The 57,671-nt window shown below is 30.1% G+C and carries 46 protein-coding genes and 2 tRNA genes; 26 read left to right on the top strand and 22 right to left on the bottom strand.

The genetic code is table 11. The annotated features are described in order from the left end of the window. Positions 1 to 333 precede the first annotated feature (333 nt). The 9 genes from ACO409_RS02635 (at position 334) to ACO409_RS02595 (ending at position 9,427) form a co-directional block, all read left to right on the top strand. A complete protein-coding gene (locus ACO409_RS02635) occupies positions 334 to 591 on the top strand; it encodes a SemiSWEET family transporter (protein WP_485554568.1) in 258 nt (85 codons plus the stop codon). A 184-nt stretch (positions 592 to 775) separates the two neighbouring features. Next, entirely contained in the window at positions 776 to 1,426 is a 651-nt protein-coding gene (locus ACO409_RS02630) for a TraX family protein (protein WP_485554566.1), read from the top strand. 30 nt (positions 1,427 to 1,456) lie between these two features. Next, positions 1,457 to 2,101, top strand: a complete 645-nt coding sequence (gene nth, locus ACO409_RS02625; protein ID WP_485554565.1) for an endonuclease III — start codon at positions 1,457 to 1,459, stop codon at positions 2,099 to 2,101. A gap of 154 nt (positions 2,102 to 2,255) precedes the next feature. Next, entirely contained in the window at positions 2,256 to 3,710 is a 1,455-nt protein-coding gene (locus ACO409_RS02620) for a D-alanyl-D-alanine carboxypeptidase family protein (protein WP_485554563.1), read from the top strand. A 404-nt stretch (positions 3,711 to 4,114) separates the two neighbouring features. Continuing rightward, positions 4,115 to 4,867 carry a 3-deoxy-manno-octulosonate cytidylyltransferase gene (gene kdsB / locus ACO409_RS02615; protein WP_485554560.1) on the top strand — a complete coding sequence of 251 codons (753 nt, stop codon included), beginning with the start codon at positions 4,115 to 4,117 and terminating at the stop codon, positions 4,865 to 4,867. Between the two features lie 183 nt (positions 4,868 to 5,050). Then, complete coding sequence (locus ACO409_RS02610) at positions 5,051 to 6,493, top strand: alpha-amylase (RefSeq protein WP_485554558.1); 1,443 nt, start codon at positions 5,051 to 5,053, stop codon at positions 6,491 to 6,493. Positions 6,494 to 6,557: 64 nt separating this feature from the next. Beyond that, positions 6,558 to 6,701: a hypothetical protein gene (locus tag ACO409_RS02605; protein ID WP_485554556.1), complete on the top strand. Its 144-nt coding sequence runs from the start codon at positions 6,558 to 6,560 to the stop codon at positions 6,699 to 6,701. Positions 6,702 to 6,775: 74 nt separating this feature from the next. Then, on the top strand, positions 6,776 to 7,918 hold the full coding sequence (proB, locus tag ACO409_RS02600; protein ID WP_485554555.1) for a glutamate 5-kinase: 1,143 nt from the start codon (positions 6,776 to 6,778) through the stop codon (positions 7,916 to 7,918). 252 nt (positions 7,919 to 8,170) lie between these two features. Beyond that, positions 8,171 to 9,427 (top strand): glutamate-5-semialdehyde dehydrogenase, encoded by a 1,257-nt coding sequence (locus ACO409_RS02595; protein WP_485554553.1) that lies wholly within the window; start codon positions 8,171 to 8,173, stop codon positions 9,425 to 9,427. A 397-nt stretch (positions 9,428 to 9,824) separates the two neighbouring features. On the opposite strand, the gene ACO409_RS02590 is transcribed toward ACO409_RS02595, so the two are convergent. Next, a complete protein-coding gene (locus ACO409_RS02590; RefSeq protein ID WP_295726996.1) occupies positions 9,825 to 10,049 on the bottom strand; it encodes a heavy-metal-associated domain-containing protein in 225 nt (74 codons plus the stop codon). 177 nt (positions 10,050 to 10,226) lie between these two features. Between ACO409_RS02590 and ACO409_RS02585 the strand changes: the two genes are divergently transcribed. From ACO409_RS02585 to ACO409_RS02530, 12 genes are all read left to right on the top strand, one after another. Next, on the top strand, positions 10,227 to 10,853 hold the full coding sequence (locus ACO409_RS02585; protein ID WP_485554551.1) for a class I SAM-dependent methyltransferase: 627 nt from the start codon (positions 10,227 to 10,229) through the stop codon (positions 10,851 to 10,853). Between the two features lie 260 nt (positions 10,854 to 11,113). Further along, complete coding sequence (gene infA / locus ACO409_RS02580) at positions 11,114 to 11,332, top strand: translation initiation factor IF-1 (protein WP_006805851.1); 219 nt, start codon at positions 11,114 to 11,116, stop codon at positions 11,330 to 11,332. A 21-nt stretch (positions 11,333 to 11,353) separates the two neighbouring features. Next, entirely contained in the window at positions 11,354 to 11,467 is a 114-nt protein-coding gene (gene rpmJ, locus ACO409_RS02575) for a 50S ribosomal protein L36 (protein ID WP_485554549.1), read from the top strand. Positions 11,468 to 11,667: 200 nt separating this feature from the next. After that, complete coding sequence (gene rpsM, locus ACO409_RS02570; protein ID WP_485554547.1) at positions 11,668 to 12,033, top strand: 30S ribosomal protein S13; 366 nt, start codon at positions 11,668 to 11,670, stop codon at positions 12,031 to 12,033. Positions 12,034 to 12,064: 31 nt separating this feature from the next. Further along, entirely contained in the window at positions 12,065 to 12,454 is a 390-nt protein-coding gene (rpsK, locus tag ACO409_RS02565; protein ID WP_015770205.1) for a 30S ribosomal protein S11, read from the top strand. 28 nt (positions 12,455 to 12,482) lie between these two features. Then, positions 12,483 to 13,070, top strand: a complete 588-nt coding sequence (rpsD, locus tag ACO409_RS02560) for a 30S ribosomal protein S4 (protein WP_485554545.1) — start codon at positions 12,483 to 12,485, stop codon at positions 13,068 to 13,070. A gap of 30 nt (positions 13,071 to 13,100) precedes the next feature. Continuing rightward, positions 13,101 to 14,075: a DNA-directed RNA polymerase subunit alpha gene (locus ACO409_RS02555; RefSeq protein WP_485554543.1), complete on the top strand. Its 975-nt coding sequence runs from the start codon at positions 13,101 to 13,103 to the stop codon at positions 14,073 to 14,075. Positions 14,076 to 14,127: 52 nt separating this feature from the next. Continuing rightward, positions 14,128 to 14,502: a 50S ribosomal protein L17 gene (gene rplQ, locus ACO409_RS02550; RefSeq protein ID WP_485554541.1), complete on the top strand. Its 375-nt coding sequence runs from the start codon at positions 14,128 to 14,130 to the stop codon at positions 14,500 to 14,502. 151 nt (positions 14,503 to 14,653) lie between these two features. Beyond that, positions 14,654 to 16,249: a subtype B tannase gene (locus ACO409_RS02545; protein ID WP_485554539.1), complete on the top strand. Its 1,596-nt coding sequence runs from the start codon at positions 14,654 to 14,656 to the stop codon at positions 16,247 to 16,249. 1 nt (position 16,250) lies between these two features. Beyond that, entirely contained in the window at positions 16,251 to 18,071 is a 1,821-nt protein-coding gene (locus ACO409_RS02540) for a sensor histidine kinase (protein WP_485554537.1), read from the top strand. Between the two features lie 220 nt (positions 18,072 to 18,291). Next, positions 18,292 to 18,708, top strand: a complete 417-nt coding sequence (locus ACO409_RS02535; protein WP_485554535.1) for a Fur family transcriptional regulator — start codon at positions 18,292 to 18,294, stop codon at positions 18,706 to 18,708. A gap of 20 nt (positions 18,709 to 18,728) precedes the next feature. Further along, complete coding sequence (locus ACO409_RS02530) at positions 18,729 to 19,226, top strand: ferritin (protein WP_485554534.1); 498 nt, start codon at positions 18,729 to 18,731, stop codon at positions 19,224 to 19,226. A 199-nt stretch (positions 19,227 to 19,425) separates the two neighbouring features. On the opposite strand, the gene nadR is transcribed toward ACO409_RS02530, so the two are convergent. From nadR to ACO409_RS02500, 6 genes are all read right to left on the bottom strand, one after another. Next, positions 19,426 to 20,547, bottom strand: coding sequence for a multifunctional transcriptional regulator/nicotinamide-nucleotide adenylyltransferase/ribosylnicotinamide kinase NadR (gene nadR, locus ACO409_RS02525; RefSeq protein WP_485554532.1), 1,122 nt, complete (start codon positions 20,545 to 20,547; stop codon positions 19,426 to 19,428). A gap of 229 nt (positions 20,548 to 20,776) precedes the next feature. Continuing rightward, on the bottom strand, positions 20,777 to 21,196 hold the full coding sequence (gene nusB, locus ACO409_RS02520; RefSeq protein ID WP_485554531.1) for a transcription antitermination factor NusB: 420 nt from the start codon (positions 21,194 to 21,196) through the stop codon (positions 20,777 to 20,779). Beyond that, positions 21,196 to 21,828, bottom strand: a complete 633-nt coding sequence (amaP, locus tag ACO409_RS02515; protein WP_485554530.1) for an alkaline shock response membrane anchor protein AmaP — start codon at positions 21,826 to 21,828, stop codon at positions 21,196 to 21,198. The genes nusB and amaP overlap by 1 nt, the downstream gene beginning before the upstream one ends. Positions 21,829 to 22,122: 294 nt before the next feature. Beyond that, entirely contained in the window at positions 22,123 to 22,518 is a 396-nt protein-coding gene (locus ACO409_RS02510; RefSeq protein ID WP_485554529.1) for an Asp23/Gls24 family envelope stress response protein, read from the bottom strand. A 146-nt stretch (positions 22,519 to 22,664) separates the two neighbouring features. Then, positions 22,665 to 24,020, bottom strand: a complete 1,356-nt coding sequence (gene accC / locus ACO409_RS02505; protein WP_485554527.1) for an acetyl-CoA carboxylase biotin carboxylase subunit — start codon at positions 24,018 to 24,020, stop codon at positions 22,665 to 22,667. Positions 24,021 to 24,077: 57 nt separating this feature from the next. Beyond that, positions 24,078 to 24,485, bottom strand: a complete 408-nt coding sequence (locus tag ACO409_RS02500) for an acetyl-CoA carboxylase biotin carboxyl carrier protein (protein WP_485554525.1) — start codon at positions 24,483 to 24,485, stop codon at positions 24,078 to 24,080. Between the two features lie 556 nt (positions 24,486 to 25,041). On the opposite strand from ACO409_RS02500, the gene coaE reads away from it, so the two are divergent. The 3 genes from coaE to yihA are packed head-to-tail and all read left to right on the top strand — an operon-like array spanning position 25,042 to position 27,119. Then, a complete protein-coding gene (gene coaE, locus ACO409_RS02495) occupies positions 25,042 to 25,650 on the top strand; it encodes a dephospho-CoA kinase (RefSeq protein WP_485554523.1) in 609 nt (202 codons plus the stop codon). A gap of 10 nt (positions 25,651 to 25,660) precedes the next feature. Continuing rightward, the gene (locus ACO409_RS02490; protein ID WP_485554521.1) at positions 25,661 to 26,473 is read left to right on the top strand and encodes an LCP family protein; all 813 of its coding nucleotides are present in this window, start codon (positions 25,661 to 25,663) and stop codon (positions 26,471 to 26,473) included. Between the two features lie 55 nt (positions 26,474 to 26,528). Then, positions 26,529 to 27,119 (top strand): ribosome biogenesis GTP-binding protein YihA/YsxC, encoded by a 591-nt coding sequence (gene yihA / locus ACO409_RS02485; RefSeq protein ID WP_485554519.1) that lies wholly within the window; start codon positions 26,529 to 26,531, stop codon positions 27,117 to 27,119. Between the two features lie 138 nt (positions 27,120 to 27,257). Here the strand turns inward: yihA and ACO409_RS02480 are convergent, their stop codons facing one another. Both ACO409_RS02480 and ACO409_RS02475 read right to left on the bottom strand, forming a co-directional pair. Then, positions 27,258 to 28,781, bottom strand: coding sequence for a YifB family Mg chelatase-like AAA ATPase (locus tag ACO409_RS02480; RefSeq protein WP_485554517.1), 1,524 nt, complete (start codon positions 28,779 to 28,781; stop codon positions 27,258 to 27,260). A gap of 230 nt (positions 28,782 to 29,011) precedes the next feature. Then, positions 29,012 to 29,449: a Dps family protein gene (locus ACO409_RS02475; protein ID WP_485554515.1), complete on the bottom strand. Its 438-nt coding sequence runs from the start codon at positions 29,447 to 29,449 to the stop codon at positions 29,012 to 29,014. Positions 29,450 to 29,686: 237 nt separating this feature from the next. Between ACO409_RS02475 and ACO409_RS02470 the strand changes: the two genes are divergently transcribed. Continuing rightward, positions 29,687 to 36,751, top strand: coding sequence for an autotransporter-associated N-terminal domain-containing protein (locus ACO409_RS02470; protein ID WP_485554513.1), 7,065 nt, complete (start codon positions 29,687 to 29,689; stop codon positions 36,749 to 36,751). 293 nt (positions 36,752 to 37,044) lie between these two features. Continuing rightward, positions 37,045 to 43,809 carry an autotransporter-associated N-terminal domain-containing protein gene (locus ACO409_RS02465; protein WP_485554511.1) on the top strand — a complete coding sequence of 2,255 codons (6,765 nt, stop codon included), beginning with the start codon at positions 37,045 to 37,047 and terminating at the stop codon, positions 43,807 to 43,809. 235 nt (positions 43,810 to 44,044) lie between these two features. Here the strand turns inward: ACO409_RS02465 and ACO409_RS02460 are convergent, their stop codons facing one another. The 13 genes from ACO409_RS02460 to ACO409_RS02400 all read right to left on the bottom strand — a co-directional run bounded on the left by ACO409_RS02460 (position 44,045) and on the right by ACO409_RS02400 (position 57,529). Continuing rightward, a complete protein-coding gene (locus ACO409_RS02460) occupies positions 44,045 to 45,046 on the bottom strand; it encodes a 5-methyltetrahydropteroyltriglutamate--homocysteine S-methyltransferase (RefSeq protein ID WP_485554509.1) in 1,002 nt (333 codons plus the stop codon). A 229-nt stretch (positions 45,047 to 45,275) separates the two neighbouring features. After that, positions 45,276 to 47,564: a 5-methyltetrahydropteroyltriglutamate--homocysteine S-methyltransferase gene (gene metE / locus ACO409_RS02455; RefSeq protein WP_485554507.1), complete on the bottom strand. Its 2,289-nt coding sequence runs from the start codon at positions 47,562 to 47,564 to the stop codon at positions 45,276 to 45,278. A 228-nt stretch (positions 47,565 to 47,792) separates the two neighbouring features. Further along, positions 47,793 to 48,707: a LysR family transcriptional regulator gene (locus tag ACO409_RS02450; protein ID WP_485554505.1), complete on the bottom strand. Its 915-nt coding sequence runs from the start codon at positions 48,705 to 48,707 to the stop codon at positions 47,793 to 47,795. A 268-nt stretch (positions 48,708 to 48,975) separates the two neighbouring features. Then, a complete protein-coding gene (locus tag ACO409_RS02445) occupies positions 48,976 to 49,812 on the bottom strand; it encodes an SDR family oxidoreductase (protein ID WP_485554503.1) in 837 nt (278 codons plus the stop codon). 37 nt (positions 49,813 to 49,849) lie between these two features. Then, complete coding sequence (locus ACO409_RS02440) at positions 49,850 to 50,092, bottom strand: Fic family protein (RefSeq protein ID WP_485554501.1); 243 nt, start codon at positions 50,090 to 50,092, stop codon at positions 49,850 to 49,852. A gap of 128 nt (positions 50,093 to 50,220) precedes the next feature. Further along, positions 50,221 to 50,430 carry a hypothetical protein gene (locus ACO409_RS02435; protein ID WP_299265424.1) on the bottom strand — a complete coding sequence of 70 codons (210 nt, stop codon included), beginning with the start codon at positions 50,428 to 50,430 and terminating at the stop codon, positions 50,221 to 50,223. A 60-nt stretch (positions 50,431 to 50,490) separates the two neighbouring features. Beyond that, a complete protein-coding gene (leuS, locus tag ACO409_RS02430; RefSeq protein WP_485554499.1) occupies positions 50,491 to 53,169 on the bottom strand; it encodes a leucine--tRNA ligase in 2,679 nt (892 codons plus the stop codon). Between the two features lie 112 nt (positions 53,170 to 53,281). Further along, on the bottom strand, positions 53,282 to 53,947 hold the full coding sequence (locus ACO409_RS02425; protein WP_485554497.1) for a hypothetical protein: 666 nt from the start codon (positions 53,945 to 53,947) through the stop codon (positions 53,282 to 53,284). Beyond that, positions 53,948 to 55,297: an AAA family ATPase gene (locus ACO409_RS02420; RefSeq protein ID WP_485554495.1), complete on the bottom strand. Its 1,350-nt coding sequence runs from the start codon at positions 55,295 to 55,297 to the stop codon at positions 53,948 to 53,950. It lies immediately after the preceding gene. Between the two features lie 39 nt (positions 55,298 to 55,336). Next, on the bottom strand, positions 55,337 to 56,302 hold the full coding sequence (locus ACO409_RS02415) for a tetratricopeptide repeat protein (protein ID WP_485554493.1): 966 nt from the start codon (positions 56,300 to 56,302) through the stop codon (positions 55,337 to 55,339). A 42-nt stretch (positions 56,303 to 56,344) separates the two neighbouring features. Then, complete coding sequence (locus tag ACO409_RS02410) at positions 56,345 to 57,037, bottom strand: hypothetical protein (RefSeq protein WP_485554491.1); 693 nt, start codon at positions 57,035 to 57,037, stop codon at positions 56,345 to 56,347. A 270-nt stretch (positions 57,038 to 57,307) separates the two neighbouring features. Then, positions 57,308 to 57,392, bottom strand: a tRNA-Leu gene (locus ACO409_RS02405). A gap of 51 nt (positions 57,393 to 57,443) precedes the next feature. After that, positions 57,444 to 57,529 (bottom strand) — tRNA-Leu (locus tag ACO409_RS02400). Positions 57,530 to 57,671: the final 142 nt, after the last annotated feature.

Raw genomic sequence — 57,671 nt, 5'->3', positions numbered from 1 at the left:
ATTATATCGAATTTTTTACTCAATGTCAAGGAAAATTTTAAAGAATTATGAAATAGGTGTCGAAATATAAGTAATACACTCAACTCTATTTAAAATTGAACTATTAAAACCTATATAAACTTAGAGTTTGAATAAAATAGTCATAACTTTTGAGTTCAGATTTAAATCAATTTTAATTATAAGTGTAATTTAACCAAAAAATGAAAATTATTTATTTGAATTTAAAGTGAAAAGTGCTATAATACTAAGTATAAAAAAATTAGAATTTTATATCTTTAATTGATAAATATTTTTTATTAATTTGATCTAAGATATAAAAGATAGGAGTAAGAAATGAGTGAAAAAAATTTAAAAATTTTAGGGTGGATTGGAACACTGCTTTCTGTAATAATGTATGTATCTTATGTTCCTCAAATTATGGGAAACTTGCATGGACATAAAACATTTTTTTTACAGCCTTTAGCAGCTACTGTTAACTGTGCAATATGGACAAGCTATGGACTTTTAAAAGAAAAAAAAGACTATCCATTATCGGCAGCAAATTTACCAGGAGTAGTTTTTGGATTTTTAGCAACAGTAACAGCATTTTAAATATAAAAAATAGCAAGAAATCTTTGGTTTTTGTATATAACTAAGATATATTGCTTTTTTTTTAAAAAAATCTTGAAATTAAACTAAAAAAATGCTATTATTAAATATGATATATTTATTAGAAAAACTATAGTTTTTTTAGATATATTATAACAGTTTTTAATTGTAAATTTTAGGAGATGAGTTGAGTTTATTTATTTTGAAAATAATTGGGATAGTGACAATGTTTTTGGATCATTATCATTATGTAATTGGTGGAAGCAAGATTTTAAATATCGTTGGAAGAATTGCGTTTCCGATATTTGCATTTACACTTAGTGAAGGGTATGTGCATACTCGAAATCTAAAAAATTATCTTTTTAGGTTATTTATTTTTGCTGTTAGTATCCAAATACCATCAATACTGTTTGGTTATGATTATCCAATGAATATTTTTTTTACATTATTTTTAGGACTTTTATCCATTTATATTTTTAATTCCAAAAAAATAAATATGATTTTGAAAATTATTTTAATTGGGTTTGTTTTATTTTTTTCACAAAAATTTAAATTGGATTATGGAATGTATGGAATTTTACTCATTATGAATTTTAATATTTTTAGAAATGACAAATTTAAAATTTTAATGAATTTTCTTGTATTAAATATTTTTAATGAAATATTTCCTAATATTTTCGATTTAGTTGATACTCAGTTTTTTTCAATAATTTCGTTAATATTTATTTTTATGTATAATGGAAAAAAAGGAAAAAGTATGAAGTACTTTTTTTATTTATTTTATCCAATACATTTTTTTATTTTAGAAGTTATAAAAATTCTTTTAGAAAAAATATAAAAGTATTTTTTTAAAATTTTGGAGAGAGAAATGACAAAAAAAGAAAGATTTAAAAAGGTGTTTCCAATATTAAAAGAAAAATTTGGAAATCCTAAGGCAGCTTTGGAATACGAAACACCTTATCAGCTGATGATAGCGGTGATTCTCTCAGCTCAATGTACTGATGCACGTGTGAACATTGTCACAAAGCAACTTTTTAAAGTAGTTAAAGAACCTAAAGATATAAGAAAAATGGACTTAAAAACATTGGAAGAATACATAAAATCGACGGGATTTTACAGGAATAAAGCTAAAAACATAAAATTAAATGCTGAAATGATGCTTGAAAAATATGATGACAAAATTCCGAAAGAATTGGAAAAGCTGGTAGAACTACCAGGTGTAGGTCGTAAAACTGCAAATGTTGTTCTTGGTGAACTTTGGAATATACGAGAAGGAATCGTAGTTGATACACACGTAAAAAGGCTATCTAATCGAATAGGATTTGTAAAAAATGATAATCCTGAGATTATTGAGAGAGAACTTATGAAATTTGTACCAAAAAAAGACTGGTTTGTATATTCGCATTATATGATTTTACATGGACGGGATAAGTGCATTGCTAGAAGTCCAAAATGTAATATATGTGAAATTCAGAATTACTGTAAATATAATTTAGAAAATTTAAAAAAATAATATACTTGTTCAATGGTTGTAGTAAGTTTACAATTTATGGTCAGATAATATTTTCGTATAGTTTATAAATTATAAATTGTTGAATATAATAGAGTAAAAAAAGCTCTGTTATAAATAATAAAAAATTTTTAAATAATATGAGGAAAGGAAAATAATGATTAATAAAATAAAGAGAGTTTTGATTTTTGGAGGAGCTGTATTGTTTGCATCATTAGTTTATGCAGAAAGTGAACAAGAAAGTGGAAATATTGCTCCAAGGGAAAATAATATTACAGTTAAGGAAGAAAAAAAAGGTTCTCCAGTTGTAAAGGAAAATAATGAAAAACATAGTGTAGTTGAGCATCGAATTGTAAAAAAGGAAGAGCCAAAAAACATCAAAAAAGATAAAAAAAATAAAATTGAACATCAAAAAAATTTAAAGAATAACAAAGAAAATAAAATTAATAAAAATATTAATAGATCTGAAAAGAAAAGTAATAAGCCCGTTCCAGAAAGAAAAGTTGTAAAAGCGATAGAACGTGAAAAGGAAGGAGTTTCACAATATTCTGGAAAAGTAATAAAATTTATTGCGACTACAGATGGAAAAGTTTTAAAAGATGAGATGTCAAGACAAAAGCATCCGATAGCTTCACTTACAAAAGTTATGAATATTCTTGTTGCACTTGATCAAGTGGATAGAGGAAATGCAAAACTTGATGACAAAGTATGCTTTACACCTGAAACAGTAAATATGGGAGGAAGCTGGTTAAATGCAAAGGCTGGTGATTGCTATACATTAAGAGATCTATTACGAGCAGAAATTATTTATTCTGCCAATAATGCCGCATATTTGGTAGCATATCATATTGGGCATGGGAATTATAATAATTTTGTAAAATTGATGAATGCAAAAGCAAAAGAGCTTGGCATGAAAGATACACATTATTATACTCCAGCAGGCTTGCCCAGTTCTATGACTAAGAAAAATATGGATATTTCTACAGCTTATGACATGTATCTTCTTGGAAGAAGGGCAATTAGAGATGAAAGATTAAGAGCTTGGATGAAAGAATCTGAATTGGTTCTACATAATTCAGAAGGAGAAGATGTTGTTTATAATAATAGAAATCATCTGCTGGATCAATTTGGTATTTATGGATTAAAAACAGGATTTCATGCACAAGCGGGATACAATATGATTGTTTCTAGTAAAATAGGAAATCTTGAAATTATTTCAGTAACATTAGGAAATAAAACAGATAGTGACAGAACTGAAGATCAAAAAAAAGAATTTACACAATTGGAAAAGAGAATGATATCAGTTTATAAGGCAGGGCAAGAAATAGGAAGCACATTTAAAATAAAAAATGCTAAGCAAAAAGAAATAAAAGGTATTCTTTCAAGTAATGTATACCAAATTGACAATACAAATTATAGATTTGAAGTAAAAGATTTACAAGTTACAGCTGAAAAACAAGGAATTTCTAAAGGAGATGTAATTGGTAAACTGGAAGTGCTATCAAATGACAATAAAATTGTAGGAAGTGTGGACATTTTAGCTCAAAGCGATTATAAACAATTGTCAATATTTGGACGTATTTTAAGATTTATAACATTTGGAATGGCATAAGAAAAAGATAATAAATAAAATTAGAACTAAAATAATTAAATAATAGTAAAAAAATCGGAAGTTAATAGACATTAAGAAAATTTCTTCCGATTTTTTATATATATTTTATAATAAAACTGAACTCAAGAGTTATGAATATTTTACCCAATATATGTTTTTAACAGTTTAATTTTGAATGAATTCGAGTATATTTTTATTTAAATAGACTTTATAATATCTATGGAGATAAAAAAATTATATAACAATAAAATAATGTAATTTGTCTTAAAATATGGTAAAATATAAGTGACTATTTTTTATATCAAAAAGCAAAAAATTATAAAAATTTAAAAGTGCTGTATTAGTTTAATTTAATAGCCTTTTACAGATGAATAGAAATTTCTGAAAAAAGGAGAGGTATATTTATGAAAATATTAGGAGTAATACCGGCAAGATATGCATCTAGCAGATTTGAGGGAAAGCCGTTAAAGGATATTTGTGGACATTCTATGATTGAGTGGGTTTACAAAAGAGCTAAAAATGCGGATATTGATGAATTGGCTGTGGCGACTGATGATGAGAGGATTTTTGAGACTGTAAAAAAATTTGGTGGGAATGTAGTTATGACGTCAAATAAGCATGAAAACGGGACTTCGAGAATAATAGAAGTTATTAATAAAGATGAGTTTAAAAATTATGATTTTGTAATAAATATTCAAGGGGATGAACCTTTGATTGATATTGAATCAATTAATATTTTGGCGAATAATTATCGAAATGAGAAATCGGAAATTATTACGTTGAAGCAGGAAATTCGTGAGGAAAGAGAAATTTTAAATCCGAATATTGTGAAAGTGATAACAGATTTTAATGAGAATGCAATATATTTCAGTCGTTTGCCGATTCCCTATGAACGTAATAAAAATAAGGATTTTAAACATTTTAGACATATTGGTATTTACGGATATACAACAAAATTTTTGAATGAATTGAAGAACTTGAAAGAAGGTGTGCTTGAGAAAATCGAGTCGCTTGAGCAGTTGAGATTTATTGAGAATGGATATAAAATAAAGGTTTTGGAAACTAAGTCAAATGTGATAGGAGTAGATACAGAAGAAGATTTGATAGAAGTTATTGAATTTGTAAAAGAAAAAGGAATAAAAATTATAGAAAAATAAAAATATTATTAGATGATTGTAAAAGTAAATGAATTAAAAGCAATATTTATAATTACAAGGTCGATATCCCTTGACAGAAAGTACAGAAAGCAGAAAATTCAAGCAAAAAAATATTGTGTTTATTAGAATTCTTATACTTTTACAAATGACTAAAAAATATTGTAAAAAGAAGGAGATTTTTTTATGGAAAATGGAGTAATGATACAGTATTTTGAATGGAATTTGCCAAATGATGGAGAACATTGGAAAAGATTGAAGGAAGATGCAAAGCATTTGAGCGAAATTGGTGTTAGCGGAGTTTGGATTCCGCCTGCATATAAAGGAACTTCGCAAGCGGATGTTGGTTATGGAGCTTACGATTTGTGGGATTTAGGAGAATTTGATCAAAAAGGGACTATCAGAACGAAATATGGTACGAAAAAGGAATTGATTGAGGCAATTGAAGAGCTTCATAAATATAATATAAATGTGTATTTAGATGCGGTTTTGAATCATAAGGGAGGTGCTGATGAAACAGAGAATTTTTTAGCAATTGAAGTTGATCCAGAAGATAGGACTGTTGAAATATCAGATCCTTTTGAAATAGAAGGATGGACAAAATTTACTTTTCCTGGAAGAAATGATAAATATTCTGCATTTAAATGGAATTATAACCTTTTTGATGGGGTGGATTTTGACAATAAAACTGGAAAAAATGCAATTTATAAAATTGTTGGAGAAAATAAGGACTGGGATGAGGGAGTTGATTCTGAACTTGGAAATTATGACTATTTGATGAATGCTGATATTGACTTTTCTCATCCTGAAGTACGTGAGGAAGTAATCCGATGGGGAAAATGGGTTGTGAATGAACTGAAAATTGATGGATTTAGAATGGATGCCGTAAAACATATAAAAGATGAGTTTATAGCAGAATTTTTGACGAAAGTAAGAGAAGTTTATGGAGAAAAATTTTATTCTGTTGGAGAATATTGGAGAAATGACTTGGAAAGATTGAAGGAATATTTGGATAATGTTGGATATAAAACTGATTTATTTGATGTTGGACTTCACTTTAATATGTATGATGCTTCTGAAAAGAAAAAGGATTATGACTTACGAGAAATTTTTGAACATACAATAGTTGCAGAAAATCCTATGGAGGCAGTAACATTCGTAGATAATCACGATTCGCAAAAGGGAAGTGCCTTGGAATCAAAAGTGGAAAGCTGGTTTATTCCACATTCTTATGCTATAATTTTATTATCAAAAGATGGTTATCCTTGCTTATTTTATGGAGATTATTATGGTGTAGGCGGTGAAAAAAGTCCGCATCAATGGATAATTGATAAACTTCTGGAAGTCCGAAGATTATATGCTTATGGAGAGCAAATAAATCATTTTGAAGATCCAAATATAATTGCAATTCAAAGAACAGGAAGAGATGAATGGACTGGATGTGTAGCTGTGCTTTCAAATTCTGATGAAAAAGGCGAAATTCAGGTGGAAGTTGGAAAAGAACGAGCTGGACAAGTTTGGAAAGAAGTTACTGGAAGTGGATTTGAAGACATTGTAATTGATGAAGAAGGAAAAGCTAATTTTACGGTAGAAGCTGAAAAAATTTCTGTATGGATACGTAAAAGCTAAAGTTTAAAATATTGAAATTTTTTGATTTAGGTTAAATAAAAGTCAGATTGAGAGGTTAAGGAAAATGAGAAAAATAAAAATTATAGGAGCAGTAGTTGCATTAATGATGAGCTTGAGTTCTTGTACAGCTTTAGCATTGGGAGCAGGAGCAGTTGCAGGGGGATATACTTGTGTAAATACAAATCTTTGTAATAACTTAAAAAAATAGAAATATCGGATTTTTATTTTTTCAAAGAATTTAGTAAAAAATTACTAAAGAATGTTTAAAACAGGAGAAGAAAAATGAAAAGTGACAATACAAGAGAGGAAATATTAAAAAATATTCAAAGAGTAGTTGTGAAGGTGGGAACATCTACACTTACAACTGAAGATGGACGATTAAATATTGCTAAGATAAAAAAAATTGTAATGGAGTTAAGTAATCTTCAGAACAAGGGATATGATGTAATACTTGTAACTTCTGGAGCAGTTGGTGCTGGAATGGGACTTCTTAATATAACTGAAAAGCCTAAGACGTTATCTGAAAAGCAGATGTTATCGGCTGTTGGACAAGTTTCTCTTATGCAGATTTATCAAATGCTTTTTAATGAACATAATAAAATAATAGGGCAGCTTTTATTAACAAAAGATGAATTTTCAAATAGGAAAAGATACTTAAATATGAGAAATGTCTGTAATGCTTTTCTGAAAAGAAAAATTATTCCAATTATAAATGAAAATGATGCAATAGTGTCGGATGCTTTAAAAATTAAAGTTGGAGATAATGATACGATGTCAGCGCTTGTTTCAGGATTGATTGATGCTGATTTGCTTATTATTTTATCTGATATTGATGGGCTTTATAATAAAAATCCTAGAAAATATGAAGATGCTAACCTGATTAATATGGTTGGAGATATTAATGAAGATATAAAGAAGATGGCAGGTGCGGAAGGTTCAAAATTTGGAACTGGCGGAATGATTACGAAAATTGTTGCTGCAGAAATGGTAACGAAAATTGGAACAAGTTTAGTTATTGCCAGCGGAGATGACCCTAAAAATATAACAAGAATCATAGAGAAAGAGAATATAGGGACACTTTTTGTTAAGAGAAATAAAAAAATTAGCCTAAAAAAATACTGGCTTGCTTACGGACCTAACAAAGAAGGGGCATTAACAATTGATAATGGAGCAAAGACAGCCTTGAAAAATGGTAAAAGCTTACTACCTGTCGGCATAAAATCTGTTCAGGGAAATTTTGACAAAGGAGCAGTCATAGAAATTGAAAACTTGGAAGGAAAAGTGGTAGCAACTGGAATTTCAAATTATTCGGCAGAAGAAATAAATCTTATAAAAGGTTTTAAAAGTGAAAATATAGAAGAAATATTAGGTTATAAATATGATGATGCCGTGATTCATATTGACAATGTTGTTATAAAAAAATAATACAGCTAATTTTAAGAATAAAAAAAGTCTTATGAATGGACTTATTTGAAAGTTGTGTATTAAATTGATATTAGAAAGCAAGGAGATTTAACCCCTTGTATTAATAAAAAGTATAAATTTTATAGTAAAACTGATTTAAAACCAAAATCAAAAGTTATGACTATTTTACTCAAAATCTAAATTTATATGATTTTTAATAGCTTAATTTTGAATGGTTTTGAGTATATACAAATTTAAGAAAAGAGGGAAAATATGAGCTATATAGAAGAACTTGGGAAAAAAGCAAAAATTGCAGCAAGAGAACTTTTAAAAACTGGAACAAAAATAAAGAATGATGTTTTGCTTGCAATTGCGGATGAACTGGTAAATAAAAAGGAAGAAATAAAAGTAGCAAATAAGATAGATTTGGAAAAAGGCATAGAGAAAGGTATATCTTCTGCATTGCTGGATAGAATGACTCTTACTGACAGCAGAATTGAAGGAATGGCTCAAAGTCTACGTGAAATGGCTATGTTCCCAGATCCAATTGGAGAAGTCGTTACAGGATGGAATCACAAAAATGGAATGAATATTTCAAAAAAAAGAGTTCCACTTGGAGTAATCGGAATGATTTATGAATCACGTCCAAATGTTACGATAGATGCGGCAGGACTTGCAATAAAATCTTCAAATGCAATAATTTTACGTGGATCTGAAGATGCACTAAATTCAAATATTTATTTAAATAAATTGTTAAATAGGGTAGCAGATGCTCACGGATTGCCCAAAAATGCAGTTCAGCTTGTGGAAAAGCCAGAAAGAGAGCTGGTAAAGGACTTAATTCGTGCAGATAAATACATTGATGTAATTATCCCAAGAGGCGGAAAAGGACTAAAAAGATTTATCATTGAAAACGCGACAATTCCAATGATAGAAACAGGAGCTGGAATTTGTCATATATTTGTAGATGAAACAGCAGATATAAAGCAGGCATTACCAATTATCGAAAATGCCAAAGTCCAACGTCCAAGCGTATGCAATGCTATTGAAACAGCATTAATTCATGAAAATATTGCAAAAGAAATTTTGCCAGAATTGACGGAAATGCTGTTAAAAGATGGAGTGGAGTTAAGATATACCAAAGAAGCATTGGAAATTGCTGGAAATAGAGCGGATGTGAAATTGGCAACTGAAGAAGATTTTGGAGCAGAATATTTAGATTTGATAATGTCATTAAAATTAGTTAAAAACGTAGATGAAGCAATTGAATACATAAATAATCACGGAACTCATCATTCTGATTCAATCTTGACAAAATCTATCGAAAATGCTGAAAAATTCCTAAACGAAGTAGATTCAGCCAATGTTTATTTAAACGCTTCAACAAGATTTTCTGACGGAGGAGAATTCGGTTTCGGTGGAGAAATCGGAATTTCCACACAAAAACTTCATGCTCGTGGGCCTATGGGAATTAGGGAGCTGACTACAACGAAGTATGTGATTAGAGGAGAAGGACAGATAAGAGAATAATTTTTTAAAAGAGATGATAAGAGCAGTAAAATTGTTCAATATCATCTTTTTTATTTTAGAAAAAATTTTAAATTTATTAAATTAAATCTACAAATATAATAAAAAATGTTATAATTTTAGCAATCCTTGAGAAAAGAGGTAATACTATAATGAGAGTGTTATTGATAAAAATCTTAGTTGTAATTTTATTACAAATAGTAATAATTTTAATTCAAGAATTTTGGAAATAACTAAAAAAGAGAGCTTACTTTGGGGGTTAGCTCTCTTTTGATTTGTAACACTACAACGAGAATTTTTATTCTTTTACATTCTCATTATAACATTTTATAATAAAAAAATCAACTCAATTCAAAATAAATTTTTTAATTTTTTGTAAATAAATAGTTAATAAAAAAAATTAAGAAATTTCTGTAACATCCTTCACTTTATAATGTCCAGCACCATTTACCACATCTGCTATTAGCAAGTCGTCAACTTCTTCATTTAAAGTAACTTTCGCATTTTTATCGGAAAGATTTACTTCTACATCTTCTACTTCTGGCAGTCCGTATAAGGCATCTTTTACTTTTTTTGCACAGTTTTCACAATGTAGCCCTTCTATTTCAACAAGTTTTTTAATCATTTTAAAAACCTCCATAAAATTTTATTGTTATTAAGGCACAAAATTATTTGTGTCAAGTTTATTATATAAAAAAATAGAGTAAAATGCAAGGATTTTGTATATGCAAAAAAAATGTGTAGTATAAATGGTAAAATATGATATAATGATGTAAAATAAAAATTTAAGAGGTGAAGTGTGATGAGTCATTATTTTTCAGAAAAACAAGATGTAAAGTCAGATAGAAAAATAATAAAATATGAGATAGAAAATAAAAAATTTGAATTTTTGACAGATAATGGGGTATTTTCAAAGACGAAGGTAGATTTTGGAACAGATGTAATGTTAAAAGTGTTTTTACGGGAAAATATAAATAAAAAAAATCAAAAGTTTGATGTACTTGATATTGGATGTGGATATGGAGTTGTATCTGTTGTGTTGAAAGCATTTTTTCAAAAAATAAAAACACTTTCTTCAGATGTGAATGAGCGAGCTTTGGAGCTTACAACAGAAAACCTTTTAAAAAATAAAGTTATAAAGGATAAAAATGATGATTTTGAAGTGAGAAAGTCATTTGCATTTGATAATATTTCTGAAAAGTTTGATGTGATTTTGTCCAATCCGCCAATTCGGGCTGGAAAGCAGACTATTTTTCAGATTTATGAACAAAGTTTTGAACATTTAAATAAAAATGGGGAATTTTATTGTGTAATTCAGACAAAACATGGGGCAAAAAGTACGCAGAAAAAACTGGAGGAAGTATTTGGGAATTGTGAAACGCTGGAGATAGAAGCGGGGTATAGAATTTTTAAGTGTATTAAAGGATAAAAATTTTAGGGTTATAATTTTTATTCATAGTTTTTTTTTAATAATAAAAAAGCTCAAAATATAACTTTTAATTTGATCTTAAATAATTTACTTTGTTTTCCATGAAAAATAATTGACAAAATGGGATAAATACTGTATTATGATATAGTAAATAAAAAATATTAAATTGTTTTTTGAGATTAAAAAAAATTAAATATCGAAAAAAACTGGACATTTATTTATTTTTTTGTTATAATAAAAAGGATCCGAGGTGATTATTTATGGCAAAACAGGATGTTCTTGAGCTGGAAGGTGAAATAATCGAAGCATTACCAAATGCGATGTTTCAAGTAAGGCTTGAAAATGGACACGAAGTTTTAGGGCATATCTCAGGAAAAATGAGAATGAACTATATAAAAATTTTACCAGGAGATAAGGTTACGGTGGAAGTTTCTCCATACGACTTGTCAAGAGGTAGAATTGTATATAGAAAAAAATAACAGTTGGAAGGAGGGTTTTTAGTGAAAGTAAAAGCTTCAGTAAAACCTATTTGTGACAAATGTAAAATCGTTAAACGTCACGGAAAAGTAAGAATAATATGCGAAAACCCTAAACACAAGCAAATACAAGGATAGTTTAAAAAAGATTTTTATAAAAAAACAGATTAATAAACCTGAAAACATTTTTATTAAATATATATAGAATAAATAAAAATACTATGGATATTGAAATAAAGATTGTAAAGGTATGTTTAGCTGTAGGGCTTATTCCTTATATTGTGTATGTGAGGGCATATTGAAGAAGATTAAAAATATCAAAACGAGGAGGAAAAAATTTGGCTAGAATAGCGGGAGTAGATATTCCAAGAAATAAAAGAGTAGAAGTTTCTTTAACTTATATTTTTGGAATTGGTAGAAGCACTTCAAACAAAATTTTAGGAGCAACTGGTATCGATAGAGATACAAAAGTAAAAGATTTGACAGAAGAACAAGTGGCACAATTAAGAGCTGCTGTGGAAGAGTACAAGATTGAAGGAGAGTTAAGAAAAGAAATTAGACTTAACATCAAACGTCTACTTGACATTAAGAGTTACAGAGGATTAAGACATAGAAATGGATTACCTGTAAGAGGACAAAAAACTAAAACAAACGCAAGAACTAGAAAAGGGCCAGTTAAAATGGCAATTGCTAAGAAAAAATAATAAACTATTAAGTTAAAGGAGGAAACCATAAGTGGCAAAAAGACCAGCAACTTCAAAAAAGAAAAAATTAAAAAATATTCCTAATGGAATCGCATATATACATTCTACTTTTAATAATACTGTTGTTACTATAACAGATTCAGAAGGTAAAGTAGTAATCTGGAAATCAGGAGGAACTTCAGGGTTCAAAGGAACTAAAAAAGGAACTCCATTTGCAGCTCAAATAGCAGCTGAACAAGCAGCTCAAGTTGCAATTGAAAATGGAATGAAACAAATTGAAATTAAAATCAAAGGACCTGGATCTGGAAGAGAAGCTTCTATAAGATCAATACAGGCTACTGGATTGGAAGTAACAAGAATCGTTGATATAACTCCAGTACCTCATAATGGTGCAAGACCACCTAAAAAGAGAAGACCGTAATTTTATAAACTAAGGAGGAAAAAGATAAATGGCAAGAGATAGACAGCCTGTGTTAAAAAGATGTAGAAATCTTGGTTTAGATCCTATTGTTTTAGGGGTAAACAAAAAATCAAACAGAAATATTAGACCAAATGCAAATAGAAAATTAACTGAATATGGAACACAACAAAGAGAAAAACAAAAAGTAAAATTTGTTTATGGAGTAATGGAAAAACAATTTTATAAATTATATGAAGAAGCAACAAGAAAAGAAGGAGTAACAGGTGAACTTTTACTTCAATATCTTGAAAGAAGATTAGATAACGTAATTTATAGATTAGGATTTGGTTCTACAAGAAGACAAGCAAGACAAATCGTAAGTCACGGACATATTTTAATCAATGGAAAAAGAGTAAATATTGCATCATACAGAGTAAAACAAGGTGATGTAATTACAGTTAAAGAAGATTCTAAAGAATTAGCTTTAATTAAAGAATCTATTGGGCAAAAAGCAATTCCAGGGTGGTTGTCACTTGAAGAAAATACTTTAAAAGCTCAAGTGCTTGAAAATCCTGGAAGAGACGCAGTTGACTTTGAGGTTGACGAAGCGATGATTATCGAGTTCTACTCTAGATAATAATATTTTAATCAGAGGAGATGAATTAGCTTGTTAAATATTGAAAAAATAGCTAAAAATGTAAGATTAACTGAAGAAAAAGAAGATAATTATACAGCAAAATATACATTAGAGCCTTTATATAGAGGATATGGGAATACTATTGGAAACGCACTTAGAAGAATATTATTATCATCAATTCCAGGAACTGCAATAAAAGGAATCAAAATTGAAGGTGTATTAAATGAATTTTCAACAATTGAAGGTGTAAAGGAAGCAGTTACAGATATTATTTTGAATATAAAAGAAATAGTAGTTGAAGCTGATGAACCTGGTGAAAAGAAAATGACGCTTTCAGTAAAAGGACCAGCTGTAATTACAGCTGCAGATATTTATGTAGAACCTGGCTTGAGAGTTATAAATCCTGAACAAGTGATTATGACAGTTACAACTGATAGACAAATTGATATTGAATTTCTTGTAGATTCAGGAGAAGGATTTGTAGTTTCTGATGAAATTAATACTGATGGATGGCCAATAGGATATTTAGCAGTTGACGCAATTTATACGCCTATCAAAAGAGTAAATTATAGTGTCGAAGATACTATGGTTGGACGTGTTACAAATTATGACAAGTTAATTTTAGAAGTTGCAACAGATGGAAGTATCGAAATTAAAGATGCCTTGTCTTATGCAGTAGAGTTATTAACTTGGCATTTGGAGCCATTTACAAATATTGGAAACAGTATGAGTAAATATAGAGATAGTGAAGAAGAATTGGTAGAAACTGAAGAAGAAAATGAAAATAACATTGAAGATATGAAAATTGAAGAGCTTGACTTTACAGTACGTTCTTATAATTGCTTGAAAAAAGCAGGAGTAAATACAATTTCAGACTTAACTTCAATGACTTATAATGAATTATTAAAAATTAAAAATTTAGGGAAAAAATCACTAAATGAAATTATTGATAAAATGAAAGAACTTGGTTACGATTTAGGTGAAAATACAAGTAACGAGGAGTAATCATAAAGAATCAAAGTAGAATATAGAATAAAATCTTAAACGAGGAGGGAAAATGAATCATAATAAATCATACAGAAAATTAGGTAGAAGAACTGACCATAGATTAGCTATGCTTAAAAATATGACAATTTCTTTAGTAGAACATGAGCAAATTGAAACAACAGTAACTCGTGCTAAAGAATTAAGAAAATTTGCTGAAAAAGCAATCACTTTAGGGAAAAAATACAATAATTCAACTGATACTGCAAAAAGAGTTCATTTAAGAAGACAGGCTTTTGCACTTTTGAGAAATGAAGAAGCAGTTGCAAAAATCTTTAATGAAATTGCACCTAAATATACTGAAAGAAACGGTGGTTATACGAGAATCATCAAAACAGCTGTTAGACGTGGAGATTCAGCTGAATTGGCAATTATTGAATTAGTATAGTATTCATAAATAACTAAAAGGCATAGGTTTTGTTGCTTATGTCCTTTTTTTTTATACTAATTTTTATTAATTATGTCAGAATATTTGCGATTTCAATTGTGATAGGTTCAGAGAATTTTGTTAATATTTTATAAAAATAAAAGGAGAAATTATGAAGAAGAAACTGATTGTAATGAGTTTATTAATTTCAGTAGCAGTTATGGCCACTGAGATATGTACTATGAAAAGTTTAGATTTTAGCAAAACTCAAAAAAGTGTAGAAAAGAATGAAGATAAAAAACCACAAATGGGAGCACCTATGAATAAAAAAGTAATAACCGAAGATATGATAACAAATAAAACAGAAAATGGTTACAACTTAAATTTTGATGCAAATAAAAATTATACGACAAAAACAGTTACTGTTAACGGAAAAACTGTTACTTATCGTGCTTATGAAAATATAGTTTATGTAGCAAAACCAGTTGATATTGCATATCAAACTATAAATATCTATATTCCAGAAGAATATTTTAAAAATAAATCAGTTGGGAAATACAATGCAAAAACTGCACCAATATTTTTCCCAAATACAGTTGGAGGATATATGCCTGGAGCAGCTGGAGTGCCTGGAAATGGAAGAGATGGAAAACCTGATGCTTCATTAGTCGCATTGTCAAATGGATATGTTGTGGCAAGTCCTGGAGCTAGAGGTAGAACTTTGGAAAAAGATGGGAAGTATACAGGAAAGGCACCTGCTGTAATTGTAGATTTGAAGGCGGCTGTGAGATATTTACGTTATAATGATAATAAAATGCCTGGTAGAGCTGACAGAATTATTTCTAATGGGACAAGTGCTGGAGGAGCAGTTTCAGCTCTGTTAGGTGCAACTGGGAATAGCAAGGATTACGAGCCTTATTTGAAGGAAATTGGAGCATTGAAGGCTAGAGATGATATTTACGCAGTTTCAGCTTATTGTCCAATAACTAATTTAGAAAATGCAAATACAGCATATGAGTGGATGTTTAATGATGTGAAAACCTATAAAAAGATAGAAATTTCAATGCTAGATTACAATGTGGAAAGAAAATACACTGAAGGTACGTTGACTGCTGATGAAATTTTACGTTCAAATGATTTGAAAAAAATGTTTCCTAATTATGTGAATAGTTTAAAATTGAAGGACAAAAATGGTAAACTTTTAACATTGGATAAAGATGGAAATGGAAGCTTTAAAAATCAGATTAAGCAGTATTACATTGATTCTGCAAATGCGGCTTTGAAAAAAGGAACTGATTTATCAGAATTTGACTTTTTAACAATAAAAAATGGAAAAGTTGTAGATTTAGATTATGATAAATATATTGCTTACATGGGTAGACAGAAAACGCCAGGAGCATTTGATAATGTGGATTTATCGACTGGAGAAAATAATGAATTTGGAGATGAAACTACAAATAATAAGCATTTTACACAGTATATGCTAGAACATTCGACCGTAAATGGAACAATGGCTGATAAGAAAATTATAAAAATGATGAATCCGATGAATTATATTGGAAGTTCAAAAGTGAAATATTGGAGAATAAGACATGGTGCAGTTGACAAAGATACTTCACTTGCAATACCTGCGATACTTGCGATAAAATTGGAAAATCTTGGGAAAAAAGTTGATTTTGCATCTCCTTGGGCGACACCTCATTCGGGGGATTATGATTTGACAGAATTGTTTGGATGGATAGATAAAGTTGTGGCAGAAGGAAGATAATGTGAAATTAAAAAATAAACAGATAAAAGGTATGAAATATAGGAATAAAATAGTTGTAAAACTGCTTTCATATTTTGGAGTATCACTTTTTTTATTTTCAGTTGTAGTAGGAAGTATTTTTGGGTATATCTATATTCAAAATACAGTTGCGATGCATAAAAAAAATTTGGTGGAAAGAGCTTGTAAAATTTCAGAAACTTTATCTAAAATGTGGTTTGAGGATGGAAATAGGAATGAAAAAATTCCAGATAGAGATTTGCGTTCGGATGGAAAGAGAAGACCTGGAAATCCCAAAGAAGATAGAAACAAATTTCCACATAGGGAAAATGCTAAAATTGTGGGAAATATAAAGGGGAAAATTTTTGAAAATAATATTATTGAAGATATACGAAAAGATGAAGATGAAAGAAATCCGGAAGAAAGACATAAAATTTTTGAAAATGAATCGAGAAAAAGGGAAGATAGTAGAAATATAGAAGATGAAAAAAATAATATACCACCTGAAGAAAGGCATTTTCAAAGACATAGAATTGTAGATGAAAAAGATAACAATGTCAAAATTTTTAGAAGTATGAGAATGATTGAAAATCTTGCAATGGGAGAAGTCTGGATAGTAGATGCAAAAACTGGAAATATTGTTCAAGGAAGAAGTGATAAAACTCAGTCACTCTCGTATTTAAAATTGCCTCCAAATGCTGAAAATACTATAAAAAAAGCACTTGCTGGAGAAACAACAACAACTGAAAATTTTAATGAATATTTAAACGAAAATTCGATTACAGTAGCAGTTCCAATAAAAAATGGCAAAATTATTGAAGGAGTTGTTTTACTTCATTCTCCAGTAAAATATATGTCATCAGCCTTAAAAAGTGGGATTTATACACTTATTTTTAGTATTTTAGTGGCTCTTGTGATAGCAAGCATTAGTGCAATATGGCTTTCTATAAGTTTTACAAAGCCACTTAACAAAATTCGTAATGCTACAATTAAATTGTCACAAGGAGATTATGAAATAGTAACAGGTGTAGATCAAGGAGATGAAATTGGAGAACTTGCAAAAAGTATTGATAAGCTGGCACTTCAGCTTGATAAAAGTTCTAAGGAAAGTGAGCGGTTTGAAAAAATGCGGCAAAATTTTATTGCGAATGTTTCTCATGAATTACGAACACCGATTACTGTAATTAGAGGCTCAATGGAAGCTATTTGTGATGGTATTATAAGCAATCCTGAACAGTTAAAGGAGTACAATAAGCAAATATTATCAGACAGTATTCATTTACAAAGGTTAGTTAATGACTTGATAGATTTAACAAAACTTCAAAATACTGATTTTTCTATTAATAAAAGTACTATAAGTTTGTCTGAAATTATAAATGATGCAATTAGAAGCATGAAACAAATTTCAACTAAAAAAAATATAAAAATTAATTTTTTTATTGAAGGAAATACCAAAAATAATAATGAAATGGAAAATTATCTTTTCATTGGAGATTATCAAAGAATTAGGCAAATGATAATAATTATTTTGGATAATGCAATAAAATTTTCAAATAAAAATCAAAAAATTGATGTTTTTTTAGAAAAAAAAGATAAATATTACGAATTTAAGATTTGTGACTATGGAAAAGGAATAGATTCTAAAAATATTGGAGAAATATTTAACCGTTATCATAAATCAAATACAGAGGAAAATAAAAATGGAATGGGGCTAGGTCTCGCAATTGCAAAGGAAATTGCAAGACGACATAATATTGAAATTATGGTAAAAAGCAAACCTAATGTTCAAACATCTTTTACTTTTTTGATTCCTTTTGACAAATAATAATATTTTTTATTTAAATAGTGTAATGGTTATGAATTTTTCAAATTCTAAATACATGATTTTAGTAGTTCAAGTTTAAATGAGCGAGTATATATCGAAAAAAGAAACTTTGATAATAAAAATAAAATAAAAGTATTGACAAAATGTAGAAAAAGGTATAAAATTGTAACGGATACAAGGGAAAGCAAATATAAATAACTAAATATTAATGGGAGGAAAAATGCAGATAGAAAACGTTGGTGAATATTTGAAAAAGAATGGGATAAAACCTTCAATACAAAGAATGAAAATATTTCAATATTTAATGGATAATCATACACATCCAACAGTTGATGATATTTTCCAAAGTTTATCTCCTGAAATGCCTACTTTATCCAAAACTACAGTATATAACACATTAAACACGTTTGTCAGAAACAACATTATTCAAGAGATAATAATTGAAGAAAATGAAGTGAGATATGATGTAGTCACGGAGAATCATGGACATTTCAAATGTAAATCTTGCGGAGAAATAGTAGATTTTGATGTAGATTTATCAAAAATTGACTTATCAAAATTGGGTAATGTAGAAATTGACGAAATACATTTTTATATAAAAGGTATTTGTGAAAAGTGTTTAAAAAAACATAATTAAAAAAAGAAATGGAGAGAAAAATGAAATTAAATAAAGAATTAGAAGAATTATTAAATAATCAAATAAATATGGAACTTGCAGCTTCTTATCAATATCAAGCTATGGCAGCATATTTTGATGAAAGAGCATTGGAAGGTTTTTCAAAATGGATGAGCGAACAATCAAAAGAAGAAGTTGAACATTCAAAGAAATTTTATAATTACGTATTAAAAAGAAATGGAAAAGTAGAATTTTTTGCATTAGATAAACCTAAAATGGATTTTAAATCAGTAAAAGAAGTATTTGAAGTAACACTTGCACATGAACAAGAAGTTACTGCATCTATTGAAAATATTCATAAACTTGCAAGAGAATTGGGAGATTATGGAGCTGAAGTATTTTTAAATGAATTTGCTGAAGAACAAGAAGAAGAAGAAGAACAAGCTCAAAAAGTAATTGAAAAAGTAGTTTCTTTAGATGTTGATAACAATAATGCAACACTTTACTTGTTAGATAAAGAAATGGGAGCAAGAGAATAATAAAGATTTTATATAAAATAGAATGCAGGGTGATAATATTCGTCGCCCTGCTTTATTTATAATTAAAAAATCAATTTATTTTTTTAAATATTGTTAAATATACTCGAATCCATCTAAAATTAAACTATTAAAAATTACATAAATGTGAAGGTTGAGTAAAACAATTATAGCCTTTGAGTTTAAATTCTTTTAATTATAATTATTCAGTAAAAGAATAGCTATCTGCAATTTTTTGTAATTTAGAATTATCTGCACCATCTAAATATGCTTTTATGATGTGTTTACAGGCTAAATATCTTTTTTCATAGCTCTCAGATTTTACTGTAATATAAGAAATATTGTATTCTTTATATAACTGTTTTAATAAACTTTGAAATTTTTTTCGTCTATTATTGTCTCCAATTGATCTAAGACCATCATTTACCCATGTTACATTATTTTCAAGCAAAATTGTTAGATCAAATCTATAATTTTGAACGAATTCACGAACAATTGGATTATCTCTTTTTTCATAGGTTAGGCAAAAGGCAAGAGTGGTAATGTAATCTGTGTCAATTAATGCGAATTTATTGGCATTTCTTGCAGCATGTAATACATTTGACTGATGACCAAAGACAATTTTTTCATAATCTGAATATTGAAGAGATTCTTCATCTCCACCTAACTTTTCAAATACATATTCACGTCCATATTCCCAAGCTGAAGTTGTATTAAATACATTTGCAAGTTTATCAATCATTACACTTTTTCCACTGCTTTCACCACCACAAATTGTAATAATCGGAATTAAATGTTCTCTTACTTCACGTGGTAAAAAATCCCAGTATTTACTTGGATTTTCACGTATTTGTTTTGAATTGACATTGTATTCAATATAATTTTTGTCTATAGATCTTGTTTCTGAGCCAAAATGCTTTAAATTATACTCTTTATCTTCATCACGATTACTAATAAAAATAACATCGTTTTTCCAGTCTATTTTTGTTTCATTTTCTATTTTTTGTCTTTTTTCAATTTCATTTCTTAGAGTGTTAGCCCATTCTTCCCAGTTTTCGCCTTGCTGAGAAAAATGATTTTCATCTAGCAAGAATGATGATATATTTGGCTGATTTTTAAATGTCTGCTTTACAAAACGTAATCTATCTTTTGGTGTAATTTCTTTTACAAAACGAGAATGTGATGTAAGCATATCATCAGAATTTTCAGAATACGATATGACAACATAAAGTCTATCTACAATACCGCTAGCCCTCTGAATAAAATTTACATGTCCAATATGAAGTGGGAAAAATTTTCCAATAATTATACCTATTTTTTTCATTAATTTATTTATTTTCCTTTCTTTCTAAATAATATATTTGAATCTATTTAAAATAAATATTATATAAACTTAGGATTTGAGTAAAATAATTATAATTTTTAAGTTTGCTTTTAAATTAGTTTTACTATATAAATTTTAAATAAAATAAAAAAATTTACTAAATTGTCAAAAAAAAACTTCCATATTAAAAAATATAGAAGTCTTTTGTAAAACTATTTTGAAAATAAACCTAGAAGCTACTCTTTCCTTCTTTAATATTTTTTATTAATCTTGCAAGAATCCCATTCAAAAAGTCTTTTGTATCATTATAGGAATACTTTTTGGAAATTTCTAAAACTTCGTTAATTGCAATTTCATAACCAACATTTTTTATAGTAATTTCATAAAAAGATATTTTTAACAAAACTTTTTCTATTGTTCCAAGACGCTCATAAGTCCATCCCTCAAGAACATTTTTTATTCTTTCTATTAAAATATCTTTATTTGCAATTATTTCAGTCACATAACTTCTTAAAAAATCAATTTCATCTTCTTTTTTTAAATTTTTTTCTTCAATTATATCATTTATTCGTTTTTCGATATTATTATCAATTAGCTCATATTCAAAAAGTAATTTAAATATTTCCTCTCTAATTCCTCTTCGTGTCATTAATTTTCCTTTCCAGATGGGGAAGTTTCAGCTTCTGATTTTTCTTTTTCTTGCTCTTTTTCAGCTTGCTTCTGAACAGTTGGAGAATCAATGATTTTTTTTTCAACAATTGTTTCGCCTAAAACTTTTTTTAACTTAACTTTGCTTTTTTTTACGGTAATTCCAGTAGAATGGAAAATGTATTCGGATAATTTATTTTGAATATCTGCTAATTTTTCATTTAAGTTATCAACATTATAGGTGTCAACAGTAGCTTCGATAACAACTGATTTTCCTTTAGGATATGATTTTACTTTTGAATTTTTTATAATTTCCACTGAATTTAAAAAACTTTTTGATGTTTCGTTTATTGTTTTGATGGAAACTTCTATTTCCCCATTTTTATTTTTTACTTTTCTATTTTGAGAATATTTTGTAAGTTTGTTAATATAGGAAAGTAAAAATATGACTAAGTAAATTATTGATAACAGTCCAACTAAAATTTTGAAATTTAAACTGCTCAAGTCTATAGAACTGTCAAGCTGTCCTAAATAATCGGTTCTAAACAGAGTATCTGATATGCTTGAAAATGCAATACCGATAAATCCAAGTATCACAGATAGTCTTGCTAAAAATCCCAATATTGCAATCATTAATTTGATACATACTGACAAAAAGACATTATTTATATATTTAATTGTAGTTATTTTTATGAAATAAACTATTCCTAATTTTAGAATTGGAAAATTTTTGTTATACTTTGATAAATGTGTTTGATAATATAATTTTAATTAGACAAAGGGGGAGATGCCCCCCTTGCTTGTATAAGTTATTTTATTGTAATTTAGATTAATTATAGTTATCCAACAGTTTTTTTATTAAAGTAAAAATTAAATATGAAATAAATTATAAATTTATTTTTGTCAGATTCTCCTTTCATTTTATTTTTACTCTTCAATTTCTGCTGTTTCTGCAACAGTAGCTGGAACTACATCCTTTTTTTCATCTTTTACAATTTTTTGAATGTATACATTAACTTCTTGAACTTTTAATCCTGTCAAGTCAGTAATTGCCTTTACTACTTTTGTTTGGATTTCTCCAGCTAATGCTGGTAATTTATATCCCATTTTTGCTACAATGTAAAGATCTAATGTACATTCAGTTTCTCCAACTTCTACTTCAATTCCTTTTCCACCTGAAGATACATTTTGGAAAAATTTAACAATTTCATTTTTTGAAGTTCCACCAACAAGGCTGTTTACTCCTTCAATTTCTGATACTACTGATTCTGCGATTGTTGCTACCACTTCTTGTGATATATTTACATTTCCTAATTCGTTCATTTTAGTTCCTCCTAATTTTATTAATTTATTTATTTAATGATAGGGGACTTTGCCCCTTTGTTAAATAACATTTGTATAAATTGCATTTTATAATATTTTAGCAATTTAGATTCAGAAAAGCAGTTTTTCTGATTTTATTTAGAATACTATTTTTCAAGCACTTCTTTAAAGTGAGTTTCAATGAAGTTTGTATAGACAATTCCTTTTTTAAAGTCTTCATTATCAAGCACTTTTAAATGGAAAGGAATAGTTGTATCTACACCTTCAATGATAAATTCTCTTAAAGCACGTTTCATACGTGAAATAGCTTCATCTCGATCTTTTCCGTTTACGACAAGTTTAGCTATCATTGAATCGTAATATGGCGGGATTTCATAATTTTGGTAGGAATGTGAATCAATTCTTACTCCAATTCCACCAGATGGAATGTATGTTTCTAAAACTCCTGAAGATGGCAAAAATCCATTTTCAGAATCTTCTGCATTTATTCTACATTCGATTACATGTCCGTTAATATGTATATCTTTTTGTGAGATGCTTAATTTTTCTCCTGCAGCCACTCTTATTTGTTCTTTTACTAGATCAACTCCAGTAATTTCTTCACTTACTGTATGTTCAACTTGGATTCTTGTATTCATTTCCATGAAATAGAAATTCATGCTTTTGTCAACAAGAAATTCCAAAGTTCCAACACTGTCGTAACCTATACCTTTTGCTAATTTTGCAGCGAATTTTCCCATTTTTTCACGTGTTTTGGCATCAATTCCTGCTGATGGAGATTCTTCGATTAATTTTTGGTGTCTTCTTTGGATTGTACAGTCTCTTTCACCTAGATGGACAACATTTCCAAATTTATCTCCTACAATTTGTATTTCAACGTGTCTTGGCTCTTCAACATATTTTTCAATATAAACATCTGGATTTCCAAAATTTGCTTTTGCTTCGTTTTGTGCGACAATGTAATTTTCAGATAATTCCTCTTCGTCATGAGCAATTCTCATTCCTTTTCCACCACCACCGGCAGTTGCTTTTATCATGACTGGATAAGTAATCCATTCTGCAACTTTTTTGGCTTCTTCTAAAGTTGGGACAATTCCATCTGATCCTTTTGTTATTGGGACTTTATGTTTAATGGCAGTTTCTCTTGCTGTTGCTTTATCTCCCATCATACTTATTAATTCAGGTTTTGGACCAATAAATACAATTCCGTTTTTGTCACATATTTCGGCAAATCTTTGATTTTCAGATAAAAATCCATATCCTGGATGGATTGCTTCACTTTGTGTAATTTGTGCTGCTGAAATAATATTTGGTATTTTTAAATATGAATCTGCACTGCTGGCAGTTCCAATACAGATAGCCTCGTCAGCTAGCTTTACGTGAAGCGAATTTTTATCAGCTTCTGAATAAACTGCAACTGTTGCGATTCCCAATTCTCTTGCCGCTCTAATTATTCTAACGGCAATTTCTCCTCTATTTGCTATTAATATTTTTTTAAACATTAATATTCCATCCTCCTAAAATTAAATTTACTCTTAGATTAATTTTTATTAATCTTTTTAATTAACTTCAATTTTAAATAATTCTTTTGCAAAATCAACTGCTGATCCGTCTGCCACAAGTATTTCTTTTAAAATTCCGTCTGCGGTAGATTTTACGTCATTATCAATTCCCATTGTGTTAATTTTGGCAAGAATTTGACCTTTTTTGACTGAAACTCCAGTTTTTGAGGCTATTAGCTTGATTTTGCCAACGTTACTTGATTTAACGATTTCTTCTGCTGGTAGTACAGCTTTTGCAGCTTTTTTTTCTTTTGTAACTTTGGGTGCTGCAGTTGCAGTATTTGCAACTTCTGTATTTCTAGAATTTGTTAAAGTAAGTTTTATTTTTCCATATCTTACTTTTAGTTCTGCTATATCTTCTTTTTTCAGAACTTTCATTAATTCCTGAATGTCTTTAAGTTCCATAAATCCCTCCTTGTTTTAAATCAAATGTTTATTTCAATAAAATTTTATAATTGTCTTTAATTTCCATACATAATTTTAACATATTATAAGCATTTTTTCAATTTTTTCTTTTTTAAAACTGTTAGAAATTTAGCGAGATAGATAAAAATTGTTGCAAATAAATGAAAAAAGGTATAAAATATATTCGGATTTTCATTGCAAATATAAAGTTAAAGCTGAATTTATTTTATTTATAAGGAAATTAAATTCATATTTTTATAATTTAAATTCATAAATGCAGTTATCAAATTATTCTATTGTAATTTTATACTAAAACCTTGTTTGAAAAATAGAAATTATATTTTATTTATTTCTTTAGGCGATTGTAAAAGTAAAAATGATAAATATTGAATAACAACAGTATTTATAACCGCAAGAGGTCAAGACCCCTTGTCAGAGAGTGGAGAAAAATAATAAAATCAGGAATAAAAAATTGTGAATGAAAACTATAACAAAGCTATTATTTTAATAAGGATAGCATTGGTTCTGAGAAAAAATACTGGAAAGGAAAATAAAAATGGTTATTGGACTTACAGGCGGAATTGGAACGGGAAAAAGTACTGTTAGCCAAATTTTGAAAGATAAAGGATTTCCTGTGATTGATTTGGATGTGATTTCACATGAAGTTATTGAATTTCCATCAGTTATAGAAAAAATTATACAAAGTTTTGGAAGAGAAGTTCTGGTGGATGATAAATCTGGAAATCACAGTATTTCACGTGAAAAGCTAGGAAAAATTATTTTTGCCGACAAAGAAAAAAGATTTGTTTTAAATTCGATTATGCATCCTGAAGTTTTAAAAGTTATGCATAAGAAAATTTTAGAATATAAATCAAAAAAATATAAAATCATTTTTGTAGAAATTCAGCTTCTTTTTGAAGTTCAGTGGGAAAAAGAATTTGACTATATCTTGTTAGTTGGTGCAAAAAATGATATACAAGTTAAGCGTGTTTTGGAAAGAGATAGCCGTAGCGAAAAAGAGGCTTGGAATATTATAAATTCTCAAATGCCTTTGGATATAAAAAGAGAAAAAAGTGATTTTGTTATTGAAAATAATGGAAATATAGGTGATTTAAATAGAAAAGTTGATAAATTTTTAAAAATTTTATCAGAACATAAAAAATAAGAGGTGAAAAATGAAAAAAATATTTTTAATATTGGGAATAGCTTTATTGGGAGCTCTAATAGCACTTATTGCATGGCTGTCGGTACCATTTAATATTCTTGTGATAGGAGTAGATGCATATGCTAATCAGCCTACGCAAGGATCTCGAAGTGATGGTCTTATTGTTATAAGAGTTGTTCCATATTTGGCACAAGTAAAAATGATTTCAATTCCACGTGATACTTACGCAGAAATTCCGTGCGAGAATTATAAAAAAGATAAAATTACACATTCGCACCATTTTGGAGGGGTTCCGTGTACAATTAGCGCTGTGGAAAATTTGCTTGATACAAAAATTGATTATCATGTAAGATTTAGATTTGAAGATGTTATGAACTTGACAACTTTAATTGGCGGAGTTGATGTCGTTTCAAACCATACGTTTAATCAAGATTATTTTGGTCAGCAGACATTTCACTTTAATCAAGGACAAGTTTATAATTTACAAGGGAAAATGGCACTTGCATATACAAGACATAGAAAAAGTGACACAGCTTTTAAACGTGATGAGCGTCAAAGACAGGTTATTCAAGGAATTGTTCAAAAGTTAGCTGCACCATCTGGATGGAAGTATGTTCCGCAAGTATACAACTATTCAAAACAACATATGGACATTGCAGTAAATCCATTTAAGGCATTGTCAGTACTGCCAGTATTTGTTATGCATAAGCCTATCGATCAGTATGAGATTACTGGAGATGGACAGATGATAAATAGAATCTGGTATTTTATGCCTGATGAAGCATCACTGGAACAGGCAAGGGAAGAACTTAAAAGTCATTAATAAAAAATTATCAAATATAAAAAATAGTCAAAAATCATAAAAAAAGAGGTGAAATATGGAGATAAATAAATCAGAATTTGTAAAATCAGCAGTTATGGAAAAAGATTATCCAGCATTTAATGGCACCGTAGAATTTTCTTTTATTGGAAGATCAAATGTTGGAAAGTCTTCTCTGATAAATTCGCTTACCAAAAGAAAAAATCTTGCAAGAACGAGTAAAACTCCAGGAAGAACTCAGCTTATAAATTATTTTTTGATAAATAATTCTATTTATTTTGTGGATCTTCCAGGATATGGATTTGCAAAAGTACCTGATGCAGTGAAAAAAAATTGGGGAAAAACAATAGAAAGCTATCTTATGTCAGACCGTGAAAAAGTTGTATTTTTACTACTTGATTTACGTAGAATTCCTTCTGGAGAGGATATTGAAATGTTAAAATGGCTAGAACATTTTGAGATTGAGTACTGCATAATTTTTACAAAGGCTGATAAATTGTCTAATAATGAAAAGTTTAAGCAATTAAAAGAAATTAAGAAAAAACTTGTGTTTAAAAACGAGGATGTATTTTTTTATTCTTCATTAAAAAACACTGGAAGAAAAGAATTGCTTGATTTTATTGGAGAAAGAATTAATAGGAAAAAATAGAAGTATATTTAAGCCCTTTAAAAATTATGCAAACTTAGGGTTCAAGTAAAATAGTTATAATTTTTGAGTTTAGTTTTAAATAGGATTAAGTGAAAGTTATTTTAGCAAGGGGTTAAGACCCCTTGTTTTTGAATAAAATTATTGTTTTTTTCGATAATTTAGAGCTTCTAGCAAATGCTCTTTTTTTATGTTTTCTTGTCCGTCTAGATCTGCTATTGTTCTTGAAATTTTTAATATTTTGTCAAACATTCTGACTGATAATTTTAGATTATCAATAGCGGCTTTCATAATTTCTTGACTTTCTTTGTCGATTTTGCAATATTTGTTTAATTGCTTTTTGTTCATATCTTTGTTTAATGTATTTGAATTAAATCGTTGCTTTTGAATTTCTCTGGCTTTTATTACTCTTTTTTGGATATCTTTTGACTTTTCTGAAAGGGATTCGTCAAAGATTTCATCTTTTTTTAGCTGATGCATTTCGACGTATAGATCCATTCGATCGAGAAGAGGACCTGAGAATTTTTTTTGATAACGTTTTATTTCTTTTAAACTGTCGTTGCATAGTGGATTATCGGGAAAATATCCGCTTGGAGTCGGATTGGAAGCTGTTATTGTAATATTTTTTACAGGATAAGTTACGCTAAAATTTGCTCTGGAAATGACTATTTTTCCGTCTTCTAAGGGTTGGCGCAGTGATTCTAGCGTTTTTCCTTCAAATTCTCCAATTTCATCCAGAAAGAATACTCCATTTAGTGCTAATGTTATTTCTCCGACTCTGTTTGCTCCGCCTACAAGTGCAACTTGTGTGGCTGAATAATGAGGTGCTCTAAATGGTCTTTTGCGGATTATCGGCTCTTTTTGGCTTAACATTCCTGAAATACTGTAAATTTTGGTTGTTTCGATTATTTCTTCCTCGAGCATATCAGGCAAAATAGTATTGAATCTTTTGGCAAGCATTGATTTACCTGAGCCAGGATCTCCTATTAAAAATACGTTGTGTCCACCAGCTGCTGCGATTTCTAAAGCTCTTTTTGCCATTAATTGACCTTTTACATCAGAAAAATCAATAATTTCTTCTGAATTTTTTTCTTTTTCAAGTTTTGAATTATCTATTTTGTCAGCTTTTTTGTGCAATGTTTTTATATCAGTCTTTCCATCCAGAAAGTCCAAAAGTTCGCTAATCTCATCGACTGGAATAATTTCTACTCCTGAAATTAATTTTGCTTCGTTATAATTTTCCATCGGAACGATAACACCTATAAAATTGGTTTCTTTTGCTAAAATTGTAGCATTTATTGCTCCGTTTATTGATTTTATTTTTCCGTTTAGAGAAATTTCTCCTAGGATTAAGTACTTTTTTAATATTTCTATATTTGAAATATGTCCTGTGTTGGCTAGGATGCCTAAAAATATGCTTAAATCAAAATGACTTCCTTTTTTTCTAATATTTGCAGGTGATAAATTTACTAGTACACGTCTGACTGGAAATTCAAATCCTACATTTTTAAAGCAGCTTCTAATCCGCTCTTTACTTTCGGAAATCGCCTGATCTCCCATTCCAACTATATTAAAAACAGGCAGTCCTCTGGAAAGATCAACTTCCACTTCTACAACGTAGGTATCAACTCCCAAATAACTGCAGCTAAATAAACTTATTGCCATAACTCCCACCTTTTAATCATTTGTTAATAATTTATTATAACATTTTTTAAATAAGATTTCAATAAAAAAATTATCCAACATGTTATGGCTAGTCTACGACATTTTTCTGCAACATAAGCAGAGCAGCTTGAATTAAGTATATAAAAAAAGAGAAAATCTATAAAAGATTTCCTCTCTAAAGTATATATAGGCAATTTAATAAGTTTGTAAAGTTTTTCTATTGTTAAACGTTATTTTAAGTATGCGTTTAGCATCCATAAATCTTTTTCGTAAGTGCTGATGTATTCATCAACTAGTGCAGATGTTCCGTAATCGTTTTCTGAATCTGCAGCTTCTTTTACTTCTTTTACTAATTTTAGCATTGCTTCAAATTCTTTTTTTACGTCGGCAACTGCATCAGCAATAGAGATTTCTTTGTTTTCAGCTTCCTTGATAGTAGTAACTGCTAAGTAGTCTTTTAATGTTGCTAAAGGACGACCACCTATTGCAAGGATTCTTTCGGCTACATCATCAATTTGTGTGTTTAATCCGTTGTAGTATTCTTCTAATTTTGCATGTACTGAAAAGAAACCTGAACCAACGATGTTCCAATGATAGTTTTGAACTTTTCTGTATAGTACGTTCAAATTTGCTAAGTAAAGATTTAATTTTTCAACTGTTTTTGACATTTTTATCACTCCTTAAATTATATATTTGTATTGATTACAAATTTATTATATCAAAAATAAATTTATTTGTCAACAATTTTTTATAATTATTTTAAAAATATAATTATTATAATTTTGAAATTAAAATTATTTTGAATGAGATGAAAAAAATGTTGATTTTTTTTTGTTTTGTGATATAATATTTAAGAGATTTTCAGAATAATAAAAATATAAGCAAAAAAAAAGGAGAGAAAAAAGATGACTAACAATTTGAGAAAAGCAAAGAAGGATTTGTGTGCTTTTGCCAAAAAGTGTAAAGACTTCAAGTATACAGATTCTGCATTAATTACATTTTTGATTACAGGAGCGGTGAATATTTCAAATAATTTATTTTCTGCTGAAACAGATAAGAATATTAGAGATCAGAAACAAACAATTTCTACATCTATAAAAGATATACATCATCAAGCTCAGGAAATCAGAAATGAAAATGAAAAACTTCTAAGAAAGGAAAACTTGGAGCTAATTCAGTTAATGGAGCAAGGAGATCATGTGGTCAAATCGCCTTGGAGTAGTTGGCAATATGGAATTAATGGATTTTATAACAATTGGGGAGGGACATACAAAGGAAGAGGAGATAAATCTGAAAAATATCCTTATGAAGGTAAATTTGAGAGAAGTGAGAACAGGTTTGAGAGATCAACATCTCCTTTAAGCTCAAATTATAGCTTATTAAGTAAATCAAGAAATCCTAAATCGGCTACAACTAGCGGAAGATTTGGCTATGAAAAAGGATATGGAATTTCGAGTACGGAAAAAAGACAGGAGCCTGTGGCAAGTCTAAATATAGATGCCTCAATTAAACCTAAAGATGTACATAAAAGTCCTGTTGCTGCACCAAATATTAATATTGCTGCACCAGTATTAGCTCCTTTGAGTATACCAACTGTAGTTCCTGCTACTTTGACAATACCTACACCTAATCCACCTGTGGTACAAGTAAATCTTCCACAACCTAGTGCAAAACCGTTTGTGGACTTTTCGTTTCAAAATGGTACATTAGGATTGATCACTCCAACTTCTTATGATGAGGATGTAAGATATACACCTTCAAGCTCTAGAATTACCAATGGAGAAGGACACACATTCTGGACAGGATACAACACAAATGGGCTGGTTAATGCTTCTGGAGTAGACAACACTACATTGCCTAATGGATATACTAAAGAAAATATTGGCAGAAGAGTGACAAATAGAACAGGAGCATTGCTATACTTTAACAGTGGTCATAGATTAGGAGCGAAACCTGCTCCACAAAATAAATTTCAAGCTCAAAACTTTGATTTATATCTAGCAGGAAATATAGGAAATGCTGGAACAACAGATGGAGGTCATGAAGGAGCATTAGGAATACATACAGTTTGGAACGGAAAACTTTCAAATGTTAAAGCTCATTTATATGGAAAAGCTGCTTTCCTTTCACTTGAAACATGGTGGGCAGGAAAGATGGAATTTGATAATACACCTGGAAAAGAAGTTAAAATAAATATTGAATCAGTTCCAGGAGTAGCAGGAAGTGGAAATGAAAATACAATATTTCTTATTTACCCAGGAAGCTATGGTATAGTAGCTACACAAAATAATGGAGCTAGACATCAGCGTGGTGGATTTACCGGTAAAGTAAATGCTGATATAAAAACTGATAAAAATATAGTTTATTCAGTACTGGGAAATCAGGGATCCTATGAGATAGACAGTAGTGGAAAATATAATATAACAGGAAATGAAAATATAGTTTATTCAGGTTATGGATATGTTCCTAACTGGAATAACTTTGTAGGTAAAGGAGTTGTTCAGGATAAACATCAGACAGGTATGACGCCAACTATAAAACTTACTGAAGCACCTATAATAAATGGTGATAGAAATATCGTACTTCTTTTTAATGATAAAATGGATGATACTTCAGCAGCCAGTATGAACGTATACCCTACTAATGATCCAAACTGGAGAAAATCAGTAATTGGTATTTATCAGGGAGAAATTGATGCCAGAGCAAGAATAGGAAATAATGATGCAACAAAAGTGGTAGAAAATAATATTGGAATATATTCAAGATCAGGACAAAGAGGTGAGGAAACTATAAATGGACAGGTTGCTAAATTTAATACAAAAACAGATTTAGGAGCTGCCGGATCAAGTATAAATTATGAAGATGATCCTATACATTCATTACAAATAAACAACATTGATATAACATTTGGTAAAAATTCAAAAAATGGAGTTATGATAGCCTCTGAAAGAGGGACTGTAATTGATGTGGCTATGCCTCTAAATTCACATAGTACTGCTGTAAAAGATAACAGTGGAAATGCCATATCAGGGAAAACAGATACTACAACAGTACCAATTATGACTACGCCTATAAAGGATTATGAAGGAACATCGCCGTTGAAAGCTTCTTATGATGATACTGCAAATGAAGTGGCTACAGGTACGGTTATTGCTTATGCATCAGGTGAATGGAAAAATACAGATCATAGAATGACTTCTTCTGAAGTACAGAGATTTGAAGGAAAAGGAAGTCAGATTAATATTGGCCAGGATGTTGTAATGTCTGCCAGATATAAAGACTATACACCTGTAGGAGCTACAACAAAGGTAGAATCATTCCCAGTGGCTTATGTGGCTAAGGACAAAGGTGAAATAACAGCTGAAAAGACTACAGACGCAAAAGGATTTGGATCTATAATTGCTTATGCAGATACAAATTCTAAAATTACTTTGAAGGATAAAGCTACAGCAATAGATGAATGGGCAGCTTCAGATGCAGCAACGCAGCCTTATTTATATAAAAATATTGGTGGATATGCAAAGGCAGGAAGTACAATTACATTTGAAAAGGATGTAAAAATTCATGGAATGGCAGGATATGCTGACGGTGCAAATTCATTAGTTGAATTTAAAGGAACTGGCAATCTCGTGGAATCAGCAAAAGATGGAGGGCTAGTAGCTCAAAATGGAGGACAAATCCATTTTGGTGGAGGAGATATTAAAACTGAAAAAAGAAATCCTAACGATAATTATAGCGGAGTAGTACCATTTTTAGCAGACGCTTCTTCAAATATAAACTTTAAGGGAGCAACAGAAATTTCTATTTCAGATGGTATACTTATGCCAGGAACAGCAACTGATTATGCAGCTGAAGATTCATCAGATCCTGCAAATGCCGCAGCAACAGCAGGTAAAAAATATACAGGAATGCAGAATGTAAAAGTAAATGTTACAGGAAATGGTGTAATATTAAGAGTTACAGAAGGCGGAACTGTAAATGATAACAAATGGACAGGACCTACTGGACTTATTGAGAGTGTTGAGGATGACTTGAAAATAAATAGAGGAAACTTGACAATAGGCCCGGGAGCTGACTATAAAGTGTATTATAAAAATGGAGAATATTCGATACAACAAAGCGTTGATTTAGATAATTCGCCTGTATTTGACAAAATAAAATTTGTTAGAGAAAAAATTTATATTGAGCCTGGTGTTACAATAAGTTCAACTTCAGGTAAAGGAATGATTGTTGGATCTGACTCAGGAGCGACTTCAAATACTCAAACTGGCTATGTAAATCAAGGAAATGTATCAATAACAGGAGGTTCGCCTTCTACAATTGCGCTTGGTACAAGTTTTGGAGAAATAACAAATGAAAATAAAATTGCTGTGGATAATGGGCTTGGAGTGTATGGAGTAAATGGAAGCAAGTTATTGAATGATAGCAATGGAAATATTACTATTTCAGGAACTGGAGTTGGAATGGCTGCATTTACATCGGCTAATAAACTTCAAACTTATGGAACTGATGCTAAAATTGCAAATGGGACACTTTCAAATACAGATAAAACTTTAGAAGTTGAAAATAAAGGTACAATTACTGTAAATGGAAATAATGGAATAGGATTGTATGGAGAATTGAATACTATTACTGGAGCTGCTGCTGGAGTTGAAGTTGGGAAAGCAGGAACTAGCCACGGAAGTATTAGAAATGCAGGTAAAATTGTATTAAGTGGAAATAATTCGGTTGGAATTGTATCGAAAGTTGTACCACCTGCTGGAGCTGCTAATATGTTGCAATTTGGTGGGCCTGAAGTAAAACTTAATGGAACAGGAAGTTCGGATATTGTAGCTACTGGAAATGATGGCATTGGTGTTTATGCAGACAATACAAAAGTTACATTTGAAACTGATTATGGAGTGGAAGTTAAGGATAGAGGAACTGGTATATTTATTGAAGGAGATAATCCTTCATTGAATGATAACAAAAATTTTGAACTAAAATATTCTGGAGCACCTACAGCATCTGCAGTTGCATTCTTTATGAATAATAAATCAACATTGCCTACATCTAGTATGACAAACAAGATGAATATTACTCTTAATGACACGGTTAATAATACGGAAGGTCTTGTTGGAATATTGGCAAAAGGAACTGCTGGAGATATTAACAATCAAGGAAATATTACTGGAAATGCGGGATATGGAATTATTTCTGAAGGTGTAGAAGTTAGAAATAGTGGAAATATTACTTTGCCAAATCCGTTGGATGCTGCTAGTAAAAAAGCTAGTGTTGGGATTTATGTTAAAAATGGGAACAAAATTACAAATAGTGGAGATATTACTATAGGAAAATATTCTGTTGGAATTTATGGACATCAAGTTGAAAATAGTGGAAATATTAATGTTGGCGATGCGGGAACTGGAATATTCAGTACTGCTGGAAATGTTGACTTGACTGGTGGAACGATAAATGTTGGGACAGATCAGGCTGCAGGAGTTTATGTGGATGGAGATAATCAAACTGTAACTGCAGGTTCTGGAGCAAATATGACGATTGCTGATAATTCGTTTGGAATTATTTCTGAAAAAGGAACAGGTTCTGCTGGAAATAAAATTATAAGTAACATTGGAAGCGTTAATAATCTTGGAAATGACACTGTTTATATTTATTCAAATGACAACAGAGCCGGAGCACAAGTTACAAATAATACAAACTTGACTTCTACAGGTTCTTACAATTATGGTGTTTATTCTGCTGGAGAAGTTGTAAATAACGGAAACATTAATTTTGGTTCAGGATATGGAAATGTGGGAGTTTATAGTACTCTTGGCGGAACTGCTACGAATAATGCTTCGATTACGGTTGGAGAATCGTATTTTGATCCAATTAGTTCATTAAATAATCGTTATGCTATAGGAATGGCTGCTGGATATACTCCAACGGCTGCTGAAATGGCTGCTGGAAAAGTGGGATATACTGGAAATATTGTAAATAATGGTGTTATTAATGTTACAGGAAAAGGAAGTATTGGAATGTACGGAACTGGAGCGGGAACGACGGTTTACAACGGTACTGCTTCAAATCGTAATGCTGTGATAAACTTGAATTCGAGTGAAACTACTGGAATTTACTTGGATAACGGAGCTTACGGATATAATTATGGAACTATTAAATCGAATGGTTCTGGATTGAAAAAAGTTGTCGGAGTTGTAGTAAAAAATGGTTCGACAATTGAAAATCACGGAAATATTGATATTACTGCAGAAGATGCAAGAGGAATTTTATCAAAAGGAAATGCTTCAGGAGCTAATCTTGGGATAGTTAAAAACTATGGAACATTCAATATTAATGGTGTGACAGATTCGACTGATGCGACAGTTATTGGAGTGGATGCTGCGAGTGACTTGACAAAAACAATATCTGGAATAAAAATTGATGTTCCTAGAGGATCTTCAGTTGGAACAATAACTGTAAATGGAAATCCAGTAATACCTGAATTAGCAACAACATCAGCAGAAGAATTTCAACCAATGGAACTATCAAAAATAGGAATGTATATTGATACTTCAAATAAAGTGTACACAAATCCTATTACAGGACTTAGTTCTTTGACTGGATTAAGAAAAGCTGACTTAATTGTGGGAGCTGAAGCTGCTCAAAATACGACTGCAAAATATATTCAAGTGGATTCAAAAATAACTGATCCATACAATGCAACAATTAGAGCTAATCCACAAATTGAAAAATGGAACATTTATTCAGGATCATTAACTTGGATGGCAACAGTCGCACAAAATTCAAACGATGGAACAATGGAAAATACCTACCTTGCTAAAATACCATATACATATTGGGCAGGAAATGAAGCATCACCTGTAAATCCTACAGATACATATAATTTCTTGGATGGATTGGAACAAAGATATGGTGTAGAAGCACTAGGAAGCAGAGAAAATCAATTATTCCAAAAATTAAATGGAATTGGAAACAACGAAGAAATTTTATTCTATCAAGCAATGGACGAAATGATGGGTCACCAATATGCAAACACTCAAATGAGAATAAATGCAACTGGAAATATGCTTGACAAAGAATTTAGATACTTAAAGCATGATTGGAGAAATCCTTCTAAGCAAAATAACAAAATTAAAGTATTTGGAATGAGAGATCAGTATAAGACTGACACAGCTGGAATCATCGACTATACAAGCAATGCCTACGGAGTAGCTTATGTTCACGAAGATGAAAAAATCAAGATGGGTAACTCTAGCGGATGGTATGCAGGAGCTGTAACAAATAGATTCAAGTTTAGCGACATCGGACATTCAGATGAAGATCAGACAATGCTAAAAGCAGGAGTATTTAAGACAATGTCCCCTAAAAAAGACTATAATGGAGCATTGCAATGGACAGTCGCAGGAGATGTATTTGCTGGAATTAACAATATGAAACGTAAATTCTTGGTTGTAGATGATGTATTCCAAGCTAAGTCAAATTATCATTCTTATGGAGCTGCATTAAAAAATGAACTAGGCTATGATATAAGAATGAGCGAAAGAACTCATTTAAGACCTTATGGAATGTTAAAGATGGAATACGGAAGATTTGACAACATAAAAGAAGATTCGGGAGAAATGAGATTAGAAGTAAAAGGAAACGACTACTTCTCAGTTAAGCCTGAAGCTGGAGTGGAATTTAAATATGTTCAGCCACTTGCAGTCAGAACAAATTTAACTGTCGGACTGACAGCCGCTTATGAAAACGAACTTGGAAAAGTTGGAAATGTAAACAATGAAGCAAGAGTAAGATATACAAATGCTGACTGGTTTGGAATCAGAGGAGAAAAGGAAGATAGACGTGGAAACGGTAAATTTGACTTAAACATCGGAGTTGACAACACAAGATTTGGAGTAACGGTAAATGCTGGATACGACACTAAAGGAAACAATGTCAGAGGTGGAATAGGATTTAGGGCAATTTACTAATCCTAAAACTTTGTTAAAACTTTGTGGTTTGATAATTTTATCACAAAAAAAAAAAAAAAACAGTAAAAAATATAATTAAATTCAAAAAAATGTATTGATAATATTTTTGAAATGTGATAAAATGAAAAAGTGAAAAATGTTCGCAGGTTATACTCAATTTATTTTTTTTAGAAGATATATCCATATTTAGTTAAGGATATATCTTCACTTATTATGAGAAAAAAGGAAGTGATGATGGGAAAATTAACCAAAAGAACAAATAATCACAAATAAAAATAAAAGGAGACAGAAAGATGAACAACAGTCTTAGAAAAATATCGCAAGATTTGCGTGCGTTTGCAAAAAGAACAAAAGATTTCAAGTATACAGAATCTGCGTTAATCACATTCTTGATGACAGGTCTTGTTTTTTCTGCAAGCATAAGTTTGGCTACAACACAAGATACGGGTATAAAAAACCAAGTAAACCAAATAAACACTTCAATTGGTCAAATCCGTACAGATTTTAAAAGAGCCAGAAAGGAAAACAACAAGCTAGTTAAAGATACAAACCTTGAACTGACAAAATTAATGGAACAAGGAGATCACGTAGTAAAATCCCCTTGGAGCAGCTGGCAGTTCGGAATAAACGAATTTTATAACGACTGGGGAAGCACTTACAAAGGAAAAGGGAACAAAGTTAGCAACATAATCTACCAAAGAGACAAATCACTAAAAAAATACATAGCAAAACCAGTAGATGAAAAAACTGCCAACAACACAACAACCCTAAGATTTGCTTATGAACCAAACGCTGAAATACCAATAAGCGCATCAATCACACCAAAATCAATATCAAAAGTAAATCCAAATATTAAAAAGAATGTAACGATTACTGGGTTGCCATCATTTGAGCCAAGGGTGGTTAAAGAGCCGTTAGCTCCTGAAGTAGCAGTACCTGTGATTCCAGAAGAACCTAATTTTACGATTTCGGCAACCTCAAATGGGAATAATACTGGTCCAGCTTTTGATGAACCAAATGACGAAAGAGTTATGGATGGTGTAGCTATTACAGGAGGAGATTTTTATATAAAAAGGAACAATGCAAATAGTTGGACATATTATTATAAAAACTATACAGGAAAAAACGCATGGTATAATGGGCCAGTAATAGCTAATGGAGTATCAATAACTGCTGGATCACCATTACCATCTTCAAATAGAGGAAGTAGTACTTCACCAGTAACAGTATCCCCTATGTATAATGGTTTTCAAAGATTAGTTGGTAATGATTTAAAAGCTGCGACAATGTTGTCTAATGGAAAGTTTAATTATTCAAGAACAGGAAATAATAGCGCTAGTGGAATTTTAGGAGAATTTGCTCATTTAGATTTGCATGGTGGAGCAGATGTTAATGATCAATTAGCAGGTCTAAAATCAGCAACAAATGGATTACCTAATGAAAATTTAATTTTAAATTCTTATGCTGATGCATTGTCTAAGATTAATTCAACTTATACTACAGCTTCAGTATTTAGTGGAACTGGAAATTCTTTAACAGCAACAACTGCAGGATCAAATGCACAAACCTGGATAAATAGTGGAACTATAATAGGAGAAGGTTCAAACTTGTCAATAACAAATAGCTATGATCATGATAGACGAAATCATCATAGAGCAGTAGTAATAAATACAGGAGATATAACCTTGCAGCCGTATGAAGAAAATTCGACGAAATATGAAGCATTTAATGCTGGATTTGTCGTTTCTGATAATGTAGCTTATCATAGTCCTCATAATGATAATAGTGATCCAAGACAACAAACATTGTACAATTCTGGAAATATGAATTCTTATACAAAAACAACAGCTATGTTCTTTTTAGATTCTTCAGTGCCTCGTCCTATAGTTCTTATAAATAGAGGGAAAATTAAAATGTTTGGTGAAAGCTCGGTAGGAGTTTATGTTAAAAGATCTGAAAATTTAGAGTTATCATTTACAGGAAAAACAGATGGTACAAGTATTAATAGTGGAACGGATTATAATCCGGTAGAATTATTTGGAGACAAAAATATAGGTCTTTTTATTCCTAACCAAGCTGCAAGTAGCAATGTAAAAGGGACATTTGCTGTAAATATTGGAGATACTGCAGGAACATCCAATACGTTATTTTCTAGTACATCTACTCAAGGAACACCTATAACTAATTATGATATAAATTCAACGAATGGAAGAACTACGACAGTTAAAAACTATTCAAAGAATTCATATATTACTAAAAAAATAGAAAATACGGATATTCAAGGTTCAGTAGGTATTTATTCATACGGAAGTTTAGATTTACAAGGACATCAAATTAGAATATATGACAAGACAGATGGAAATGTAGGAGTATATTCAGCAAATAGTAGTGCTGTTTATAATCTTGGAGATGGAACTATGCTTTTAGAGAGAGGTAAGAATAATACAGCCATTGCAGTAGGTGTAAATAAAGGGAAAGTGATATCAAAGAGTGAAATAACTCTTACTGATGGAGTAGGAAATGTTGGTATATATGCAGCAGCTGCCGGATCTAAGAGAACAGGCGCAACTCCGACTGAAACAGTAACAGCTAAAAGTATAACTTCAACAGGCACAGTAAATTCAATAGGAATTTATGCTGATAAAGGGGCTTATGTAGAACTATCAGATGGTATGAGTATGAAAAATGCAAGTGTTTCAAATGATCCAATAAAGTCAGTTACAGATACTAGTGGTGAAAAATTTGGTGGAGAAAATTCTGGAGCAGTTTATGCAACAGGAAGTAATACAAAGGTAGTAATTGACCAGGCAAATAAGCAAACCTCTGAAAATATAGATATAAATGGTAAAGAAATTGTAGAAATAAGTTCTGCAGATGGAAGCAAGAAGAAAACAGGAGATTATGCAGGATTTGGATTATATGCTGATGGTGGTGCGATAATTGAGGCAAAAAATAATTATGTTAAAGTAACGAATGGTGGAACAGCAGTGGCTTCTACAGGTTCCTCATCAGAAGTTAATTTAAATCAAGGTACAGTAGAATATGATGGAAAAGGTTATGCACTTTATTCAAAAAATGGAGGACAGATTAAATTAACAAATGGAAAACTAATACTAAAAGGAGAAGCAACAGGATTTTCGGTAGATGCTTCTGTTTCTCCATCTTCACAACCAGTAAAATTAACAGGATCAACAGTTGATATGCAATCAGATGATGCAATATTGATGAGTATAAAAAATGCAAATAGTTTAAAAACAACAGGAATTGCTGCAACATTGTTAGGATATTCTGGACTTAATCCAACAGATGTTTCTAGCAGCAATGGAAAGAATTATTATAAAATAGCAGTTTTAGATAAATCAAAAATTGATATTGATGGTGCTGGTATTGATAAATCTGATGCAACTACAGGATCAGATAGTGAGGTGTTTACGAGAAGATTACTTATTCAAAATTCAATTTTAGATGTAAGTTCAAAAGTAATGGCTCATTTAAATAAATCACAAATTACAGCTATTGATAGTAATTTGACAGTTCCTGTCGGATTGGCTGTAAGTGCAAGTGAAAATTCCATAGATACAACAACAACAGGAGTAAATGTCAAAAACGGAGCCACAATAACAGTAGACAGAACAGACAGCGGAAATGGTGGAGTTGGAGCTTATGTAAACTACGGAAGAGTACATAATGAAGGAAAGATTGAAGTTGAAAAGCTAACACCGAATGACCATGCAGTAGGAATTTACGCTACAAATGGAACAGAAGTAAATAATGACACTACTGGAACAGTTGACGTTGGTGGTAAAGACAGTATTGGTATTCTTGGGCTTTCTTATAGAATAGACAGTAAAAATAATGTTGTATATGAAAAATTTGGAACAACAGGAACTACAAAAACAGCATTAATTAATGATAAAATTGGAATTGTTGATGTTAAGAATAACGGTAAGATTACTCTTGATGGAGATAATTCTTTAGGAATTTATGCTAAAAATAATTCAGTTGATGCAGCAGGAACAAATGCAGATTATTTGAGAAATGACATTGCTAATACAAAAGCTACTAATAATGGCGAAATTACTATGACAGGTAAGAATGCTATTGGTATGATTATTGAAGGTGGAATTGCAACTAATGATACTAAAGGTAAGATTACTATAAGCGGGCAAGAAGGCGTTGCAATGTATGGAACTGCTATTACAGGAAAAGGAATGACAGGTTATATTCCAAGTAAAATACATTCAGAACTTAATAATAAAGGAACGATTGATCTTGCAGATACAACAACATCTACACCGATAATTGGTATGTTTACAAATGATGCAGATACTGACATATCTACATCAGGAACAATCAATGTTGGTAAGAAATCTTACGGTATTTATGGGGCTTCAAATACAGTAACTATGTCAGGTGGAACAATCAATGTTGGAGATGATGGAGTAGGAATATTTGCTACAGGTTCATCTGATTCAGAAGCAGCATCAGTACATTCAGATGTGGATCTTATAGGTGGAACAATTAATGTTGGTAATAATCAGGCAGTAGGGGTATTTATTGCAGATGATGCGGCACATTCTTTGAAAACAACTGTTCGTAATACTGGAACTAATATGACTGTTGGAACTAATGCATTTGGTTATGTTGTGGATTCAAAGACTGGAACAGAACTTGACCTTGGAGCAAATGGAACAGGGCCTATAAGTAGTCCTTTGACTGCTTCGATTGGAACAGATTCAGTATATGCTTATACAAATGATAAGACTGGTTCAGTATTTAGTAATACTAATATTACAACGACTGGTGGAAAATCTTATGGAATTTATGCGGCTGGAGAAGCTGTAAACTATGGAACTATTGATTTGACTGGCGGTACTGGAAATGTTGGTATTTATTCGACAGGAACAAGTGCATCAGGAGTTGGTGCAACTAACCGTGGAACAATTAATGTTGGTTCAACTAATGTGGCTAGCAAGGAATACGGAATTGGTATGGCAACAGGATATTATAATGAAACTACAGGAGCTATTTCAAATGAAGGGCTTATTGAAAATAGAGGAACAATTAATGTGCTTCACGAAAATTCAATAGGTATGTATGCTGTTGGAAGCGGATCAAAAGCAATAAACCATGGAACAATTGATATTTCAGGTAAGAATGCAACTGGTATGTATATTGACCACGGAGCTGAAGGTATTAACTACGGAACTATTAAGTCAACAGGATCAGCTAAAGGAATCAAAGGGGTTGCTACTGTAAACGGAGGATATATTAAGAACTATGGAACTATTTCGATTACTTCACCTGATGGTATAGGAATTTATCAAGATGCAGCATCTGCACTTTCACAAAAGAATGTTCCAGGAAATGTAAGCGGAACAAAAGCAAATGTATATTCTGCAACTTCTACTGACCAAAAATATATAGTTACTCCTAAAGGAACTTTACTTATTCAAAATCCGCCAAAAACTCCAAGATTGACAATCAATGGAAAAGAAGTGGCACTTGCAGGACTTGATACAAATGTAGCTAGTCCAACACCATCGTATGTAACAGCAGGAGCGACAACTCTTGACTTGTCATTGCCACAATTTGCAGACTTCAAAAATTCTGTTTCAAATGCACAGGCAACAGAATTAGGAATGTATGTTGATACTTCAGGAGTAAATTATACACACCCTATTGAAGGATTAAGTAATTTAGTTGGTCTTGACAACATAAACTTGATTATTGGTACAGAAGCATCTAAATATACTAATGCCAAAGCAATAGAAATAGGTTCAAATATACTTGATCCTTATAACAGCGCAATATCTTCGCTTACTACGACAGGAACAAAATTGAATATTAATTCTGCAGGATTGACTTGGCTTGCTCAACCTTTACAAGGAAAATCAACACCAATTGAAAAATTATATATGATAAAAATACCTTATACTTTCTTTACAAGTGAAAAAGATGAAAATTCATATAATTTCCTTGATGGTCTTGAACAAAGATATGGAGTGGAAGGTTTAGGATCGAGAGAAAGACAAATATTCGACAAACTTAATGGAATAGGTAAAGGTGAAACTGAATTATTTACACAAGCTGTAGATGAAATGAAAGGTCATCAATATTCAAATACTCAACAAAGAATAAATGCTACTGGAAATACTTTGGACAAAGAGTTCAAATATTTAAGAGACGAATGGAGAAATCCATCTAAGCAAAATAACAAGATCAAAGCATTTGGTATGAGAGATGAATACAATACTGATACAGCTGGAGTTATTGACTATACAAGCAATGCTTATGGAGTAGCATATATTCATGAAGATGAAAAAATCAAGATGGGTAACTCTACTGGATGGTATGCTGGAGCAGTAACAAATAGATTTAAGTTCAAAGATATTGGAAAATCAAAAGAAGATCAGACAATGTTAAAATTAGGTGTATTCAAGAGAATGTCACCTAAGAAGGATTATAACGGATCGTTGCAATGGATAGTTTCAGGAGATGTATTTGCAGGAATTAACAATATGAAACGTAAATTCTGGGTAGTAGATGATGTATTTGAAGCAAAATCAAATTATAATTCTTATGGAGCTGCTCTTAAAAACGAGTTAGGTTATGATATAAGAATGAGCGAAAGAACACATTTAAGACCTTACGGATCATTGAAGATGGAATACGGAAGATTTAATAACATAAAAGAAGATTCTGGTCAAATGAGACTTGAAGTTAAAGGAAATGATTACTTCTCAGTTAAACCTGAAGCTGGAGTAGAATTTAAATATGTTCAACCGTTAGCAGTAAGAACTAACTTGACTGTTGGACTTGCAGCTGCTTATGAAGATGAACTTGGAAAACTTCAAAGTGGAAATCAAGCAAGAGTAAGATATACAACAGCAGGATGGTATAATCTTGAAAAAGAAAAAGAAGATAGAAGAGGAAACGGTAAGTTTGATCTTAATATCGGAATTGATAATACAAGATTTGGTGTAACAGTAAACGCTGGATACGACACTAAAGGAAGCAATGTTAGAGGTGGAATAGGATTTAGAGCTATCTACTAGTATTATTTCTTATTAAATTTTAAATTTTTACAAACAGTTAATACTATTTTTTAAATAAGATTTAGTATAAAATAAGCTGTTTTAAAAAAGAAGGGCTGTTTCATAAAGCTAATTTTATGAAGTGCAGCCCTTTTTAATTTAATTTATTAAATAAAACATTTTGATTAACAAAATTATTTATCATATTTTTACAACAAAAAAAGTGTGACAAATAGCACACTTTTTTAAATAATTTTTATTTATTGCTTTTCCCCCACACTTCATCAGCAACTTCCTTAATAAATCTAAGCTTTGCCCATTGCTGTTCTTCCGTAAGATGATTTCCTTCCTCTGTTGAAGCAAATCCACATTGTGGACTTAAATAAAGTCTATCTAGCGGAACATATTTTGATGCTTCTTTTATACGAGCAATCACAGTTTCTTTTTCCTCTAAAGTCGGATTTTTAGAAGTTATAAGCCCCAATACAACTTTTTTATCCCCAGAAACTTTTGCAAGTGATTCAAAAGTTCCAGCTCTTTCGGTATCAAATTCCAAATAATAAGCGTTCACATCTTCTTTTCCAAAAAGTTCATCAGCAATTTTGTCATATCCACCTTGTCCAAACCAAGTCGAAGCATAATTTCCACGGCAAACATGCGTATTAATTACCAAATCTTCTGGATTATTTTGAAATACTCTATTATTTATATTTAAAAATCTTTCTGCAAATTCACGCCTAATAACTTCCTTATCCCTGTCACTTTTTTCAATAAATGAAGCAATAAAGTTGTCATCAACAAGACATCCCCAAGTACAGTCATCAATCTGCAAAGTTCTAAGCCCTTCATTATACAAATCATTTATTACTGTTTTGTAAGTATTTACAATATCATCTTCTAATCCTTTAAAATCAGGATAAACTTTAAAAAGTGCCTCAACATGCTTATCTTCCCTTACTAATTCCGCATAAAACTGTGCTGGAGCTGGTATTGTAAATCTGGCTTCCACACCTTTTTTATCTTTTACCAAATCTCGCAAAAATATAAAATGCTTTACAAACGGATGATTTTTCCCACTAATTTTTCCAGTAACAATCGCAGTATCATCACGAGTTACAACTCCATTAAATTCATATCCCTTATCAGCGTGAATATGTCCAATTCCATTAAATCCCCAGAAGAAATCCAAATGCCAGTAACTTCGTCTAAACTCTCCATCAGTAACACTTGTATATCCAAGTTCAATTTGCTTATCCACAATTTTTTAATTTCTTCATTCTCAATTTTTGTCAATTCTTCCCTGTCAATTTTCCCTTTTTCAAAATCATTTCTAGCCTTTTTCAATCTTTCAGGTCTTAAAAAGCTTCCTACCGTATCATGTCTATGAGGTGCATTTATTGTACACATATTTATCAGCTCCTTTATTTATTATTTATTTATAAATTTATTATATTTTTTACATTTTTTTATTTTTTTTAATAATATTTCTATAATCTACTTTTCACAATTCTTGTAGCTTCAACAAGATTTTCCAAACTTTTTACAGTTTCTGTAATTCCTCTTGTCTTTAATCCGCAATCAGGATTTACCCATAATTTTTCTTTTCCAATTTTTTTAACCATTATTTCTAAAGCTGCTACAATTTCTTCAACCGAAGGTACTCTAGGAGAATGAATATCATAAACTCCAGGACCTACTTCTGTTTCAAAGTTATTTTCTTTTAGGAAATCAAGAATTGTCAATTTTGATCTTGAAGCTTCAAATGTTATAATATCGGCATCCATATTGTCAATGTCTTTTATTATATCTTCAAATTGGCTATAGCACATATGTGTATGAATCTGCGTATCAACTTTTACTCCGCTATGGCAAAGTCTAAATGCCTTCAATCCCCAATCAAGGTATTCTTTATGCCAATCTTCTTTTCTTAACGGTAATTTTTCCCTAAGTGCGGCTTCATCTATCTGAATTATTTTTATTCCTGCTTTTTCTAAATCCAATACTTCTTCTCGTATGGCAAGTCCAATTTGAAATGCCATTTCGCTTAATGATACATCTTCTCTTGGGAATGACCAGTTCAGTATTGTTACAGGCCCTGTAAGCATTCCTTTAACAGGTTTTTCAGTTAATTTTTGAGCATATTCAGAATATAGAACTGAAATTGGTTTTGTTCTTTTCACATCTCCAAAAATTATTGGTGGTTTTACACATCTTGTTCCATAAGACTGAACCCACGCTTTTTCTGTAAATACATATCCTGCTAGATTTTCTCCAAAAAATTCAACCATGTCATTTCTTTCATACTCTCCATGCACAAGCACATCAAGTCCAATTTTTTCCTGCAATTCAATACATTCTTTTATAAAGTTAAACACGTTTTTATCATATTCTTCTTTGCTAATTTCACCTTTTCTAAATTTGCTTCTATTTAGCTTCACTTCCTTTGTTTGCGGAAAAGAACCTATTGTAGTTGTTGCAAGTAAAGGAATATTCAACTCTTCCCTTTGAATTTTTTGTCTTTTCTTTCTTTCTCCCTTTCTTACAAAATCACTATCTTTCAATTTTTTAACCGTATCTCTGACTTCCTTATCTTCCATTCCTTTTTCAGAAGTTATAATTTTTTGATTTTTTACATAAAATTCATTTTCCTGTACTTTTTCCAGCGAATTTTCCCAAAGAACTTGACTCAATTCTCCCAACTCTTTTAATTCTGATAATTTTTCCTCAGCAAACGAGAAATGTCTTAATATATTTTCTGATAATTTTTTTTCATTTCTCAAAGTATAAGGCACATGAAGCAGTGAACAAGATGTCGTTATTACTATATTTTCAACTTTTCCTTTTAAATTATTCAATATATTTAAAATTTTTTTATAGTCACATTTCCAAATATTTTTCCCATTTACAATTCCTGCAAATAATATTTTATCTTTTGGAAATCCCTTTTCAGTTATTAATTTCTCAGTTTGTCTTCCTTCAGCAAAATCAAGACCTATCCCATCAAAATCAAGTTTTGTTATTGTCTTGTAGCAATCTCTCACATCTCCAAAATATGTTTGAAGCAATACTTTTACATCTTTCTTATTCTTCAAAATTTCTGTATAAATTTCTTCAAACAATTTTATATCTTCTTCTGTCTGATCTGTTACTAATTGCGGTTCTTCAATTTGAATCCAATCGATATTTTTTTCATTACATTTTTTCAGCAATTCCACATAAACATTTACAATATCAGTTAAATATTCTTTTTTCTCTTTATTTCCAGTTGTTTTAGCCAATTTATAAAATGTAAATGGTCCAATTACTGACGGATGAGTGTTCACTCCTAATTTTTTAGCTTCCTCAAGTTCATTAAATATCTTATCTGCATTTAATTTAATCTCTGCATAATCATCTAGTTCAGGAACCATATAATGATAATTGGTATTGTACCATTTTCTCATTGAAAGAGCTTTTACATCTCCTTTTTCCCCTTGATAACCTCTCGCAATTGCAAAATATGTATTCAGTTCATTCAATCCTAAATCTTTATAATGTTTTGGAATCGCATTCAATAAAATTATTGTATCCAGTATTCCATCATAAAATGAAAATGTATTTCCCGGAATAAATGAAATTTTTTCTTCCTTCTGTTTTAACCACTGGTCTTTTCTAAGCTTTTCCGCTATTTCCAAAAGTTCATTCTCTGTAATTTCATTTCTCCAATATTTTTCTATCGCAAATTTTAATTCTCTATTCTCCCCAATTCTAGGGTATCCAATAATCGCCGTTTTCATAATTTATCTCCTTTATCTATTTGTTACACTAATAATATTTCTAATTACTTTTGATAAAATTATTATATACAAATATATTATTTCTGTAAAATATATTTATTTTTTAGTTTGTTATAACTTTTATTTATATCAAATTTTTTTATAAAAAAAACTGCACTAAAATTTACAATTCTAATCCAGTCTTTTTTATTTCTCTTTATTTTAGTTTTTTTAATAATATTAAAAACTTTACAAAATTTCCGTATATTTCAAATGCTCCTTCAAAGCCTCAACATAAACTTTCCCATAAACACTAAGTTCAATATTTTTCTGCATTATAATCCCAACTTTCATATACTCATCAACTTCCAGCGGTCTTGCAATAATATTTTCTCCATTTAATTCTTTACTAATTATCCCAGTACTCACAGTATACCCATTAAGCCCAACTGCCAAATTAAACAAAGTCGCCCTGTCCCTAACTTTTATATTTTTATCTCTGTCAATCGTACTAAGTATTTCTTCTGAAAAATAAAACGAATTGTAATCCCCTTGCTCAAACGACAAATACGGATATTCCTTCAAATCCTCAAGGTTAATGCTTTCTTTTTTTGCCAAAGGATGATTAAAACTAATGAAAACATGTGGTTTCGCAGTAAATAATTCGATAAATTTTAGATTATTTCTTTTTATCATTTTCTCAATCACAGTTTTATTTGCCCCAGAAGTATACAAAATCCCAATTTCACTTTTTCTCTTGCTCACATCTTCAATAATTTCATTAGTCTGTGTTTCCCTAAGCGTAAAATCATACTTATTTTCTCCAAACCTCTTAATCACATCTACAAAAGCATTCACCGCAAACGAATAATGCTGAGTTGACACCGAAAATCTTCGAGTTATCTTATTCCCCTTTTTATATTCCTCCTCCAGCAAATTTGTCTGCTCCAAAACTTGCCTTGCATATCCCAAAAATCTATCTCCTTCAAGAGAAACAATAACTCCCTTATTCGTTCTATTAAAAATTGATATATTCATCTCATCTTCCAACTCTTTTATAGCCTTGGTCAGTGCTGGTTGAGAAACAAAAAGCTCTTTTGCAGCATCACTCAATGTCCCTTTTTCAGCGACTGTAACTACATATTTTAACTGCTGTAATGTCATTTTTTTCTCCTTCCATAATTTTTTACTCTAAATTATTCCCATTTAAACTACAAATTGGTTACAAATTTCTTTGCAAGAGATTAAAATACTCTATTAGAAAATAATATAAAATATAATTTCTTTCTTTTATTTAATATTATAAAATAAATTTTATAATATAATAAAAAGCCAGCCTCAATGCCGACTCTTTATTTTGTCAAAAAATATTTATTCTACAACAAAGAGTCAAGAACCCCTTGTTAAATTTATTAATTCATTTCATATTTTCCTATAATTTTTCCAAATATTCCGAAAGCGAAGTAGCTTTACGCCCCAAAACTTTCTCAATGTCAAAAGAAATACCAGATTGTTCACCTTGAGCAATCGCAGTATAAGTCGAAACCCAAGAATCATATTCCCATTGCTCAGCTTTCCAAATTTTACGGCTTTCATAAGCTTCTTCCACAGTTTCATTAATATACTTAATTTCTTTACCAAAATATTCACTCGCAATTTTTACAATCTCATTCATTGTAAGTTCCTCAGGCCCTGTCATATTCAAAGTCTGATTTTCCCATTTCTCCGGATTTTCCAAAATTTTTGCAACAACTTCTGATACATCTGAACGAACTACAACAGAAACTTTACCATTTCCAGCAGGTCCTTTTATCTCTCCGTATTCTCTGCACATGTCCACAAAAAAATCTGCATAAAAATTATCTCTCAAAAATGTATATTTAAATCCATTTTCTTTAATATACTCTTCAGTCGCATAATGATCTCTTCCCAATGTAAACACAGAATTTTTTGAAGCATTATAAAACGAAAGATACACAATGTGCGAAACCTTTGCCATTTTAGCCGCATCAATAAAATCCTTATGCTGCTGAACACGATTAGGATTTTCCGAACCAGATACCATAAAAAGCACATCAATTCCCTCTAGCGATTTCACAGTATCTTCAGATTTATCATAACTCGACTTAAAAACATTAGAAAATCCCATTTTTTCAGCTTTTTCTTTATTTCTAGCCAAGTTTCTAACTTCTATTCCATTTTTCTTACATAATTTTGAAACAATTCCACCTAAGTGTCCCGTCACTCCAGTTACTGCTATTTTAGCCATTTTAATCACTCCTCTTGTTTTCAAGTTCAAATGATTTTTAAATATATTTTTTCAGATTTTCTTTAAATTTTTCTCTGCTAATTTTATTTTCAACAAGTTCAATAACTGCATCTTCCATATCTCTGATATATTCTGTTATTTTTTTATCATATCCATTTTCTATCAAGAAATATGCTCCTACAGCGATAGAAGTTCTTTTATTTCCATCATTAAAAAAGTGATTTTTTGATATACTAAAAATTATGTACTCCAATTTATCCAAAAATTCAGGATAATACAAATCATTTTACACGAAATCGCAAACTTTCTTTAGTCCTAACTTATCTTTATATCCTTTTAATCCACCTGATAATTTTAAAACTTTATTATGTATTTTCAAAATATTAGAAACTTCAAAATATTTAATCATTATTTATCACGCATTCTAATAAATACATCTTTATTTTCTTCCATTTTTTCAAATAAAATATCCATTGAACTTTTTGTTATTTTATTTTTTTCAACAAAATTAGACATTAATTGAAGTAAAACTTCACTTTCACTTTTTCCAGTTTTTTCTACTGCTTTTTTAAATTCATTAATTAATTCATTATTTTTTATTTCTGCCGTATATATCATTTTAATCACCTCTAATTTCTATTTTTTCCAAAAAATTCCCCCACCTTTTATAAAAATTATTTACCCTTTCACAACAACATTAACCAACTTATTAGGCACAACAATCACTTTCACAACTTCTTTTCCATCAATAAATTTCTTAGCCTTTTCTGATTCCAACGCAAGTTTTTCAGCGTCATCTTTTGAAATACCAATTTGAGCCGAAACCATGTCTCTAACTTTTCCGTTTACTTGAATTACTAAATTGAAAGTGTGGTCTTTTGTTAATTCTTCATCATATTTTGGCCATTCTTCTTCAAAAGTAAATGTTTCATTTCCCAAATAAGCCCACAATTCATCAGCTACATGCGGTGCAAATGGTGCGATTAACAAGATTGTTTTTTCCAATACTTCACGCCAGATTTTTTTGCTTTCTGAAGAAATATTGTCTTTGTCAATTACTTCTTGCTTGTAAGTTGTCATGTCGTTTAGCAATTCCATGACAGCTGCAATTGCGGTATTGAAGTGGAAATCATCTTCGATGCTTTCTGTAACTTTTTTAACTGTTTGATGCAATTTCTTTTGAATTTCTTCATCTTTTTGATTTCTATTTTTTAATTCAACTCCATAATGATTTGCTGATTTCGCATTATGGTCAGAAAATTCTGCAGTTCCAGAAACTAATAAATACAATCTGTTTATAAATCTGTATGCTCCTGCAAGTCCGTTCATGTTCCATTCCAATTCTTTTTCAGGCGGTGCAGCAAATAATGTAAACACTCTTGAAGAGTCGGCTCCATATTCTTTCACGATTTCTTCAGGATCAACTCCATTATTTTTCGATTTACTCATTTTTTCTACTTTTGTAACTAATTCTTCTCCTGTTTCAATCGAGAACGCTTTTCCATCTTTAAATTCAGCTTCTCTTGGGAACAAGTATCTTCTCTCATTTTGCGAATAGAATGAAGGCCCTAAAACCATTCCTTGCGTCAACAATTTTTTAAACGGCTCATTTGTATCAACATATCCTAAATCTCTAAGTGATTTATGGAAAAATCTCGCATAAAGCAAGTGCATTACCGCATGTTCAATTCCACCAATATATTGATTTACAGGTGTCCAAGCATCTGCATCCGATTTTTCAAAAGGTTTTTCCGCATTGTGAGAATCCAAATATCTCAAATAGTACCAAGATGAGTCAACGAAAGTATCCATCGTATCAGTTTCTCTTCTACCTTTTTTCCCATTCGGCAAAATCACATCCTTAAACTCTTCCGATGTTTCAAGCGGATTCCCTTTCCCATTAAATTCAATATCAGTAGGAAGTTTTACTGGCAAGTTTTCTTCTTCTTCCAAGTAAATATTCCCATCTTCATCATAAATCACAGGAATCGGAGTTCCCCAATATCTTTGTCTACTAATCAACCAATCATGAAGTCTATAATTTACCGTTTTCTTCCCAAATCCAATTTTTTCCAATTTTTCAGTAATTTTTTCTTTTGCTTCATTACTATTTAATCCGTTAAATTCTTCTGAATTTACCAGTATTCCTGGAACTGTTAAAGCATTTTCCAATTTTTCAACAGAAACTTCTTCTAAATTTCCATTTTTATCAACAGGATTTACAACAATTTTCAAATCCAAGTTATATTTCTTAGCAAATTGAAAATCTCTTTCATCATGTGCAGGTACCGCCATAACAGCTCCTGTCCCATAATCCATCAACACATAATTTGCAACCCACAATTGCACTTTTTCTCCATTTACAGGATTAATCACATAAAGTCCAGAAAAGACTCCTTCTTTTTCCTTATCTTCCGCTGTACGAGCGATTTTATCCTCATTTCTCATCGCTTCAACTTTTTCTCTAATACTAGGATTTTCCTTTAAAATAACTTCCTCAACCAACGGATGTTCTGGTGCAACAGTTGCATAAGTAACTCCATAAAGCGTATCAGGTCTTGTTGTAAACACAGAAATTACAACTTCTCCCTTGTCATTCAATTTCAAATGTGAATTTCCATCATTTTCAAATTTATAATCTAAAATAAAGTCAACTTCAGATCCTGTCGATTTTCCAATCCAGTTTTTTTGCATAGTCAATACTTGTTCAGGCCAATGTCCTCTAAGTTCTTCATGCCCTGTAAGCAATTCTTCAGCATAATCAGTTATTTTAAAGTACCATTGCGACAATTCCTTTTGAATAACATCAGTTTTACTATGTCTCCAGCATTTCCCATCTTCAACTTGTTCATTCGCCAAAACCGTATTACAGTCAGGACACCAGTTTACAAAAGATTTTTTCTTATAAACCAATCCTTTTTTATACATTTCAATAAAGAATTTTTGATTCCATTTGTAATACTCTGGAGTATAAGTACTAAGTTCTCTATCCCAATCATAAGAAAGGCCCATAAGTTTCAACTGTCTTCTCATATTGTCAATGTTCGCTTTAGTCCATTTTCCAGGATGAGCTCCATGATCAATCGCCGCATTTTCCGCAGGTAACCCAAAACTATCCCATCCAAACGGATGCAACACATTAAACCCTTTCATTTTCTTATATCTAGCAATCGCATCACCAATTGCATAATTTCTCAAATGCCCAACATGCAATTTCCCTGACGGATATGCAAACATCTCAAGCACATAATAATTCTCTTTTCCATCGGCTTTATTTTCAGACTTAAAAACATCTTTTTCAGCCCATTTGTCTTGCCATCTTTTCTCGATTTCGTTAGGATTATATTCCTTAATCATTGTTTTTTCTCCTCCACTTTTTCAGTATTTATTTTACAATTTTGGTTTTTAGATTAACTTATAATATCTATTATTTTATCATATTTAATGGATTTTTCAAAAAGTAATTTGATTAAAAAAACTCTATTTCATCCAATGAACTTTCAAATGTATTTACTTTATTGCACATCTTTTCAAGAATTATACTTCCTTTTTGTGATTTCAAACCACAATAACGACAAAGATATTTAAAATTATGATTATTATAAAAAATATCCTCTTTATTCCTTACTTTTATTTCCTCAACACCTCCACTACTACTCTTTGATGCAATTAATACAGGAACGTTATAAATTTTTTTAGGAAAGTCAAAATCTAATATTCTTTTTTCCTTTTCTTTTTCCTCTTTGTAATTTAAATACAACATTTCAAATATAAAGTGCAACAACTTTGCTGATGAATAATATTTTTTTACAAGTTTATTATCTATTGTTTTAGATTTTAATTCAATATGAAATAAAAAATATTTATCATCTTTTAATCTTTTTACAAATAATACATTATCAACTGAACTAATTTCTTTTTTTAAAAATGGCAATAACCTTTTTAAATTTTTATCAACATTATTTATGTCCAAAGTCAATTTCAAGACTTGATATTTGTCTGGATTAAACAAAACTTTTACTTTATGGAGTCTAGTATTTTTTGTTCTTGTATTCTTTTTTTCTTCTAAATATAATTCTTCTTTTATTATTTCTGAAAATGAATTATCAAAATTATTATTTATAAAATCAAACATTTATTCTTCCTCCATTGCAAATAATAATTCTTGATACAAATTATCTATTTCTCCTAAAACTTCATTAAATGTTTCCGTTATTACCCCATCTTCTACAAATTCAGCCTGCTCTATCGTTTTATTATTTAAAAAATAAATATTAACATCTTCCTGTCTTAATCCATAATTTTCTCTATCAATAGAATATTCTTTTATTATTTCATCATCAATTTTATCCTTACATTTTTCAAACATAATCATATTATTCATTTCCTGCGTAATTACTGGACTATGCGTACTAATAACAAATTTCAATCCTTGCTTTGACAAATAATTTATAAGTTTCATTATTTTTCTTTGATTTTCAGGATGTAAATTTAATTCTATCTCATCAATAAAAATTATATCTCTTTCCATTGCAAAATATTTTAAATACAAGTAAAATCCTGTTAATGTTTTTACTGTTGAAGAAACCATTCCTATATCTATTATTTTTTTCTCATTCATTCTAAACATTATGTTACCTTCTAAATCAATTATTACTTCTCCGCCCAATATTTCTTTTAATTCTGTATCTAATTTTTTATAAATATCTAGTTCTGTTAACCCTTTTGAACGATCAGAAATAGAATTTAAAAATTTCACATAATCATTCACAGGTTCAGAATATCTTGAAATTTTTCCTATATTTTCACTGTTTCCCAATTCTAATTCTCTTAAAACATCACTTCTTTCTTCCAATAATTGTTTATAAAATAAAACTGCACCACTTCTTTCAGCAGGAAAAGAGTGAAATTTATAAATTTTTTGAAAAAATTTTATATGTAAAAAATACCCAAATATAATTTGTTTTGCTTCTTCTTCTTCAATTTTCCGATTATATGTTATATATCTTTTCCCTTTATTCTCATCGTAATCTTCCATAAGATATTCTATTTTATCTTCAGATTTCTTTAATTTAATAGTTTTTCTCATCTCTCTAAAATATATTATCATATCGTCATCTAATTTTTTAAATTCTAAAATTTCATCACTTAAATCCACTTCTATTTCAAAGTCCTTAAAAGTATCTTTTGAAGTATGGAAAACTTGAGGAAGAGTATCTTTTATTTCCTTTTGATATTTATTTTCAAAATAATCTTTTATTGTTTCATAATCTGAATCAGATAATCTATCTTTAAACCTGATTCCAATTACTTCATTCATTTTTATATTTTGTCTTTCTCTCACTTTAAAATATGTATACAACAAATTACTCAAATAAGTCTTTCCGGTATTATTCTTCCCAATTATCAAATTAATTCCTTTTAAATCATTAAAATCTATCTCTCCACTTTCAATAGGACCTAAATTTTTAAATTTTATTATCATGAATTTCCTCCTTCCCTAGACTATTGCGTTACTACTAATTTATTTCTTCAACTTCACAACCTTCTTCGATTTTCCCCCAGTTTTCTTACCTAATTTTTCATAAGCCCATTCAACAAACGAACTTGCAGTCAAAAATAAATAATCATTCTCTGTCATTGACAATATAAGTTCATCAGTTGAAAATGGTCTATATCCCATACTGCTTAATTGATTAAGATAAAATTCTCCTCTTTCATTCATCATATCTTTAAAGAATTTTTTCAATCCTTTTACATTTTTCTCAATTTTTTTCAGATAATTTAACGATTTGGTAAATTCTCCCTTTTTAAAATAAAGAACTGAAATCGGAAGCAACATCTGTACTGAATTTTGTCCATTATATTTTTTGTAAAGTTTTAATGCATTTTCTTCATCTTCAAAAAAAGCATAAAGTGACATCAATCTAAATCGGACTCCCATATTGTCATTTTCATTTAATTTTAGTATTTCTTCATATTCTTTAACGGCTTTTTTCATCATTCCATTTTCTACCAAAATATCTGCATAACTTTGTTTTATCCTCATATATGGCCGAGTTTCAACTATTTCCCAGAACTCTCCAATATTTTCTTCATCCATGAAACCTTCCCGCTCCACTATTTCATTTCCATGCTTCAATATTTTTTCCAATCTATTTAACATATCAATAGAATCTTTTGCATCTGTACTAGCTATCAAATATTTGGCATCCAAATTATCCTTATCCATTTTTAATACTTCTTTTGCATATTTTAGCCTTTTACTATCATCCTCTGTTTCAAATGCCATTTCTAAATAGTCATAAATCTTTTCAGAATCACTTTCATCAAAAGAATTATCTTCTTCACCTTTCATTGTACTTTCATTATATTGTCTTTCAAATTCATCTATTAGTTTTTCAATTTCACTTTCGCTCATTTCTTCAGTCGAATGTTCTTCCATAAATTTTTTAAATTGTTTGTATATTTTTTCTATTTCCCTATGCATAATTCCCTATTTCCCTTTCAATAAGTAATCTATTTTAACTCACTAATACCCAAAACTTGGATTTTCAATAACCCATTTCCCATTCTTTTTATTAGCTTCTAAAATTTCTTTTCTTCCTACATATTTTCCATTTTTTGTAATTCGTTCTAATTCTTGATCCATCATTTCTAATTGAATTTCGCCTATTGTTTTAAAATATTTTTTCATAGCTTTTTCATCATTTTGTGAAATTGATTTTTGATATTCTTCCATTGTTTTTCCTGTTTTTTTCTTAAAGGCTTTGTCCATTTTTTCAGCCATTTCTCCAGATCTTTCAATCATCTTATCCATGCTCATTTCATCTGTATTTACAGGAAATCCCAATTTAACTTTTACATATGCTTTTTCTCCATTAATATAATCTATTTTTTCTATATCAATCTTGTAATATTTATACATCGTATCCACCATTTTAGAAAAATAATCCTCTCCCAAAAAAGAACCCATCATTTCTTTCATCTGATTCGACCCATCTTTTTGACTTCCAGCAAAAACTCCATTCATCATTTTATTCATCATTCCAAACATTTCCTCTTTTGAATAAATTCTTCCAACTTCCTTTTCAATTTGAGAATTGTAATCTGAAAGGATACTTTGGTTAATTTTTACAGCTGGTTCTACTTCCACTTGATATTTTTCTTGTGCAAAACTTGACAAACTTAGTAATACAAATAAACTTAAAATTGTTTTTTTCATAATTTCCTCCTGCTTAAACTTAGTATTTAGTCATTCTAAAAATAAAAAAATAAAACAGTGATAGCTTTTGAGTTTTATTTAAATCAGTTTTACTATAAAAAATAAATACTAAATTTAAAATTATTTTTAATTGTTATTCTATGATTTATTATACCTTAATTATTATAAAAATTAAAGAAAAATAATTTCAAGGATGGAGTATAAAAATTATAGGAGAAATGTCTTCAGTTTATTTGTATGAAAAAAATTATTTAGATATGTTTAAAAAAATGGTGCGAGTGACGGGAGTCGAACCCGTACGGCTACTGCCACTACCCTCTGAAAATAGCATGTCTACCAATTCCATCACACTCGCATTAAAATATTAGATATTCTATAAATATTAAAAGATATTAATTTTTTATAATGGTGCGAATGACGAGACTTGAACTCGTACGGCTAAGAGCCACTACCCCCTCAAGATAGCGTGTCTACCAATTCCACCACACTCGCATATAAAAAATCTTTTAATTTAAATTATTAAACTCTAAAAGCATTATACATTCAAAATTTAAAAATGTCAATTAATATTTAAAAATGGACAGAGTAAAAAATATAGGGGCAGCCAAAATAACATAATAAAATATTTTTAGCT

It is taken from the genome of Leptotrichia sp., from assembly GCF_057270615.1.
Note: the sequence above shows the minus strand (reverse complement) of the source record. Positions and strands in the feature narration are given on the sequence as shown.

What these genes read in the sequence shown, in the direction of transcription:
- ACO409_RS02435 (WP_299265424.1), bottom strand. Translation starts at nt 50,430, where the DNA reads ATGATATATACGGCAGAAATAAAAAATAATGAATTAATTAATGAATTT.
- ACO409_RS02585 (WP_485554551.1), top strand. Translation starts at nt 10,227, where the DNA reads ATGAGTCATTATTTTTCAGAAAAACAAGATGTAAAGTCAGATAGAAAA.
- leuS (WP_485554499.1), bottom strand. Translation starts at nt 53,169, where the DNA reads ATGATTAAGGAATATAATCCTAACGAAATCGAGAAAAGATGGCAAGAC.
- ACO409_RS02475 (WP_485554515.1), bottom strand. Translation starts at nt 29,449, where the DNA reads ATGTCAAAAACAGTTGAAAAATTAAATCTTTACTTAGCAAATTTGAAC.
- nth (WP_485554565.1), top strand. Translation starts at nt 1,457, where the DNA reads ATGACAAAAAAAGAAAGATTTAAAAAGGTGTTTCCAATATTAAAAGAA.
- ACO409_RS02610 (WP_485554558.1), top strand. Translation starts at nt 5,051, where the DNA reads ATGGAAAATGGAGTAATGATACAGTATTTTGAATGGAATTTGCCAAAT.
- ACO409_RS02590 (WP_295726996.1), bottom strand. Translation starts at nt 10,049, where the DNA reads ATGATTAAAAAACTTGTTGAAATAGAAGGGCTACATTGTGAAAACTGT.
- ACO409_RS02620 (WP_485554563.1), top strand. Translation starts at nt 2,256, where the DNA reads ATGATTAATAAAATAAAGAGAGTTTTGATTTTTGGAGGAGCTGTATTG.
- rpsD (WP_485554545.1), top strand. Translation starts at nt 12,483, where the DNA reads ATGGCAAGAGATAGACAGCCTGTGTTAAAAAGATGTAGAAATCTTGGT.
- ACO409_RS02450 (WP_485554505.1), bottom strand. Translation starts at nt 48,707, where the DNA reads ATGACATTACAGCAGTTAAAATATGTAGTTACAGTCGCTGAAAAAGGG.
- ACO409_RS02490 (WP_485554521.1), top strand. Translation starts at nt 25,661, where the DNA reads ATGAAAAAAATATTTTTAATATTGGGAATAGCTTTATTGGGAGCTCTA.
- infA (WP_006805851.1), top strand. Translation starts at nt 11,114, where the DNA reads ATGGCAAAACAGGATGTTCTTGAGCTGGAAGGTGAAATAATCGAAGCA.
- ACO409_RS02595 (WP_485554553.1), top strand. Translation starts at nt 8,171, where the DNA reads ATGAGCTATATAGAAGAACTTGGGAAAAAAGCAAAAATTGCAGCAAGA.
- ACO409_RS02415 (WP_485554493.1), bottom strand. Translation starts at nt 56,302, where the DNA reads ATGCATAGGGAAATAGAAAAAATATACAAACAATTTAAAAAATTTATG.
- proB (WP_485554555.1), top strand. Translation starts at nt 6,776, where the DNA reads ATGAAAAGTGACAATACAAGAGAGGAAATATTAAAAAATATTCAAAGA.
- nusB (WP_485554531.1), bottom strand. Translation starts at nt 21,196, where the DNA reads ATGACACGAAGAGGAATTAGAGAGGAAATATTTAAATTACTTTTTGAA.
- accC (WP_485554527.1), bottom strand. Translation starts at nt 24,020, where the DNA reads ATGTTTAAAAAAATATTAATAGCAAATAGAGGAGAAATTGCCGTTAGA.
- ACO409_RS02410 (WP_485554491.1), bottom strand. Translation starts at nt 57,037, where the DNA reads ATGAAAAAAACAATTTTAAGTTTATTTGTATTACTAAGTTTGTCAAGT.
- ACO409_RS02510 (WP_485554529.1), bottom strand. Translation starts at nt 22,518, where the DNA reads ATGAACGAATTAGGAAATGTAAATATATCACAAGAAGTGGTAGCAACA.
- nadR (WP_485554532.1), bottom strand. Translation starts at nt 20,547, where the DNA reads ATGAAAAAAATAGGTATAATTATTGGAAAATTTTTCCCACTTCATATT.
- ACO409_RS02535 (WP_485554535.1), top strand. Translation starts at nt 18,292, where the DNA reads ATGCAGATAGAAAACGTTGGTGAATATTTGAAAAAGAATGGGATAAAA.
- ACO409_RS02545 (WP_485554539.1), top strand. Translation starts at nt 14,654, where the DNA reads ATGAAGAAGAAACTGATTGTAATGAGTTTATTAATTTCAGTAGCAGTT.
- ACO409_RS02480 (WP_485554517.1), bottom strand. Translation starts at nt 28,781, where the DNA reads ATGGCAATAAGTTTATTTAGCTGCAGTTATTTGGGAGTTGATACCTAC.
- ACO409_RS02530 (WP_485554534.1), top strand. Translation starts at nt 18,729, where the DNA reads ATGAAATTAAATAAAGAATTAGAAGAATTATTAAATAATCAAATAAAT.
- ACO409_RS02420 (WP_485554495.1), bottom strand. Translation starts at nt 55,297, where the DNA reads ATGATAATAAAATTTAAAAATTTAGGTCCTATTGAAAGTGGAGAGATA.
- ACO409_RS02500 (WP_485554525.1), bottom strand. Translation starts at nt 24,485, where the DNA reads ATGGAACTTAAAGACATTCAGGAATTAATGAAAGTTCTGAAAAAAGAA.
- amaP (WP_485554530.1), bottom strand. Translation starts at nt 21,828, where the DNA reads ATGATTGCAATATTGGGATTTTTAGCAAGACTATCTGTGATACTTGGA.
- rplQ (WP_485554541.1), top strand. Translation starts at nt 14,128, where the DNA reads ATGAATCATAATAAATCATACAGAAAATTAGGTAGAAGAACTGACCAT.
- kdsB (WP_485554560.1), top strand. Translation starts at nt 4,115, where the DNA reads ATGAAAATATTAGGAGTAATACCGGCAAGATATGCATCTAGCAGATTT.
- coaE (WP_485554523.1), top strand. Translation starts at nt 25,042, where the DNA reads ATGGTTATTGGACTTACAGGCGGAATTGGAACGGGAAAAAGTACTGTT.
- ACO409_RS02635 (WP_485554568.1), top strand. Translation starts at nt 334, where the DNA reads ATGAGTGAAAAAAATTTAAAAATTTTAGGGTGGATTGGAACACTGCTT.
- ACO409_RS02605 (WP_485554556.1), top strand. Translation starts at nt 6,558, where the DNA reads ATGAGAAAAATAAAAATTATAGGAGCAGTAGTTGCATTAATGATGAGC.
- ACO409_RS02465 (WP_485554511.1), top strand. Translation starts at nt 37,045, where the DNA reads ATGAACAACAGTCTTAGAAAAATATCGCAAGATTTGCGTGCGTTTGCA.
- metE (WP_485554507.1), bottom strand. Translation starts at nt 47,564, where the DNA reads ATGAAAACGGCGATTATTGGATACCCTAGAATTGGGGAGAATAGAGAA.
- ACO409_RS02425 (WP_485554497.1), bottom strand. Translation starts at nt 53,947, where the DNA reads ATGTTTGATTTTATAAATAATAATTTTGATAATTCATTTTCAGAAATA.
- yihA (WP_485554519.1), top strand. Translation starts at nt 26,529, where the DNA reads ATGGAGATAAATAAATCAGAATTTGTAAAATCAGCAGTTATGGAAAAA.
- ACO409_RS02470 (WP_485554513.1), top strand. Translation starts at nt 29,687, where the DNA reads ATGACTAACAATTTGAGAAAAGCAAAGAAGGATTTGTGTGCTTTTGCC.
- ACO409_RS02445 (WP_485554503.1), bottom strand. Translation starts at nt 49,812, where the DNA reads ATGGCTAAAATAGCAGTAACTGGAGTGACGGGACACTTAGGTGGAATT.